The sequence below is a fragment of the Amycolatopsis sp. NPDC001319 genome, from assembly GCF_042896185.1.
Taxonomy (GTDB): Bacteria; Actinomycetota; Actinomycetes; order Mycobacteriales; family Pseudonocardiaceae; genus Amycolatopsis.
This window is the reverse complement of sequence record NZ_JBIAWY010000023.1, coordinates 1-55,661: the sequence shown is the minus strand read 5'-3', so window position 1 is coordinate 55,661 and position 55,661 is coordinate 1. Positions and strand designations below refer to the sequence as shown.

Sequence of the window (55,661 nt, the reverse complement as noted above, 5' to 3'; positions counted from 1 at the left end):
ACGGTGATCTGTGAGCTGCTCGGTGTGCCGCGCGAGGACGAACCCCGCTTCCACACGTGGGTCGAGGCAATCGTCGCGGCGCTCGACCCGGGGGTCGGCGACCCCGCCGAGGTGCAGCGCAAGCGTGCGGCGGCCGCGCAGGAGATGGTCCAGTATTTCGCCGGGCTCGTCGACGGCCACCGCCGATCTCCCGGTGCCGACCTGCTCTCCGCGCTGGCCACCGACGACGGCCCCGAGGGGCGCCTGACCGACGGGCAGCTGCTCGCCACCTCGTTCCTGCTGCTGATCGCCGGGCACGAGACCACCGTCAACCTGATCACGAACGGCACCCTCACCCTGCTGCGCCACCCCGACGTGCTCGAACGGCTGCGCCACGAACCCGAGCTGGTCATCCACCTGGTCGAGGAACTGCTGCGCTACGAGCCGCCCGTGCACTTCATCCCCTGGCGGGTGGCCCTCGACGACATCGAGATCGCCGGCACCACCATTCCGAAGGGCTCCCGGGTCGTGCTGGTCCTCGCCTCGGGCAGCCGCGACCCCGAGCACGTCCGCGACCCCGACCGATTCGATCCCGATCGCTTCAACCCCGACCGGTTCGGCCTGGCCCGCGACACCAACCAGCACCTCGGCTTCGGCGGCGGCATCCACTACTGCTTCGGCGCACCCCTCGCCCGGCTGGAAACCCAGATCGCGCTCGCCGAACTGGCCCGCCGGCTGGCCAACCCCCGCCTGCTCGCCGACCCACCGCCGTACCGGACCAACCCGGTCCTGCGCGGCCCCCGCCACCTGCCCGTCGCGATCGACGGCATCACCCCCGCCCGAACCTGACCGCAGACAAAGGGTCCCCGTCGAACCAACGGGAACGTGATGATCGCGTCGAAGAGTGGTGGTTCATGTTGTGGACGCCTGTTTTACAGGAACCGAGGCTGCGGCGTCGTCGCGAATCTCGATGCGCTCCCCGCCATGTTTGCGACGGAACCGCTTCTGCCTGCGATTTGTGATGATTTCCTGACCGGCGTCCGCGGGAGTAGCTGCGGTCCGAGGTCACTTCGATGCGTGATTTCCGTTTTCGGCTCTGGTGCGTCGTTGGCCGGGCATCCCGGAGGATCGGCGGTGACTGCCGTGGGCACAGTGCCCGGCGGGCCGAGGCGCACGGCCGCGTGGCACTCCGGAGAAAACGGACCTGTCCACCTTTCCGCTGTTGACTGCAGATCGTGGTGACGTTCATCCGGCCGCGGCATGGGTGTGATCCCCTCATCGAGGCTTGCGATTGTCGTTACATGAGTGTCTGAACGGAGACCGGACGGCCCGGCAGCACCGACGCCGAGGACGTCGTGCGGCGGAACGTCCGAACCCTCGCGCGCAACTGGCCTAGCCCCACGCGATCGGCAGCTCGCGAACGCCGTAGACCAGGGTGTTGTGTTTGAAGCCCAGCGACTCCCGCGGCACGGCCAGGCGCAGGTCGGGGACCCGGCGGAACAGGCGCGTCAGCGCCTCCTGCAGTTCGACGCGCGCCAGCTGCTGGCCGATGCATTGGTGCGCGCCGTAGCCGAACGCCACGTGCGCGCGCGGCGACTCGCGGTGGAAGTCCAGCTCGTCCGCCGCCGGAAACAGCTCCTCGTCCCGGTTCGCGGAGTTCAGCGCGGCCACCAGCCATTCTCCTGCCTTGACGGCGCGGTCGCCCACCTGCACGTCCTCGGTGGCGTGGCGCAGCACGCCGAACTGCACCACCGACAGGTACCGCAGCAGTTCCTCGACCGCGCGTGCGGGCGCGGCCAGCACAGCGTCGCGCTGCTCCGAGTGTTCCAGCAGCACCAGGGTGCTCAGCGCGATCATGTTGGCGGTCGTCTCGTGGCCGGCCACCAGGAGGCTGAGCCCGAGCATCACCAGTTCCTCGAGGCTGAGCGGATCACCCGTGGCGGCGCCTCGCGCGATCATCCGGCTGAACAGGTCGTCCTGGGGATTCTGCTGCTTGTCCGCGAACAACCCCGCCAGGAACCCGGCCAGCTCGTCATAGGCCTGCTGCCCCTGCTCGCGCGTGGCGTCGGTGCTGACCAGCAATGAGCTCTGCTGCTGGAACCGCTCGCGATCGGCGTACGGGACGCCCAGCAACTGGCAGATCACCAGCGACGGGATCGGCAACGCGAAGTCCCGCACCAGGTCCGCCTCGCCCGGCCGGGCGAGCATCGCGTCGAGATGGCTCTCGACGAGGTCCTGGATGTAGGTGCGCAGCGCTTCCACCCGCCGGACGGTGAACTGCGCGAGCACCATCTTGCGCAGCCGCGAGTGCGGTTCACCGTCGAGCTGGATGATCGAGCCCGGCCTGACCGGTTCGTCGAGGCCGGCGCGCCGGGTGACGTGCACCGAAGCCGCGCCACGCGAGCTCATCGTGGGGTCGGCGAGCACCGCGCGGACGTCGGCGTAGCGGGTGACCAACCAGGCGTCCATCCCCGCCGGGCAGCGGACCTGCGACGTCGGGTCGGCGGTGCGCAGGGCGCCGTACTGGGCGGGCGGGTCGTACGGGCATCCGGCCGGTCGCGTCATCGGGAGGGCCGGGGTGTCGGATGCGGCTGCCGTCACGGCGGATCACGCCCTTCTGTCGGTGGTCTGGACGGTTGCGCGATCGAGCGCAGCCGTCTCTTCGGGAGGATCAGGGTCTGTAGAGCGGCGCCTCGCCGAGCAGGGAGGACCTGCGCAAGGTGAGGGCCTGCGACGGCGCACTCTCGGTGTCGGTGCGTGACCGCCGGGGCGCCTTTCGGCGCGAGGCCGGCCTCCGGCGGTGATCGGGCGTCACAGAGGAATCATATGAACCATAAGGTCCAATACAAGGTCGCCGTACGGATACCGCAAGGCGCTGCGTCTTCGAGTTGGTTGCGGCAGCGGCCTCTCGTGAAACCCCTCGAGCAGGCAGACGGTCGCACGGCTCAAATCGAGTTTCCGGACCTGGGATGACGTGCCTTGGAAGGGTGTTCTCATGGTCAATCAGAGTCGAGTGCCGCTCATCGTGCCTCACCCTCAAGTCGGCGCTTCACTGACAGTGGTCTTAACATGAGCTCGCTGATCGACATCCCATAAAGTGAACCATGGAGTCCGCGAATTTCGAAGGCAACACAGGCAAGTTTCCAGGTACGGCCGGGCAAGGAGGATCGTCCCGGTTGCTGACCATGGAGAGGTCGCGCCAGTTCTCGCCGAAAGCGGCGAGGAGATCGTTGTGGTGGAAGGCGACGGCTCGCACCGAGCGGGACTTACTCGGCTTTCACGGCGTCGTCACCAGCGACCGGACGGCGAGCGAGGCTTCCAGGGTGACTTCGGGGATCAGGTCGGCGAGAAACTCGTCCGTCGCGGCGATCACGTGGAAGGCGAACCGACCAATCGTAGTAGTGGTGGTGTCGAGACCTCCCTCACGTCGAGAGGAGTGCAGCGGCTGCGTTGCACTTGTCCGATCCCGATGTGCTGTCATGACGCGAGGATCTTGGCCTTCTCCGACGCGAACTCGGCGTCGGTGAGGACCCCCTGTGCCTTGAGTTCGGCAAGCTCCTTGAGCTGGGTGACGGCGTCGCGAGCGGGTGCCGCTGCCGCCGGTTGTGGTGGCGGCGGGTCCTGCTGTTGTTGCTGGGCGTCCTGTTCGTCCTCTTGCCTGGCCCAGCGCCGGCCCTGGCGGCGCGAAACTCGATTCGACACGGCGGTCGCCGTCCCCGCGATCGCGGCGGTTCGGGCGATACCTCGGAGGAGTCCCGGCATGGTCCTGATCCTTTCTCCGGCGGGTCAGACGTCGGCTGCTTCGGCGGCATCCAGCGATGCCGCGACGGCATCGAGCGGGACGTAACCGGCCGCCACCACCTCGGCCCCGCCACGGCGCAGGGCCTGGGTGAACGAACGTGCCCACCGGTTCTCGAACAGCACGATCGCCGCGGACGATCCGGGTTCGATCGCGGACGCGGCATCGGCCAGGTCGCCCTCGTCGAGCAGGCCCGAGGACGCACCTTCGAAGATCGCCACGTCGAGCCGGCCGTCAAGATCCAAGTCCTGCAACTCGACCGCGCGCACTGACCCATCGGTGTCCCGGGTGACGAACAGGAGATCAAGGATTCGGATCAAACGCTGGTCGACCAGGTCCACGAAGATCGGCAAGCCGTGTCCGGTTATCTTGCTGCCCGGGAACTCGACGATCAGAAAACTGATCGGCCCCATCGCCTCGACGTCATCGGTCATCACAGGCCTCCTGGCTGCTTCACGGCAGGGGAGTAGTGCGCGCCGCCGTGGACGCGCGCACCACCCCTCGACTGTCGGGCGGATGGCCCGCGCTGTCCTCATCCCAAGGAGGTGACGTCGCACCCGCACGGCGGGGATGGCGCAGACTCGGCGGACGCGCGCAAATCGTTTGAGGGGCGGAAGCCCATCGCAGCGATACGAGGCGGACATCAGTTCGGGATGAGGTCGTCTCGGTCGTTGCCGACCGCGCGCTGCATGCATCGAGAATGATTTACCCGGACACGGGATTGCGGGTGAGGACCTTCTCCCCTGTCTGTGGTCGGGTGTCTTCCAGAGAATGGCTGCGAGCAGTCGGACGGGGAGCCGGGGAGGACGGGGGCCGTCCGACTGCTCGATCGTCCGCGAGTTTTCGCCGCGTGGCCTTGGCTCGGTGCTTGACGGTGCCCCATTCGGCGGCAGAGGTCCGTGTGCCGTCCGGCCGAGGACTTTCGACGACCAGCACCGCTCGCGCTACCGACGTCAGCTCGGCCGGCAGGTGAAACGTCGCGCCGATCGTGGGCTTGCGCTGCGGTGGCGATCCACCAGTGTGCGTCGATGGAGTCGTTCGCCAGTCCCGTCCCGCAGGTCGCACGGACCAGGGAGATGCAGTCGTGGACAGCTGCGATGACCGTGGATGCGGCGATCTTCACGCTGGCGCTGTCCTGCGACGGTGGTGTCCGGCGTGATGCGCGATGCGTGCGTGGCCCGGCCGAGGGCTGGGGCTGGCCTCGGGAGACGTCGCCGGGTTCGCGGCCGCGCTGAGTGAGGTGATGAAGACTCCGGCGCGCACGGCGCGCTCCACTTCGGCGAGCATCTGCCCAGCCCCAGGCTGTGCCCTCGGTCGATGATGACGACTTCACCCACATCGCCGGCCCGTGCGGCGGCGACAACGCCATGGGGTATCAGCTGATGCCGAGCCGGCTGATCGCGCTGGCCGACGTCCGTGGCTTGTGTATCCACCTGGCCGCGCACCTCCAGAAGATTTCGCGTCCTTCCCCTGCTTCACCACGGTTTCTCTGACCAGCACAGACAATCATGACCATGCCCACCAATCTCAGTGACCTCGGCGCGCCCCAGTCGGTCGCCGAGCTCGCCGCGGACCCGGACCGGGTAGTGGCGTGGAGCGCGACGCTGCATCGGTGGCCGACCGCCGAACGCGAGTTCATGGCCGACGGCCGGCACGACCGGCTCAGGCTCACACCCGTCGACGACCAGCTGGTTGCGGTGATCATCTGGGTCGATGAGCCATGACCGATTCAAACCGGCTGATTACAGAAAGTCGTTACTCGGATCGAGTGAGGAGTGACCCGCGCAGGGGCACGGGTCGAAAGCCCGACTCGTTGTGTACTGGCAAGTCAAGGCTGGATGTCGTCGGATTTGAGGTCGGTTGTATCTGCCGCTGCCCGACCCCGGCTGCACCCCCGGCACGGCGGGGCGCACCGGTACCCGTCCTAATGGGCGGCCGGTTTGGCCGGCCCAGCCAACGACACTGCGTCACGCCTGCCGGGCCCCCGTCAGGGTCGCCGCTTCCGTGCTGCCCGGTATTCCAGTCCGCGCTCGTCCGACTGTTTGTACACGATGTCGGGTGCTTCCGGTGCCGGCCACACGGAAAGCAGGTAGTTCTCGACGGGTTCCTGGACGTTGCGATCGGGGGCGATGTCGCGGCCGCGGGCGTGCACACGTATCCGGTAGGTGCCGGGTCCCGCGTGGGCCAGCTCAGGCAAATCCGGCGGACCTTCCATGATGCCGTGCACGATGAGTTCTCCGTACTCCGACTCGACCGAGACTTCGGCGACTTCGTCCCAGTCGTCGAGGCCGACCGAGTCGGGTGCGGTGTCGAGCAGTTGCAGGGTCACGGTGACCGAACCCGTATGAATACCGGTGAGGACAACCGCGCCGTTGACGAGATCCGTCCCCACGAAACCGTTGGCACGGGCAAGGCGTGGCGCGGGCAAGTCCGCACTCACGTCCCTGATGACGAAGTGACCGTGACTCATATGCAGGTCAGCGGTTGTTGTCCTCACCGGTTTGTTCATGCGTCCCCTCGTTCAGCTAGGTGACCGTTACCCAGAACGGGTCGTCGTCGATCACGCGTTCGTCGTTGTAGTACTGGCCTAACTCACTGCCGCCGTCCTGGTTCTGCTCCGAGTCGATGGCTTTGCTGCTCCAGCGTCTTGTGCAGTGTTCCCGAAGTGCCGGGCGAGGCCCGGCCGAGTGCTGAGGCGGGGCAAGACGATCCACTCTGCGTCGATGTGGTGGACCGGGACCGGCTGCGGCACTACAGATCCACGATGGGGGGCGGTGTTCGGCGTCCCCACGGCGGTTCTGGTCGGGGATGCGCTGCCGGCGCTGCGCGTGCTGCGGGAACGCGCAAACGCGGCCGGCGGCCGGATCTCGTGTCACCGTTCGCAGTGGACTTCTTCGCTTACCCGCTCAGATCGGTCAACGGCGCACCCGATAGCGCACGTGAAGCACCCGGTTGCCCTGGATCACCTCGTCGGGTTCCTCCAACAGGTGCTGCGCGTGGACCGACCCGAAGTAGCGCTTGCCGGATCCAAACACGACGGGTACGACGTCCATGCGCACCTCGTCGATCAGGCCAGCGGCCAACACCTGGCCACCGACGTCGCCGGCGGCGACCTCGACCATGCGGTCACCCGCAAGCTCCTGCGCCTTGGCCACGGCTGCCTGGACACCGTCGACGAAGTGAAACGGCGCTTCGGGGTCCCAGCCGTCGGGCTCCGGCCGGTGCGTCACGACGACCACGTGGTCGATCCCGCCCGGAGGCTTCCCGTCCCAGCCGTCCGTCATGTCGAAGACGTGGCGGCCGACGATGGTCACCCCGATCCGATCCCAGTACGGCCGGGTGTAGTCGTAGGACGTCTGCGACACCTTGAGCGCGCCGCTCTCGTCCAACGGGACGTCACCGCTGGACAACCAGTCGAACAGCGGCCCGGGCTGGTCGTTCTCGTCCGCGACGAAGCCGTCCACCGACACCGAGCTGTACATGACCACTGTGCCCACGGGGCTCTCCTCGATTTGGGGTGCCCCCAAATTAGCGTGTCGTGAGCTGTCGCTGTTGCAAGAAATCAATCGGCCGGCAGCGGTCGGCCGTCCCGGCCCCAGTCGATCGGTCCGGCGGTCTCGCAGCTCAGCAATGGCAGGCCGGCCCTCAACCTGCTCGACCGTCACCGGCCGGTCACACAGCTCGACCGCGGGCATCGGCAGGAACGGCTCCAGCCCCCACGGCTTGAAGTGCACGCCGGCGGACCGGGTCCGGAGTGGGAGCCGAACTCCAACGCGCGGGTGGACATGGTGACCACGCACCTGGCGCTCGGGTCACCCGCGGCGGTTGTCCTGCGGTGAGGTCGATTGCACGCCGCACCACGCGTCGCTGATTCGAACGTGAGCGCACCGCCGACGACGACAACGTGGCGCGCCGGTTTGCCGCGATCTAGCCGGTCTGAGGGAAGCCGAGGTTGATGCCGCGGTGAGTGGGGTCCGCCCAACGCGTGGTGACGACCTTGCCGCGGGTGTAGAAGTGGACGCCTTCTGTGCCGTGGGCGTGCGTGTCGCCGAAGAGGGAGTTCTTCCAGCCGCCGAAGGAGTAGTACGCCATCGGGACGGGGACCGGGACGTTGATGCCGACCATGCCGACCTCGATCTCGGTGTGGAAGCGCCGCGCCGCGCCGCCGTCGTTGGTGAAGAGAGCGACGCCGTTGCCGTAGGGGCTCGCGTTGACCAGTTCGATCGCCTGGTCGTAGGTGTCGACTCGCACGATCGACAGGACCGGCCCGAAGATCTCGTCGGTGTAGATGGACATGTCCGTGGCCACGTGGTCGAACAGCGTCGGCCCGACGAAGAAGCCGTCGCCGGCGAGGCCGCGGCCGTCGACGACGAGGGCGGCGCCGGCCTGTTCGCCGGCGGCGATGTAGCCGGTGACCTGTTCTTGCGCGGCTTTCGTGACCAGCGGTCCCATGTCGCAGCCGAGGCGGCCGTCGCCGGTGCGGAGTTTCGCGGCCCGGGTGGCGATCTTGTCCACCAGCTCATCGGCGATGTCTCCGACGGTGACGACGACGGAGATCGCCATGCAGCGCTCCCCGGCCGAGCCGAACCCGGCGTTGACCGCTTGGTCGGCGGCCAGGTCTAGGTCCGCGTCCGGCAGAACGACCATGTGGTTTTTCGCGCCGCCGAGTGCTTGGACCCGTTTGCCGTGCGCGGTGCCGGTTTCGTACACGTAGCGGGCGATCGGCGTGGAGCCGACGAAGGACACCGCCTTGATGCCGGGATGCGCCAGCAGTGTGTCGACCGCGGTCTTGTCGCCGTTGACCACATTGAACACTCCGTCGGGCAGGCCTGCCTCGCGCCACAGCCGGGCCAGCCACAGCGCGGCGCCGGGCACCTTCTCCGACGGCTTGAGGACGACCGTGTTGCCCGCGGCGATCGCAATGGGGAAGAACCACATCGGGACCATCGCGGGGAAGTTGAAGGGCGAGATGATCGCCACCGGTCCGAGTGGCTGCCGGATCGAGGCGATGTCCACATTGGTCGACGCGTTGTGCGTTGCTCCGCCTTTGAGCAGATGTGGCATGCCGCAGGCGAATTCGGCGACCTCCAGGCCTCGGGCGACCTCGCCTTCGGCATCGGAGAGCACCTTGCCGTGTTCGGCCGTGATGATGGCCGCGAGCTCTTGCGACCGGGCGTTCAGCAGCTCGCGGAACGCGAACAGGATCCGGGTACGGCGCGCCAGCGAGGTGTCACGCCAGGTGGGGAACGCGGCGGCCGCGGTGTCGATCGCGGTGGCGGTTTCCGCCGCCGAGGCCAGCGGCACGTGCGCGGTGACCGCGCCGGTGGCGGGATCGGTCACGTCCGCGTAGGCGCCGGACGTGCCGGGCACTGGTGCTCCGGCGATCCAATGGTTCAGGTGCACCGCGGTCACGGGTGGTCCTTCCTGATCGACGCGAAGGCGTCGTGCATGGTTCGGGCGAGCAGGGAAGCGTCGGACGCGAGCGACAGGAAGCGGAAGCCACGGGTCAGGTAGTCCGCCGCGGCGGCGGCCGAGGGCGCCATGATCCCCGCTGTCTTCCCGTGCCGTTTCGCGGCGGCGGCCACGGTGTCGAGGGCTTGGCGGAACACCGGTGAGGTGAACCCCAACGGCACGCCCAGCGCGTAGGAAAGGTCCACCGGGCCGATGAACAGCACGTCGACGCCGTCGGTCGCGGCGATCTCGCCGATGTAGCGAATCGCGCCGACGGTCTCGATCTGGATGACGCCGACGACCTCGTCGTTGCGCGAGGCGAGCACTTCGGGCCGAAGCCCGAACCGGGCCTGACGGTTGTACGTCGCCACGCCGCGGTCGCCGTCCGGCGGGTATCGGAGGATCCGCAGGGCGTCCTGGGCGTCGGCGATTCCGGTGATCCGGGGGATCATGATGCCGCTGGCCCCGCCGTCCAGAGCCCGCCCGGCTCGCGGCCGGTCACCACTTTCCGTCCGGACGATCAGCGGGACCCCGTAGGCCGCCGCCGCGGTCACCGAGGGCCCGACGAGTTCCTCGGAACCCCCGCCGTGTTCGAGGTCCAGCAGGACCCAGTCGGCGCCGGCCGCGGCCGCGATCTCCACCGCGACCGGGCTGCCGAGCCCGGCGAACGTCCCCAGCAGCGGCTCTTCCGACGCGAGCTTTTCCTTGAGCTGCAGGGCGAGGTGGGCGGTCACGACGTGACCCCCGCTCGAACCGCGGCAGCCGCCTTCGCGAAATCGAAGGTCACGGTGGTCATTCCGCCGGTCACCTTGATCGTCTCACCGGAAATGCTGCGCGCACCGGGCCCGAGGAGGAACACGGTGAGGTCGCCGATCTCGGCCGCGGTCTGTGCCCGGCCCAGCGGGATGGGCCGGATGTGCTCGGCGAAGACCTCTTCGGCCGGCAGGCCGGTCCGGTCGGCGTCCTCGTCGAGGATCCGGTCCCAGATCGGCGTGCGCACGATGCCGGGGGCGATGGTGTTGACGGTGATGTCGAGCGGCCCGAAGTCGAACGCCAGTCCGGTGCCGAAGCCGATCAGCCCGGCCTTGGACGCCGCGTAGGCCGCCTGGCACGCGGCCGGGACAACGCCGGAGATCGAAGCGATGTTCACCACGGCGCCGCCGCCGTTCTCGGTGAGGACCGTGCCGACGGCGTGTGTGGCGCGCATGGTGCCCTCCAGGTTCACCCGGAGGATCCTCGTCCACTCCTGTTCGCTGTTGTGGAGGAAGTGCTTGATCAGCGAGATGCCCGCGCAGTTGACCAGCCCCCAGGTGCCCTGCGCGGCTCGGGTGACCTGGGTGAGCCGCGCGGCCGAGCCCGGGTCGGTCAGGTCCGTCGTCAGGGTGGTTGCGCCACCCAGTTCCGCCGCGACGCGGGCCAGCCCGGCTTCGTCGATATCGACCAGTACGAGGCGGTAGCCGGCCTCGTGCACGGAGCGCGCGATGCCGGCGCCGATCCCCGAAGCAGCTCCGGTGACGACGACGGTCCGGGCCTGGGCCATGGTCGGCTCGTCCTGCCCCGTCACGGCTTGAAGACGATCTTGAGACCTTCGCCGGCCTGCGCCAGCGAGATTCCTTTGTGGATGTCCGAAAGCGGGAGCACGTGGCTCACGACGCGGTCGAGCGGGAGCTTGCCGCTCTGGATGAGGTCGAGGGATTCGCGCATGGTGTAGCGCATCAGGAACGCGCCGAGGATGCGCAGTTCCTTGATCGTCACGGTCATCGCGGACAGGTTCGCGCGGTAGCTGTTGTTGATGCCGATGACCACGATCCGCGCCTGGTCGGCCGCGACGTCGACCGCGGTGTCCAGCTGGGAACCGACGGCCTCGAACACCAAGGTCGCGCCGCGGCCGCCGGTGGCGGCCAGCACTTCCTCGCGTACGTCGACTTCCGTCGGGTTGAGCACCAGGTCCGCGCCGGCCTGCTTGGCCACCTCGGCCCGTTTGACCGCGGGTTCGACCAGGATGACCTGCTCCACCCCGAAGTGCTTGAGCGCGATGACGGCGAGCAGGCCCATCGGTCCGCCGCCGAGGACGACTGCGCGGTCGCCGACCACGACGCCGGCCTTGTTGATCCCGTTGAGGACACAACCGAGCGGCTCGGCGAGCACGAGGTGCTCGTAGGGCACGTCAGCGGTCACGCGGTAGGCGTAGTACGACGGCACCTTGACGTAGCGGGCCATTCCGCCGTCCCAGAAGAATCCGGGGGTGTTGGGCCACGGGATGTCGAGGTGCGGGTTGTCGAACAACGGCTCGCAGAAGTTGCCGTGTCCGTCACGGCAGGGGCCGCAGCGGCCGCACGGCGGGTTCTGGTCGACCGCCACGCGGTCACCCACCGACAGACCACGTGCTTGCGGGCCGGCCGCGACGATTTCCCCGCAGAACTCGTGCCCGAAGATCACGCCCGGCAGACCCGGGTGGGTCGGCGGCGTGTGCAGGGCGTGCAGGTCCGACCCGCAGATCCCGACCGCGCCGACCTTGATGATGATGTCGTCGGGCTCGGTGATCCCGGGTACCGCGTGCTGTTCCAGGGCCAGTACGCCCTCACCCCGGAAGATCACGGCGGGCATCGTGTCGGGCAGGGTCTCGGTCATCGATGGCTCCTCTGCTGGTCGGGCGGGAGTGGCAGGCTGCGTGGGTACGGCCTCAGACACGGGTTGCTGCGAGGTCCACGACGTTCCAGCCGCGCGCGTGGTCGCCGAACGCGCGGTGCCCGTCTTCGGTCACGGTCACGGTGTCCTCGAGTTTGATGAACCCGCGCCGGGGGTGCAGCATGGTCGTTTCGATCGAGAGGACCATGCCGGCCGCCAGTGCGCGGGGACCGTCGTAGTTGGGATAGGGAACCGGTCCGGTCGAGGTGAGCCGAGGCGCCTCGTGGCTGATCAGTCCCATGCCGTGCGCGACGAAGGTGGTCACCCCACGGTGGGGGCTCGCGGCCAGCACCTCGCCTGCGCGGTCGAAGATCGCCTGGCCGACCACGCCGTCCGCGATGGGTTCCCGCGCGGCCAGCTGCACAGCTTCGACTTCGGCCAGCAGGTCCTCCAGCTCGGCGTCGGGTTCGCCGAGTACCGCCATGCGCGCGAGATCGCCGATGTAGCCGCCGAGGTTGCCGCCGGAATCCAGGCACAGCACCTCACCGGGCGCCCAGCTGGCGTTCGACGGCGCGCGGTTGTGGCTGGCGCCCATGCTCACGAGGCAGTATTCGAAGGTCATGCCGAGCCGTGTCTGTTCCTGGCGCAGGGTCTGCACGATCTCGCGTTTCGTCGAGCCCGCCCCGTGCGCGCCGAAGGCCGCCCGCATCGAGTCCACGATGGCGTCCGACGCTTCTTCGAGCAGCTTCAGCTCGTCCACCCTTTTCACCGCGCGAAGGCGTTCCAGCACAAACTGTCCGTCCCGCAGCGTCACCGACGGTTCGACCGCCAGCCGCTGGTACGCCTCGACCGGCAGGAAGGATCCCTCGATGCCGACCACGGCCTGTCCCGGCAGCACTCGGCGCAGGTGTGCCAGCGCGAGTTCGATCGCGTCCTGCGCTCGCCACGTGCTGGTGTCCACATCGGACACCCACACCGGATCGTTGTCCAGCTGCCACGATTCCATCGCGTTGCCGATGTAGCGGGTCGCGCCGAGGTCGCCGCGAACGTACACGAGCACGGGCAGGTACCGGCTGACCCCGATGGCGTCCATGTAGTCGAAGAAGAAGAACCGGTGCCCGCCCAGCAGGTACTGGACGTTGTGCTTTGAGGTCACCAGCAGCGCGTCGAGCCCGGCGTTGTCCATGAGCTCGTCGAGGTGCCGGTGATCAAAAGGGGGATTCACGTAGGCCTCCTGTCGTGGATGTGGTGGGGATCAGGCATCTGCGACCGAGAGCCTGCGTTGGTTGAACGCGTCCAACAGCACGGCCACGAGGATCAGCGCGCCTTGGATGAACTGGACCCAGAAGGGGCTCACATTGAGCAGGGTCAGCCCGTTGTTGATGACCCCGATGAGCAGGACCCCGATGAGCGTGCCGACCATGCTGCCCTTGCCGCCGAACAGGCTGGTGCCGCCGATCACGACCGCGGCGATCACCTGAAGCTCGAGACCGGTGCCCGCGGTGGGGGTCGCGGCGCCGAGGCGGCCCACGAGCACGAGCGCGGCCAGGCCGGCACACGCGCCGGCGATCAGGTAGGCGTAGAACAGCACCCGCTTGTCGGGGATGCCGCTCAACCGAGCCGCCTGCCGGTTGCCGCCGACCGCGTAGATCTGGTGGCCGAGTGTGGTGCGCGACAGGACGAGGTGCCCGACGAGGAACATCGCGGCGAGCAGGAACACCGGGACGGGGATCGTGCCGATCGTTCCGCCACCGAGCCAGGTGAGTCCTGCCGGCAGCCCGTACACGCTCTGGCCTTGACTCAGTTGCAACGTCAAGCCGCGTCCCATGCCGAGCACGGCGAGCGTCACGATGAACGGTGCCAACCGCAACCAGGCCACGGAAACCCCGTTGAACGCGCCGATCGCGGCGGCGATCACCAGGCAGGCCACGACGCCCAGGAACCCGGCCAGTCCGCCGCTGACCAGCTGCGAGGCGATCATGCCGGAGAGCGCGACGTTGGACCCGACCGACAGGTCGATGCCGCCGGTGATGATCACCAGCGTCGCGCCGACGGCGGCGATTCCGACCACGGTGGACTGGGTGAGGATGTTGGTGAAGTTGCGGCTGGACAGGAAACTGTCGGACAATAGCGCCATCGCCACGCAGGCGAGCACCAACGCGACGACGATCGGGGTCCGGGGATGCCCGGCCATTCTCCGCAGCGTGGACGGGGGTGAGTCTGGCCTGCGGGTCTCTTCCTTCTTCTCCGTGGAGGTCGTGATCACCATGGTGGCCTTCCGTTTCTCACAGGCGAGTCGGGGGAGTCAGCCGGCGGCGGCCAGCTGGAGCACGCGTTCCCGGTCGAACTCGGCTCGGCGCAGCTCGCCGACGACCCGTCCGGCGCGTAGCACGTACACGCGGTCGGCCATCGCGAGAACCTCGTCGGTGTCGGAGCTGGTCAGCAATACCGCGGCGCCGGATTCGGCGAGAGTCAGGACGTGCTCGTGGATGCCTGCCTTCGCGCCCACGTCGACGCCGCGGGTGGGGTCGTCGAGCAGCAGGACCTTCGGCGTGTGCGCGGCGGCTCGCGCGAGGACGATCTTCTGCTGGTTGCCGCCGGAGAGCTTGCCGGCCGGTTGACGGGGATCGCGGGTCTTGACACCGAACCCGGCGATGGCGTGGCGGGCGAGGCGTTCCTGCCGGCCGCGTCGCAGCCAGCCGACCCGGGCGAACGAGCGGTAGACGCCGTAGGAGAGGTTGTCCACAATGGACGCGTCGAGGACGAGGCCTTCGGCCTTGCGATCCTCGGGTGCGTACACCACACCTCGGCGCACCACGTCGTGCGCTCGCGCGGGGAGGGGATGGCCGTCTACCTCGACGTTCCCGCGCGAGCGCACCGACAGACCCGCCAGCGCCTTGAGCAGCTCCGTACGGCCGGCGCCGGCGAGGCCGACCAGGCCGACGATCTCACCGGATTTCACCTGCAGCGTCGCCCGCTTCACGCCGGGTGCGTCGAGTTCTCGCACCTGGAGCCGGTCGGCGCCGACGGGCCGGTCCCGCCAGGGGTAGGCGTGGGCCATGTCCTTGGCGAGCATCGCGCGCACCAGCTTCGCTTCGTTCCACTCGACGACCGGGCCGGCACCGACGAGCTCGCCGTCGCGCAGCACCGCGATCGTGTCGGCGATCTGGAACAGTTCGTCGAGGTGGTGGCTCACGTACAGGATCGTCATGCCCTGCGCGCGCAACGCCTTGATCGTGCGCAGCAGGACCCGGACGTCGTTTTCGGACAGTGCCGAGGTCGGTTCGTCGAACACCAGCACACTGGCGTCGCGGGCCAGGCACCGCGCGATCTCGGTGAGCTGTCGCTGCGCCAGGGACAGCTCCCGGACGGGCCGGTCCAGCGGCAGGCCCGTCAGCCCGACCCGGTCGAGCGCGAGGCGGGCCGCTCGTTTTGCTGCGTCTCGTCGGACCACTCCCAGCCGCGCCGGCTGCCGGCCCAGCACGAGGTTGTCCAGCAGGCTCATGTCGGGCACGTCGGTCAGCTCCTGGTAGATCACGCTCACGCCCGCGTCGATCACCGCACCGGGCGAGCCGGGCACTTCGTTTCCGCCGAGCAGGATCTGGCCGGAGTCCGCTTTTTCCGCGCCGGACAGGAGCTTGATGAAGGTGGACTTGCCCGCACCGTTCTCGCCGGCGAGCGCGGTGACGGTGCCCGGCGCGAGTGTCAAGGACACGTCGTGCAGAGCGCGGATGCCCGGGTAGGACTTCGACACTCCGCGGAACTCCACTGTCGGGGCGGGGGCATCAGACTTCATCGGACCAGATCCCGTAGCTCTTGACCTCGGGCGAGTCGATGCTTTCCTTGGTGATGGTCGCCGAGGGCCAGTCGATCTGCTTCGGCACGGACTTGTGCGCTTCCAGATCGGCGACGGTGTCCACGGCCTTCTGCATCATCTTGATGGGGTTCTGGCTGATGCTGGCGTCCTGCACGCCGGCGCGCACGTCGGCGATGGCGGGCTTGGAACCGTCCACGCCGATCACGATGATGTGCCCGGGGTCGCCCACCGGCTTGAATCGGCCTTGTGACTTGATTGCCGCCGACACGCCCACCGCTTCGGCGTCGTTGGCTGCGAACACCGCGTCGATCTGGGGATTCGCCTGGAGAATGTCGACCATCAGCGCGTTCGACTTTGCGGTGTCGTAGCCACCGTCCTGCGCCGCTGCCACCCGCAGGCCGGGGTAACGGGCCAGCTGCTGGCGGAACCCTTGTTCGCGCCGCGTCGCCGACGGCGTGCCCAGGATGCCCTGGATGTCGACGACCGTGCCGGTCGCCGAGCCCTTGCGGGCCTTCAGTTCCGCAGCGATCCGATCGACCGCGTCGCTACCGGCCTTGACGTCGTTGATGGTGATCGTCGCAGTGATCGGCGGGATCACGCTGTCGGCGATGGAGATGATCGGCACGTGCGCCGCGTCGGCCGCGGACACGGCCGGCGCGATGGCCTTGCCGTCGGCGGGGGACAGGAGGATGTAGTTCACGCCCCGGCTGATCAGGTTCTGAATGTCGGTGACCTGCTGGGCGGCGTCGCCGTTGGAGTTGGTGGTGACCAGCTTGTACCCGTACTTCTTGGTCCCGGCGTCCAAGCCCTTCTGCATCCCCGCGAAGAACGGGTTGGACAACGTGTACGTCGAGTAGCCGATCGTGACGCCGGACGAGCTGCTGCCCGAAGCACCGCCACACGCGACCAGACCGGCCGAAACGGCCAACACGCTCATCGCGGTCGCTGCCAGCGGACGAAGGTTTCTCATCTGGGCTCCTTTGCCGAGATAGATCAGGACTCCGCACCAGTCCGGTCGCCTGTCGACCGAACACTGAGAGTGTCTGGCGAGCCATGGCGACGGGCGCCTGTCGCCTGTCGACCGATTACGCTAGAGTCGCTCCCGGAAGGTGTCAATACACCCGGCGGGGGCTGCCGACGTCCTCGCACGAGAATCGTCGTCGGAGCCGGGAGACAGACCTGGGGCGAACGGGAGGGTGCACATGAGTGAGCCGACTGTGCAGTGGGAAACCATGCGGATCGACGAGAACGCGCCGAAACGAGCGCCGTCGCTGGCGGATCAGACGTACGCCACGTTGAAGCGCTGGGTCGTGTCAGGCGAACTCGAACCCGGTTCCGTGCTCAGTGAAAACGATCTTGCCCGAAGGTTTTCGATCAGCCGCTCCCCGTTGCGGGAGGCGATCCGCCGGTTGCAGGACGAGGGTTTGCTGGACGTGTCCGGGCCGCGGGGGTTCACCGTTCCGGCGCTGTCGGTGGAATTGGTCCGGCAGGTCTACACCGTGCGCCGGGCACTCGAGGTGGCCGCGGCCGAGAACGCCACCCGGATCCCGGCCGGCGAGCTGGCCGCCATGCGCGAACGCATGGACCGGATCGGCGAGGCGATCGCCGCGGGCGACCTCGAACCCTTCAACGTCGCCGACTTCGACTTCCACGACCTGTTCGTGCTCAACTGCGGCAACCCCCTGCTCGTCAACCACATCCACCGGTTGCGCGGGCACATCCAGCGCATCATCAACTGGGCCGGGCAGTTCCACGAGCACACGGAGCTGGCGTACAAGGAGCATCGGGCCATGCTCGAGGCGATGGAAGCAGGCGACACCCGGGCGATGGGCGAAGCCGTCGACACCCACATCCGCAACGTCATGGACCGTTTGATCGACAAGCTCGGACCGTCCGGACAAGCCGAGACCACCGACTGAAAGGGCACTTCCTGATGCCGCACCCCGATGCCTTGCTCAGCACGTGCTGGACCTCCGCGGGCGACGTCATGCCGCAGCGCAACGGAGACTTGAGCCCGTTCGACATCCGGGACCGGGTCGCGGCCGCCGCCGAAGCGGGGTTCAGCGGGTTCGGGATCACGCACACCGACCTGGTCGCGGTGCGTGAGAGCATCGGGTTTCCGGCGCTCGCTCGAGAGTTCGAACAGCACGGCATCACGACCGTCGAAGTCGAGTACATCGACGACTGGTGGTGCTCGGGGGAACGGCGTGAGCGATCGGAGGCCGTACGCGCCGATCTCCTGCACGCCGCCGAAGCGCTGGGCGCCTCTCACATCAAGGCCGGTGCGGGGCAACCCGGTGACACGGTCGGCCCCGACCGGCTGCGCGAAGAGTTCGCCGCGCTGGCGCAAGCCGCCGCCGCGGCGGGCACGCGGATCGCCTTGGAACCCGCTGCTTTCTCGATGATGACGACGATCGAGCCGGCCGCGGGGCTCGTCCGCGATGTCGCGCACCCGGCCGGTGGTCTGCTTGTCGACATCTGGCACATCTACCGGAGTGCGATGTCCTATGAGGACATGGAGCGCATCCTGCCGCCGGAGTACGTCTTCGCCGCCGAGATCAACGACGGGTACCAGCAGGTGACCGGAACCTTGTTCGAGGACACGTTCGACAATCGGCTCTATTGCGGCGAGGGGGACTTCGATGTGGCGTCCTTCGTGAAGTCCTTGCGGCGACTCGGATTCAGCGGTCCGTGGGGCGTGGAGATGATGTCGCTTGATCACCGGACGCTCGACGTGCGCACCGCGACCACACAGGCCGCGGCGGCGGCGGCGAAGCTCCTGGCTTCGGCTCGATGAAGGTCCGCTCCCCGGCGCGGTCGCTGCACGTCGTCACCGTCTCGACCGAAGGTGCGACGGTGACAAGTGAGATCGTCGAGACGTTCAACGTTCTGCAGGAGTTGCTGGCCGATCACGACGAGCAAGCCGGACCGCTCAGAGTCGCCTTGGTGGCCACGCAATCCGGAAGCCACGCCGGCCAAAACGCCCTTGTCGAAGCGATGCGAGGCATCGCGCAGTCGCTCGCGCGGGAGCTGGGTGCGCGGATCCGCATCAACAGTGTGGTCTGCGATGCGGAATCCGAAATGGATCTGCAGCCGACGCTGGACTTCCTCGCCGGCTCCGGTTCCGGCTACGTCACCGGCGCGACGATCGACCTGCGGAGGCCCCGATGACGTACCTGGTGACCGGTGCGACGGGCGCCATCGGCTCGGCGATCGTCGCCGAGTTACAGGCCCGATCCGAGACTGTCATCGCACACGGACGCAGCATCCGCACTCCGTCCAATGACGGCACCGTGCACTGGATCGGCGGCGATCTCCTTGCCGCCGAAGGACAGAACGCGGTCCGCGAAGCCTCGGCCGGCGGTTTGGCCGGCGTGATCGCCGCCCACGGCGTCCCCGGATCCGCTCCGCTGGCCGACCTCACGCGGGCCTTCACCGAACGCGTCATGCGGATCAACTTCGAATCCTTGCTCGCTTTGCTCGAGGTGACTCTCCCTGCCCTGCGCCGCTGCCGTGGGCGGTTTGTCGCCGTCGCCTCGCAGGCGGGCCTGGTCGGGGAACCCGACAACGCCGCGTACAGTGCGTCGAAGTTCGCGGTGGTCGGCTGGATCCGTCACCTTGCCGGCCAAGCGGGCGACGCGGGCATCACGTACCACGCCCTCTGCGCAGGCTGCACCGAGAGCCCGCTGCTGACCGCCGTGCACGATCAGTTCGCCAGAGCCCAAGGCACCGCTACCGCCGAAGAATTCGCTGCGCTGCGGCAGCGCAGCATCCCGGTCGGCCGCTTCGCCACCCCGCACGAAACCGCAGCGGCCGCCGTCTACCTGGCCACCGCGGACGGCCCCCGCCCGACGATCCTCGCCGAGAGCGGGGGCGAAGTCGTCTGGTAGAAGCGAGCCGCCGTTCGCTGCCAATGCCTCCGCGTGCGAGCTGATGATCAGGTGATCAGCCGCCGGACCTTTCGCTCCCGTCGCACTTGAAGATCCGGGAGCCGACCGCGCGGCCGCGGGCGTGACCTCGAGCATTCATCTCGCGGCATGGCGGGCAGCGAGATAACCGAAGATCAGGCCCGCGCCCACCTGGTGCGCCGCTTCGCCCCGCTCCTTTCCGGCGCGCGATTGCCGCGGCTGTTCGTATGTGCGCTGCACTGGGGCTCGCGTTCATCGCGCTCAGGCTGTGCGCGGCCGTGGCGCATGTCGGCCGGGTGGCGACGACGCCGAGCACGCGTCGGCTGAGTTCCCCGTTCGTGTTGGCCGGGGGCGGGCTCGTGTTCGCGTCCGCTCAGACAGTCCTCGTTCGCGCGGCCGAAGGGCTCGGTGTGGCCTGTGGACTGGCGTTCCTCGGTACTTGTTGTACTCGTCGTCGCTGTGGACCTGTGGCGTATCGGGGCCACACGGGGATGCCCGCACTGAAGCGCATTCTGCAGGAGCAGGTGCGCGAACACCTCACGCCGGCCGGGCGGCTGGGCCGTCGGGTGGACGTCGTCGGGTCGGCTCCCGACGACCTGCTGTCGAACGTGTTCACCGAGAGCATCCTGCTGCTGCAGGAGGCGCGGCGCTCGATCCGTTCCGACCAGTTCTCCGCCGCCGTGACCGCGCTGAGCGGCGCACGTGAGGTGGTGGTGATGGGGACCGGAGCGCTCGGCATGCTCGGGCGCTGCCTGTCACTGCGGCTCATCCGCCTCGGTTACCGCTGTCGGGATGCGTTGACCTCGGGTTTTCTGCTCGCAGACGACCTGATCAGGCTCACCGAGCGGGACGTGGTGGTGCTCGTCGTGCACGAGAAGGTGACGGTCGAGATCGAGGTCGTGCTCGATCACGCCCGGGAAGTCGGCGCGACAGTCGTTCTCGTCACCGACACGTTGGGCGAGGCGCTGCGAGACCGGGTTGCCATCGTGCTCACGACACCCGCCGGCAGCTCGCAGATGTACAAGATGCAGACCACCACGCTCGCCCTCTTCGAGGTGCTGACACTGGCGATCGCCGCGCAGCAGCAGGAACCGACTCTGCACGCGATGGCCCTGATGAACCGGCTGCGCGACGAACTGCGCTACACGCCGGATCGCTGACCGCGATCCGGTTTCTTCGGATCGGTGGCAGCCGTCCGAGGGGTTGAGCGCGCCATGTGTGGTCGCAGCAAGGGGCCCAACCGCGAAGCCATGAGCCGGTACCCGTCCGTGCCTGGATGCACCGCGTCGACAAGGAGGTGCGTTTCCTCGGGGCGGAGTACGCCGAGGCCGTCGACCAGCTGCAGTCCGCGGTGTCCACAGTCGCGCATCACGTCGACCGCTTCGTGCAGCAGGGCCGGATGTCCGCGAGCGTGAGACCGACGGCGTTGGGCTCACGCTCCCCGGTCGGGCAGACGATCGGTGTCATCACGACCAGCGGAGTATCGGGGTGGCCGTCCCGCACTGTCTGCAGGAACCCGGTGACGGCCGGCACGAACGAGCGCGCGGAAAACGTGCAATGGCGGTAGACGTTCGACCCGAGGCACACGCTGATCAGCTCGGCGGGTGTGTCGCGGATGAACCGCGCGACCACGGGATCGAGGTGGCACTGGCCCGCGAACCCCAGGCAGCGCAACGCGGCGAGCAGACGTTCATGGAGAGCGTCACGGCGCCGGCCCTTCTCGTGGACTCCGGGCCGTTCCGCATCTGATCGCGCGCGCTGCTTCGCAGGGGAGGTGGACCGGGCGGACGGACTGGGTTCGCGCGGGGATGCGCCGCGCGCTGTACCTGAAGCAACCGCCGAAGGGAGCCGGCCGGAGCGAACGCCCGGCCGGCTCCGAGGGGTAAGGCGCCGATGCGGGCCGGAGTCGTGTGGCGGCGGCCGTTGTGTTCCAGCAAGTCGAGGGACTGGGCCGACGTGCAGACTCGCAAGGTCACCGACACTCTGGCCGCGTGACCCCTGTCCGTGCGGCGTGGCTTGGTCGTCGGTCGCTGCGCTCGGACCGTGGTCGCCAAATTGCCACCTTGATCAGTAGTTGTTCACGATTGCGCGATTGCGGGATTGGCGTCGTTGAATTGAGGCCGATTGGGCACGATGGCGTCCTCTCCGGCCGAGTCTTCTCGGGCTGAGGTCAGGTGCTGCTTTCCCTGATCTGCAACGTCGGCGTCAGCCGGGCCGACTCCGTGGGCTCGCCGCGCATCACGGCGCGCAGCAGGCGCACCGCGGTCTGGCCGATCTCGAACATCGGCGAGCGCACCGACGACAAGGGGATCGGCAGCTCCGCCGCGAGCGAGGTGTCGTTGAAGCCGACGACCGCGCAGTCGCGGCCGACGGTGAGACCGTGGGAGCGCAGGGCGCCCATCGCGCCGATCGCGGCGAAGTCGTTGACCGCGAACAGCGCGGACGGGCGGCGGCCCGAGGTGAGGATCTGCTCGGCGGCTTCCCGGCCGCCCTGGGTGTCGAAGCGGGACAGGACGATGTCGGCGGGGGCGATGTCGCCGCCGAGTTCGCGCCAGCGGTGGACGAAGCCGGCGGTGCGGTCGACGCCGGTGGTGGCGTAGGCCTCGCCTGCGATGACGCAGACGTCGCGGTGTCCCTTGTCCCACAAGTGTTCCGCGACGAGTTCGCCGCCGCGGGTGTCGTCGCAGGTGGCGGACGGGATGTCGGGGTGGTGGCGGTTCATGAGCACGAACGGCACGGCCCGGCGGCGCAGGTCGGACAGCACCACGTCGACGTCGAGGTGCCGGTCGCCGATGATCAGGCCGTCGACGCGGCGGGCCAGCATCAGCTCGACCTTGCGGCGCTGCTCGTCCACGTCGTCGCGTGAGTTGGTGACGAACGAGGAGTAGCCGATGGTCGCGGCTTCGGCTTCTACGCCCTCGTACATCACGGCCAGCACGAGGTCGGACAGCCGCGGCACGACCACGCCGAGGAGCCGGGTGCGGCGCGTGCGCAGGCCGGACGCTTGCGGGTCGGGGGAGTAGCCGAGCTCGGCGGCGAGCTCCCGGATCCGGCGCGCGGTGGCGTCCGATGCCGCGCCGCGCGCCGACTCCGGGTCGGAGTGCAGCACGCGGGACACGGTCGACGGGTGGATGCCCAGCTGCCGGGCCAGATCCTTGAGAGTGGGCACGCGCTCGGCGACCGCCCCGTCCTCGACGGCAGCGCCATCGCCGTCCCGCGCAGCCTTCGCCCTGGGCAAGCCCCCACCTCTCCGCCGGGTATTGACCCCGATTCGCACCACACCGTACAGTCCGCAGCCATCGTACCCAATCGTTTGGGTACGCCTCGGGCACCGTAACCCAAACGATTGGGTTCGGAAACGACCAGGTAACGACGGAGGGAGAGCGTTCGTGACGACCGGCCGGGCGACGGAACGAGGTGAGCACGTCGTGCTCCTTGCGACCGGCGGCACGATCTCCTCCCGCAGCCGCGCCGAACTGGGCGGCGCCGCCGTTGCCTCGGACGGCGCCGACGAGCTGCTGCGCAGCGCCGGCCCCGGACCTTCGCTGCCGGTGCGCGTGGTCGACGTGCTGCGCGTCGGCTCCTACACCCTCGATGTGGACGACATGTTGCTGGTCTGCGCCCGCATCCGCGAGGTGCTGGCCGACCCGGCGGTGGTCGGGGTCGTGGTCACGCACGGCACCGACACCATGGAGGAGACGGCGTTCCTGGCCGACCTCGTCCACGCCGACCCGCGCCCGGTGGTGTTCACGGGCGCGCAGCGGGCCGCGGACGCGCCCGACCCGGACGGGCCGGACAACCTCGCCCGCGCCCTGGCCCTGGCGGCCGCACCGGACGCCCGCGGCCGCGGGGTGCTCGTGTGCTTCGCCGGCGAGGCGTTCGGCGCCCGCGGGGTGCGCAAGTCGGAAACCCTGCTGGCGCACGCGTTCAGCAATCCCGACGACGGCCGCGACGGCTGGGCCGGCGACCGGCCGGATCCGCTGCCGCTGCCGGATTCCGGCGCCGGCTGCCGCGTCGACCTGGTGGCGTCCTACCCGGGCGCCGACGCGGCGCACCTGCGTGCGTCGCTGGCTGCCGGCGCGGCCGGGATCGTGCTGCAGGGCACCGGGATCGGCAACGCCAACCCGGTGCTGTGCGAGGCCGTCGCCGAGGCGACGGCGCGGGGCCTGGTGGTGGTCACCAGCACCCGCGTGCAGGCCGGCCCGGTCGTCCCGGTGTACGGCGCCGGCGGCGGCAAGGACCTGCTGGCCGCCGGCGCGATCCCGGCCGGACTGCTGCGTCCGTCGCAGTCGCTCGTCCTGCTGTCCCTGCTTCTGCGGCTCGGGTGGTCCCGCGAAGACATCGCGGCGGCTTTCGCGCGGAGGGGAGGCGAACCCTGACTCCGCTGCCCGGCCCGCTTCCGTTGTTCCCCGCTCCACTGCTCCCCACACCACGAGAGGCTTGTTCATGACAAAGGACATCCAGGTCGCGTTCGGCATCGACGTAGATGCCGTGGCCGGCCAGCTCGGCTCCTACGGCGGTGAAGACTCGCCGTGCGACATCTCCCGCGGCATGTTCGCCGGCGAGGTCGGCGGCCCGCGCCTGCTGCGCCTGTTCGAGCGCTACGGGCTGACCACGACGTGGTTCGTGCCCGGCCACTCCCTCGAGACCTTCCCCGACCTGACCCGCGCCATCGTCGACGCCGGGCACGAGGTCGGCGCACACGGCTACTCGCACGAGAACCCGATCGCGATGACCCGCGAGCAGGAGACGGCGATCCTGGACCGCTCGATCGAGCTGATCGAGAAGGTCGCGGGTCGCCGGCCCACCGGCTACGTGGCACCGTGGTGGGAGTTTTCCCCCGTCACCAACGAAATCCTGCTCGAACGCGGCATCAAGTACGACCACTCGCTGATGCACCGTGACTTCGAGCCGTACTACGTCCGCGTCGGCGACAGCTGGACCAAGATCGACTACGCCCAGCCGGCCGAGACCTGGATGAAGCCGCTCGTGCGCGGCGAGGAGACGGATCTGGTCGAGATCCCGGCCAACTGGTACCTCGACGACCTGCCGCCGATGATGTTCGTGAAGGCATCGGCCAACTCGCACGGTTTCGTCAGCCCGCGTGAGCTGGGCCAGACCTGGCAGGACCAGTTCGACTGGGTCTACCGCGAGATGGACCAGGCGACCTTCACCATGACCATCCACCCGGACGTGTCCGGGCGGCCGCAGGTGCTGCTCATGCTGGAGCGGCTGATCGAGCACATCAACTCCCACGAGGGCGTCAGCTGGCTGACCTTCGACCAGATCGCCGACTCCTTCCTCGCCCGCAACCCCCGGAAGGGAGCCGGGTCGTGAGTGTCGAACCCCTCGACCTGACGGCGCCCGCCGTCGACGAGAAGCGCAGATTCCCCGTCTTCTCGCGGAAAGCGACCCGCACCGCCACTGTCCTGGCGCTGATCGCCTGGACCATCGCGGTGTTCGACTATGGCCTGTTCGGCACGCTGCTGCCCGCGATGCAGGAGTCGTTCGGCTGGACCGCGTCCGAGGCCTATCAGATCAACACGTGGATCGCCGTCGGCACCGCGATCGTGTGCTTCGGGATCGGCCCGATCATCGACCGGCTCGGTCGCCGTCGCGGCATGATGACCACCATCGGTGGAACCGCGGTCATCTCCACCCTGACCGCGTTGATCCCGGCGGCGCTCGGCGCGGTCAGCGGCGTGATCATCACGGTGATCCGTTCGTTCGGCGGGCTCGGGTTCTCCGAGCAGGCGGTGAACGCGACCTACATGAACGAGGTATACCAGGTCACCGAGGACGAGAAACGCCGCAAACGTCCCGGGTTCTACTACTCGTTCATCCAGGGTGGCTGGCCGCTGGGCTTCCTGCTCTCCAGCGCGCTCGCGTTCGTCTTCCTCGACTCGCTGGGGTGGCGCGCGCTGTACGTGGCGGCCGCGGTCCCGGCGGCGATCGTGGTGTGGCTGATCTGGCGCAAGCTGCGCGAGACGCCGCAGTTCGAGCTGCACCAGAAGCTGACCGAGCTGGAGAAGGGCGGGCGCACCGCCGACGCGCACGCGCTCGCCGCGTCCTACGGCGTCGAGCATTCCTCGGCCTCGCCGCTCAAGCGGCTGTGGGAACCGGCGTTGCGGCGCAACACGATCGTGCTGTCGCTGGCCTGGATCCTGAACTTCTTCGGCATCGCGATCTTCAGCGTGCTGGGCAGCTCGGTACTGAAGAACGCCAAGGACGTGTCGCTGTCCAGCGCGTTCTGGATGCTGATCGTGATCAACGCGATCGGCTACTTCGGCTACGTCTTCCACGGCTGGCTCGGCGACCGCATCGGCCGCAAGCTCACCATCATCATCGGCTGGATCATTTCCGGCCTGTGCTTCGCGGTGATGCTCAGCCCGGCCGCGAGCAGCTCGTTCGTGATCATCCTGACCTACGGCGCCGGGCTGTTCTTCCTGGTCGGCCCGTACGCGGCCATCCAGTACTTCATGGCCGAGTGCTACCCGGTCAGCTGCCGCGCCACCGGCACGTCGTTCATCGGCGCGATGAGCCAGCCCGGCACGATCATCGGCGGCGCCCTGTTCACCGCGGTCGCGGCGGGCGCGGGCACCGGGGCGGCGGCCCTGTGGGTCGGCGCGCTCGGCACCGCGGTCTCCGGTGTGCTGATGATCGCCGCCAAGCCCCCCGTCGCCGCCCTGCGAGAGGACCACGCGGATGTCTGAGCCGAAAGCGGCGATCGTCACCGGCGCCGCCAGCGGCATCGGCCGGGCGCTGGCCGTGCACTACGCGCAGCGCGGCGTGCACACGGTGATCGGCACCTTCCCCGGCGACCCGCACGACCCGGCCGAGACGCTGCGGCAGGTCGAGGCGGCGGGCGGGAAGGCCGTGGTGCACGAGGTCGACGTGCGCAGCACCGAACAGGTCGAGGCGTTCGCGCAGCGCGCGGTCGACGAGTTCGGCCGGCTGGACTATGCGGTCGCCAACGCGGGCATCCTGCGCAACGCGGCGCTGGCCGACCTGTCGGACCAGCGCTGGCACGACATGCTCGACGTCGACCTGACGGGCGTGCTGCGCACCCTGCGCGCCGGCTCCACCCGCATGACCGAGGGCGGCGCGATGGTGGCGGTGTCGTCCATCGCCGGCGGCGTCTACGGCTGGGAGGAACACGCCCACTACGCCGCGGCCAAGGCCGGAGTCCTGGGCCTGGTGCGCAGCGTCGCGGTCGAGCTCGGACCCCGGCAGATCCGCGCCAACGCGGTGATCCCCGGCCTGATCGAGACGCCGCAGTCGCTCGACCCGGTCAACTCGCTCGGCCCGGACGGGCTCGCGCGAGCCGGCGGCGACATCCCGTGGGGCCGCGTCGGCCGGCCGGAGGAGGTCGCCGACGTGATCGGCTTCCTCACCTCGCCGGCCGCGAACTACGTGACCGGTCAGGCCATCGTCGTCGACGGCGGCCTGACCGTCCGGATGCGCGCGTGACCGCCCGCACCGTCGTGGTCACCGGCGGGGCGAGCGGCATCGGCCGGGCGATCGCGGCGGCGTTCCGGGCCGAGGGCGACCGCGTGGCCGTGCTCGACCGGACGCCCGGTCCCGGCGGGATCGCCGTGGACGTGTCCGACGAGGACAGTGTGCGTGCGGCGTTCTCGCTGGTACGCAAGGAGTTCGGGACGGTCGACGTGCTCGTGAACTCGGCCGGGCTGCTCACCGAGTCGCCGGTCGAGGACATGGATCTGGCGCTGTGGAACGAAACCATCGCGGTCGACCTGACCGGGGTGTTCCTGTGCTGCCGCGAGGTGCTGAAACCGATGCGGGCGCAACGGTGGGGCAGGGTCGTCAACGTCTCGTCGCAGCTGGGACTCAAAGGCGGCACCGGGCTCGGCCACTACAGCGCGGCCAAGGCCGGGGTCCTCGGCTTCACCAAGGCGGTGGCGCTGGAGGTCGCGGCGGACAACGTCCTCGTCAACGCCATCGCCCCCGGTCCCATCGAAACCCCGTTGGTGGACGGCATCTCCGAAGCGTGGAAGGTGGCGAAGCGCGCCGAACTGCCCCTCGGCCGCTTCGGCACACCCGAGGAAGTCGCCCCGGCTGCCGTGCTGCTGGCGAGTGATCCGGGTGGGAACCTGTTCGTCGGCCAGACACTGGGCCCCAACTCCGGCGACGTGATGCCCTGAAAGGGAGTCGAAGATGTGCGGAGCCTGCGGCCGGACGGTCGTCCCCGACCCGGTGTTCCCGGCCGGCCGCAGCACCCGTGGCAACCTGATCGCCGGGCAGCTGCTCGACGCGTTGTGCGCTGCCGCCGCAAACCGCATCCGCGTCGCCGGCCACGCAGACGGCTTCACCGTCACGCTCCCGGGCCGGCGGCCGGTTTCCTGTGCGACGGTGGCGGACGTCTGGTCGGCCGTGCTGGCCGCCGCGCCGGGCACCACAGGCACGCCGAGTGCCGAGCTGGAAGCCCGGTACCGGACCGAACTGCCGTTGCTGCGGGCTGTCGTCACCGCGTTTCCCGGGACGCGGTGACGCTGTCCGCGTTTCCGGAAAACGGTGCCGCACTGTGCACCACCCCGCGACCGATCGGGTGGCATTTTGCCGTCGACGGCGTGCCTTTCAGATCAGGTCGACGAACGTCTCCCCGGCGAGAGCGAGCTGATCGGGGTCGTGCGGGGAAAGGCCTTCACGTGCCGCGCCGAACAACGTCAAGCCGCACCGCCACACCTGCGCCAGCTCGAACCCGCGCCAGTTGTGGCATCAGCACCCGAAGGACTTCGATAACCCACGATGCCGCGCGGGTCGGTCCACCCAGTCCGTTTGCGGGAAGGCAACCGGGAGCACGACGAACCGGTGAATTCCCGGCCAGGGAAGGAAATCGCGTTAGCCCCTGCCACCTTTCGGTCGGGGCGACGGGACGAAGTACAGTTCGGCGCCCTCTCCTTCCCCGTTGGCAAAGGACTTCCCATGACCTCCACCCGCACTGCGCCGGCGCTGGTCTTCGACCCGGCGGCCGCCTATCCGGAGGCAGGCGTGCTGCGGTCCGCGGCGGAAGCGGGCGACTGGCCGACTGTTTCGGGCTTTTTCACCCAGTTCACCGCCCCGGACGAGCGCAGCTTCGGCGTGAACATCACCATGTCGGTGCCGGCGGCCGAGGCGATGCTGCGCGCCGTGATCGAGCGTGAACCCCGCTCCGAGCAGGCCCGGTTGCTGCTCGCAGCCCAGCTCATCGAGCAGGCGTGGAACGTCCGAGGCAGCGGGCGGGCAGCCGGGGTGAGCCGCGAGCAGTTCGCCGGGATGCACGAGCACCTGCGGCGGGCCGAGCAGCTGCTGATCGACGTGACCGCCCGCGAACCGGAGAACGAGCTGGCTTGGTGGCTGCGGCTGACCACCTCGCTTGGGCTCGAACTCGGCCAGAGCGAGACGCGGCGCCGTTATGACCGGCTGGCCGCCCACCACCCCGGTTTCCTGGCCGCCCAGCGCAACCTGCTGCAGCAGCTGTGCCCGAAGTGGGGCGGCTCCTGGGAAGCCGCGCACACCTTCGTCCGCGAATGCACGGCGGCCGCGGGGCCCGGCGATCCCCAAGGTGTCCTCGTCGCCGAGCTGCACCTGGAGCGCTGGCTGGAGCTCGGCCCCAAGGCGGGCCGTGACCACCTTCAGCAGCCCGGAGTCCGGGAGGAGATCACCGCCGCAGCGTCGGCGTCGGTGCTGCAATCCGCCTACCGTTCGCGGTTCGGCTGGGTCTCCGCGCACAGCACGTTCGCCATGGCGTTCAGCTTGATCGGCGATCTGCCTCGCGCCGCCGTGCACTTCCGCGCGCTCGACGGACGTGCGAGCAAAGCCCCCTGGCACTTCTTCCCCGACCCGGCTGCCGCGCTCGCGCAGCACCGCAACCGCGCCCTCGCGAAAGGCTGATCATGCTGTCCACCTTCGAGGTCGACGGAGTCCCCGCCGTGGCGGCCAAGAGATCCGGCCCGCTGACCGCCGGCCTGGTCTTCCGGGTCGGCCGGGCCGACGAGACGCTCGCGACGGCCGGCATCACGCACCTGGTCGAGCACCTCGCGTTGCATCGGTTCGGACTGGGGGAGCACCACTTCGGCGGTGCGACGGGCTCCGACCACACGTACTTTGAAATGAACGGTTCGGAGTCCGAAGTCGTCGCGTTCCTCGCCGGCGTCTGCGCGTCGCTGAGCGATCTTCCGATGGACCGGCTGGAGACCGAGAAGTCGATCCTGCGTACCGAGGAGGCCCGGCGCGGCGGGGCCGGCCTGCTGTTCCGGCACCGCTACGGAGCGCAGGGATACGGGCTGACCGACTTTCTCGAGCTCGGCGTCCCCCGCGTGGGCCCCGCGGAGGTCGCCCACTGGGCACGCACGTGGTTCACCCGCGAGAACGCGGCGCTGTGGGTGGCAGGCGAGAACGTGCCCGACGGGTTGCGGCTGCCGCTCCCCTCGGGCGTCCGGCGCCCGGTGCCTCCTCAGCCCGCGACCCTGGCCGCAGGTCCCGCGTACTTCGCCCACGGCGACGGCAGTGTCGCCTTCAGCGCGGTGGTACGCCAGGGAGCTGCGTCCCAGGTCTTCGCGAAGGTCCTCGAGCGGGAGCTGTTCCGCGCGCTGCGGCAGGAGGGCGGCTATTCCTACCAGGTGACGACGTCGTACCAGGTCCGGGGCGACGGCTTCGCGGAGATCCTCGGGCTGGCCGACGCCTTGCCGGACAAGCAGGCCGCGGTGCTCGGCGGCGTCGTCGACGTCCTGGCCCAGTTCAAGGTCGGCCGGATCGACCCGCGCGACGTCGAAACGGTCCGCACGCAGGCCGAATCCGCGCTCTACGGCGAAGACGCGGACGTGGCGCGGCTACCCGATCACGCGGCCGCGCTGCTTTCCGGTTCGCCTCTCCCGCCCGCGGAGGATCGGATCGCCGAGCTGCGTGCAGTCGACGTCGCGAAGGTCCACGCAGTCGCTCTGGAAGCATGCGCGTCGGTGCTGCTGCGGGCTCCGCACGGCCGATCGGCGGACTGGGCCGGATACGCGGCGGTGCCGCGGTTCTCGCCGGCCGCGGTCGCGGGAAACCGATTCCGGGCTCACAACCAGGCGGATACACACCTGGTCGTCGGCGCCGACGGCTGCAGCGTGCAGACTCCGGAAGGCGTCTCGACGGTTCACTTCACCTCCTGCGCGGCCATGCTCGCCTGGCCCGACGGTGGCCGCCGCCTCATCGGCACCGACGGCCGGACGGTCCAGGTCGAGCCGACGCTGTTCGCCGGCCTGTCCCCGGCGGTGACCGCGACGATCGACGCGGCGGTCGGTCCACATCGGACACTCCCGCAGGCGCCGCGTCAGCCGCGGGAGATCCCGTCTCCGGCGCCACGGCCACCCACGACACCGCAGAAACGCGCGTCGAGGATCCTTTTCGTCGTGGCGGCGGTGGTCGGCGTCTTCGCGCTGCTGGCCACGGCGGGTATGGCGATGGATCCGCCCGATGCCACGGGCTGGGCCGGGGCGGGTTTCCTGTGGCTCCTCGCCGGGCTGTTCGCGTTCACGGCGGTGCGACGACGGCGGACTTGAGCGTTGCCGCGCCGGCTCGGGCGTCGACGAACAACGAGCGCGAACGCCGTGAGGCACACCACGATCGCGACGACTGGTTCGGCCCGACGAACCGCTCGTCGTCCCGCTGCAAGCGTTTGAACTTGCGTGGAGCCGAGTTCCGGTCCCGCCAGGCCGGCGCCCAGCGCCCGGGCGCGTCCGGTGAGGGGCGCACCCGAGCGCTCGCCCGTCACACGGGAAGCGGGGTCTCCTGGTAGGTGGGGACCGTGTCGATGGTCTCCATGAACTTCGTGAAGGGCACGAACTCGTCGTCCATCAGTGCCCGCGGGTTGTAGTCCGGGCTGGCGAGCACGCCGTGGACGCGACGGCGCTGCATGCCGAAGTTGCCGGCGTCGTAGAGCGGCAGCACCGCGGCCTCGCGCAGCAGCTTCTCGAACTCGTGCTGTTTGTCCAGGCTGTTCACGCCCACGACCTGCATGCACTTGTAGACCGCGTCGAACATCAGCTCCGTGCATTGGATCTTGCACATCGCGCCGATCAGCTCGCCGTGGTAGTCGTGCTGGTCCAGGAAGTGCGCGGTCTTCCAGCAGAAGCAGCGGCACATCTCGATCCGCGCCGCGACGTCCCCGAGCACATAACCGACGTTCTGGTGGTTGATGATCGGGCTCGGTCCACCGGCGGTGTAGGTCCGCGCCCACTCGAGGGCGGATTCGTAGGCGGTCCGGGCCACACCGACCGCCGCGATCCCGGCCACCGGCCCCGACCAGGCGAAGTTGCGGTTGATCAGCAGGTCGCCGTTGCCGCGGGTGCCCTCGACGAGGTTGTTCGCGGGAACGCGGGCGTCGGTGAAGACGATCTCGGCGTTGGGGGTGAGCCGATGCCCCATCTTGCTGATGAGGTTGTAGCTGACACCGGGGGTGCCGCGCTCGATCATGATCGCCGAAAGCCCCTCGGTGCCGCCCTTCGACGGGTCGGTGCGCACCACGACGATGCTCGCGTTGGCCCCCTGCCCGTCCCAGCCCGCGACGTTGCACGGCCAGTACTTGCGGCCGTTGAGCACGTAGTGGTCGCCGTCGAGCGTGGCGGTGACACCGATCCCGACGGGTGAGGCATCGGGTGCGTCGAAGTTCGCCGTGCCGCCGGGACTTCCGGCCGGCTCGCTCACCGCGTAGCCGACGATGTATTCGCCGGTCGGGTCCGAGGTGGCCGCGCGCAGGAAGCGCTCCTTCTGCTCCTCACTGCCCCAGTACCAGACGGGCATCAGGCCCAGCCCGTTCACCAGGATGGTGCAGGCGAACCCCGGGTCCACGGCGCACACCTCCTCGGCGGCCAGGATGAGGTCCACATTGGACACTCCGCCGCCACCGTACTGCGTGGGCAGCATGCAGAACGCGATGCCGGCGCGGTAGGCCTGCACATAGGCGTCCTTGGTCATCTGGAAGGCGCGCAACGGGTCCGTCTCGGCGTCGGCCGCACGGACCACCGGCGCGAGTACGTCGCGGGCGAAGGCGCGGGTGCTCGCTTGGAGTTCCCGTTGTTCCGGGGTGAGGGTGAAGTCGATGGCCATGACGAAACCTCCCTGCATCGGGTCGTCGGATCGGCCGGAATCGTCGATCTGCCCGGGCGAGGAGCACGCGGACGCTATCCCGGCCGGCCACGTCGGTCCTAGTCTGTTCAGGGGGCCGCCCGAACGCGAGGAGGTCGGCATGGACGGTCAGTGGGCCGGCGCCGGCGGCCACGAACCCGGAGCGAACGGCACCGCCGCGATCCGGCCGGCGATCCAGGCGTCCTGGCAGCGCTGCCGCGAGGTCTACGGCATCGCCCCCGACAGGCTGCCGCCCGACCCATCTGCCGGCTCGGTTGCCGCGGCGCCGCGCACGGTGGTGTCGGCCGCCCGCTCGCTGGCGGCCGACCTCACCCGGACCGAGGGGGTGGTGGCGGTCGCGGCCGGCGACGGGCGGGTCGTCGCGGTGTTCGGGAGCCGTTCCGCCGTCGAGCTCGCCGATGCGCACCAGCTCGCGCCCGGGCACGACTGGTCGGAGAACAGCCGCGGTACCAATGCCCTCGGCACTGCGCTGCTCGACGGACACGCCCAGGTGACCGGCCCGGAGCACTGGCGCGGTGACCTGGCCGACTGGTCCGGGGCGGGCGTCGCGGTGGCCGACCCCGACCGGCCCCGGCCGTGCGCGGTGCTCGCGTTCCTGGTGCATCGCCGTCCGCTGACGGCGCTCGCGATCGCGCGGCTGGCCTGTTGCGCCCAGGAACTGGGCCATGGCCTGCGTCGCCGGCGCGACGACGTGCTCACCGAGCTGGCCGGATCGCTGCGGCCGCAGGCCGCCGACGACGCCGGACCGCTGGCAGTCATCGACCGGCGCGGGCGGCTTGTGGCGGCGAACGAGGTCGGGCACGCCGTGCTGGGCTCCCGCGCGCGTGCCGGCGCGCTGCGGCTGGCCGCGTGCGCGGAGGACGGGTGCCCGATCACCGTCCAGCCCATCCAGCACGACGGGCAGCTCATCGGCACGCTCCTCACCACCAGAACGGACTCACCGCCGTCGGCCGAGGCCGCCCCCGCGCCGGTGTTGCGGCTCGCCGGCATCCACGGCGGGCACATCCTGCTCATGGCCCCGGCGGAGATCCGGGTCGCGCAGGCCGAGGGCAAAACCGTGTGGCTGCTGACCGACCGGGGCCGGTTGCGGGCACTGAACCACACCTTGAACCGGCTTGAGACGCGGCTGGCACCACACGGATTCCTGCGGGTGCACCGGCACTGCGTGGTGAACCTGCACCGGGTGCGCGAAATCGCCCCGACCTTCCACGGCGGCTTCGCGCTCGTCCTGGACGGGCCCGACCGCGAGACCGTCGCGGTGTCGCGACGGCATCTGGCCGAGGTCCGGCGCGCACTCGGCCTGTGAGCATGGTGGGGTCGCCTGTCAACTGTCGCCGGTTCTCGGGATTTGCAGCTGCCCGAACTTGAGCATCGGGCAAGGCCGGCGACTCCCGAACAGCCGGCTTCACCGCGGCCTACGGCTCGCCCATGTCGAACTCGACGCCGTGGACCCGACCCGCGCACGCTAAGCGGTTGGACCGGGCGCATGGGCGGATCGCGGGCCGGTACAGGGGGTTGGAGCCGCGTGCGCGGGAGTCTTACGTCTGGGCTGGTTGCGGGGGTCGAACGAAAGAACGGTTGGATGCTGGCTGAGCAGGTCGGCGGGGAGTTAGCCCGCGAAGCTGGCGGCGGCCTCTCGCTTGACCGTGCGTGTCGCCGTCGAGAGCGGGCTGCGGCAGCGGCCGGGCCGGAGTGCTGGGGCGGAGAACGGGGTGGCAGCCGAACTCCGCCCCAGCGTCTGTCCACTGAGGATTGTCAGTCCGCGGCACCGTTGTGGTTGGCGAGGAGTTGGGCCAGCGAGACGGGGGTGGTCGTGGTGAATTCGGTCAGTTGGGTGCGGCAGGAGAAGCCGTCGGCGAGGATGACGGCGTCGGGGGTGGTGGCGCGTACGGCGGGCAGCAGGGCTGTTTCGGCGATTTTGCGGGAGACGTCGTAGTGTCCGAGTTCGGCGCCCCAGTTGCCGGCCAGGCCGCAGCAGCCGCCGAGGCGTTCGATGGTGGCGCCGGCGGTGGCCAGGAGGGCGGCGTCGGTGTCCCAGCCCAGGACGGCGTTGTGGTGGCAGTGGGGTTGGGCGATGCCGGTGGTGCCGGTCAGGTCCGGTGGCTGCCAGCCCTCGGTGGCGGTCAGCAGCTCGGCCAGCGTGCGGACGGCCGACGCTGCCTGCCGCGCCAGGGGATCGTCGGGGAGGAGTTCGACGGCGTCGGAGCGGAACACGGCGGCGCAGGAAGGTTCCAGCACCACGACCGGTAGGCCGTCGTCGAGGGTTGGTTTCAGGGAACGCAGTGAGCGCTTCAGCTGTCGCCGTGCGGTGTCCAGTTGCCCGGTCGAGATCCAGGTAAGTCCGCAGCAGGTGCCGGGCCGGTCGGTGAGTTCGACGGTGTAGCCGGCTGCTTCGAGGACCTCGGTGGCGGCGCGGCCGACCTCGGGGGAGAAGCGTTCCGTGAAGGTGTCGACCCACAGGACCACGCGCCGCTCGCTGGCCGCAGTATCGGGTACGCGCTCGTCGAACCAGCGCCGGAACCGCTCGCGAGCGAAGACGGGCAGCCTACGGCGCGGATCGACCCCGCCGAACCGGGCGAGTGCGGTCGCCAGGCGGCTGCCCAGCAGGGCGTTGACGGCGTGTGGTGCGCGCGTCGCCCACCGGGACCAGGTCGGCAGCCAGCCCAACGTGTAGTGCGAGCGCGGGCGCAGCCGTCGGCGGTAGCGCCGGTGGAGCGCCTCGGCCTTGTAGGTGGCCATGTCGACGCCGGCCGGACAGTCGCTGGAGCACCCCTTGCACGACAGGCACAGGTCGAGGGACTCGGCCACCTCGGGCGCGGTGAGCCCGCCGACCAGCCGGCCGTTGGTCGCCTCCTGGAGGACGCGCGCCCGTCCTCGCGTGGAGTCCTTCTCGTCCCGGGTGGCCATGAAGGAGGGACACATGACGGTCGTGCCGGGGGTGGTGGCGCGGCACCGGCCGATGCCGACGCAGCGGTGGACGGCGGTGGCGAGGTCGTGGTCGTCGTGGGCGAAGGCCAGGGCCGGCCGCTGCGCGGGCGGCGCCACCAGGGGCAGGCGCAGGTCGGCGTCGATCGGGGGCGGGTCGACCACGATGCCGGGGTTGAGCAGGTGACGGGGGTCGAACACCTGTTTCACCGCACCGAAGAGGGCGATCGCTTCGGCCGGGTACATGGCGGGCAGCAGGGCGCCGCGGGCTCGTCCGTCGCCGTGTTCGCCCGACATCGACCCGCCGTAGCCGCTGACCAGATCGGCGGCGGCGCTCACGAAATCGCGGAACACCGCCGGCCGGTCGCGCAGCGGGAAGTCGATGCGCACGTGGACACAACCGTCGCCGAAGTGACCGAACACCAGGCCGTCGAGGGCGAAGCGGTCCATGAGCGCACGGAACTCCCGCAGGTACGGACCGAGGTGCTCGGGCGGGACGGCGGCGTCCTCCCACCCCGGCCACGCCGGATGGTCGCCGAGGGTGCGGCTGCCCAGCCCGCCGCCGTCCTCACGAGCCCGGAACATGGCGTCCGCGGCGGCGCCGGTCAGCACGGAGGAGTCCAGGCACTGGGCCCCGGCCCGCAGCTTCCCGGCCTGGGCCACCGCGTCGTCGAGATCCGCTCCGGCGACCTCGACCAGCAGGTACCCGTGCCCGTCGGGCAGCCCGGGCGGGATCGGCCGGCCCCGCCGGCGCAGCATCTCGACCAGCCGGGAATCGATGCCTTCCAGGGAGACCACGTCGTACCCCGCCATCGCGGTGACGGCCTCGGCCGCCGTCGCGATGTCGGGGTAGCCGAGCACGGCCAGCGCGGTCGCCGGTGGTCGTTCGACGAGCCGCACCGTCGCCCCGAGCGTGACGGCCAGGGTCCCCTCTGTCCCGCACAGGAACCGGGCCAGGTCGGCACCCCGCTCGGGCAGCAACGCGTCGAGCAGGTACCCCGACCCCTGGCGCGCGAAGCGGCCGAAGTTCTGCCGGATCGGCGCCAGGTTCGTGGCCACCAGCCGCTGCAGCGGATCGCGCAGGAACGACGGGGCCGAAGCCAGGTCCCGGGCGGTGAACCGGGTTCCGTCGATGGTGACGACGTCCAGATCGACGACGTTGTCGGCGGTGCGCCCGTAGCGCAGCGCCCGCGCTCCGCACGCGTTGTTGCCCACCGATCCGCCGATCGTGGCCCGCGAGTGGGTGGACGGATCGGGCCCGAAGCGCAACCCGTACGGCGCCCCGGCACGGGAGATGTCATCGAGGATCGCACCCGGTTCGACCACAGCCGTGCGGGCGTCCGGGTCGACCGAACGCACGCGGTTGAGGTGGCGGGACAGGTCGACGACGACGCCGGTGCCGATGGCGTTGCCGGCGATCGAGGTCCCGCCGCCCCGGCTGGTCAGCGGTGTTCCGGTGGCGCCGCAGATTTCGATCACGGTGAGCAGCTCGTCGACGTGGCGGGGGAAGACCACACAGCTCGGCACGACCCGGTAGTTGGACGCGTCGGACGAGTACTCGGCTCGCCTCCGGGCGCCGTCCTCGACCTCGGCGACGCCCGCACGGCGGAGCTGCCGGACCAGCGCGGTGGTCATCGTCAGTGGTCCATGCCCAGGTAGACGGATTTGGTCCAGGTGTAGAAGTCCGACGCCGTGCTGCCCTGTTCGCGGTAGGTGTTGGTGGAGGACTCCTTGACCCCGCCGAACGGCACGTTCGGATCGACCCCGGTCGTCGGCCGGTTCACCTTGACGATGCCGGCCTGGATGCGGTCGATGAACCGGTGGGCCTGACGCATGTCGTTGGTGACGACACCCGCCGAAAGGCCGAAGGCGATGTCGTTGGCCACGTCGATCGCGGCGTCGACGTCGTCGGCCTTCATGACGGCGAGGACCGGCCCGAAAACCTCCTCCTGCGCGACGCGGTGCTGCGGCTCGACGCCCGTGAGCACCGACGCGCTGAGGAACTGACCCTCCACCTGCGGCGTGCCGCTGGCCAGCGTCGCACCCTCGGCGGTCGCGGTGTCGATCCAGCCCAGGTCGGTGCGCAACTGCGCCGGGCTCACCACGGGGCCCATCGCCGTGCCCGGCTCCAGCCCGTCGCCGGGCTGGAAGTTCTTGGCCTGCCGCAACAGCTCTTCGACGAGTGCGTCGTGGATGCCCGGGGTGCAGATGATCCGGCTGGCGGCCGTGCAGGCCTGGCCGGTGACCCCGAAGCCGCTCTGCGCGGCCAAGCGGGCAGCGTGAACCGGGTCGGCGTCGTCCAGCACCACGAGCGGGTTCTTTCCGCCCATCTCCAGCAGGATGCGCGCGTGCCGGGCGGTGACGATCGCCTCGATCTCCCGGCCGACCTCGTTGGAGCCGGTGAACGAGACCGCGGCCAGCCCGGGGTGGGCCGCGATCGCGTTGCCGACCGCACCGCCGGGGCCGTAGACGACGTTGAACACCCCCGGCGGCAGGCCCGCCTCGGTCAGCGCTTCGGCAACGTTCCAAGTGGACAGTGGGGTCATCGAGGCGGGCTTGAGCACCACCGTGTTCCCGGAGATCAGCGCGGGCGCCGTCTTCCACACGGGGATCGCGATGGGAAAGTTCCACGGCGTGATGACACCGACGACCCCGACCGGTTCGCGCCGGGTGTAGGTGAGGGTGGCCCGGGTGCCGTTCGGCACGATCTCGTCGCGCCCACGCCGGCCTTCGCCGCCGTAGTACTGCAGAATCTCGATGGCCCGGCCGACCTCGCCGTCGGCCTCCGCGTACGTCTTGCCCTCCTCGCGCACCAGGTCCGTGGTGGCCTTCCGTCGCCGCGAGGCCAGGATTTCGGCGGCGCGCAACAGAATCGCGCCCCGAGCGGGGGGTGACATGGCCGCCCACCCCGGTTGTGCCGCCGTGGCGACCTCGACCGCCCGGTCGACGTCGGCGCTGTCGCCGTTCGGAGTGACGGCCACGACCTGCCGGGGGTCGGCCGGGTTGGTGCGCTCGGTCTGGGGGAGGCCGACCAGTTCGGCGCCGATGCGGTGCCGCAGCACCGCCGGGTCGATCGCGGTGGGCACGTCTGGGTACTGCGTTGTCATGGGAATTCCTCGGGGCCGGGTGACGGGGATTCAGTTCGGAATCGTCGCGAGGTGTTCGGCGAGGATCGGGGCGAGCGCGGGGGGCATGGCGGGCGCGGGAGCGCGGACGGCAGGGTCGTCGAGGTAGCCCCGGTGCGTCCAGATGTGCTTGCGGATGGACAGGCCGATCCGGGGCTGTGCCTCGAAGTTGACGAGCGGCAGCCAGGCCGCGTAGCTCTCGCGGGCCGCGGCGAAGCCGTCGTCGGTCCACGCCCGCAGGGCGGTGGCGATGGCCTCGGGGTAGGAGAACCCGGTCATGGCGCCGGCCGCGTTGGCCAGCAGCTCGTCGAGCAGACCGAGCCCGCCCAGACCGCCGAACACCGGTACGTCGACCCCGGCGGTGAGTTCGGCGATGACCGCGCCGGTCGGGGGACTCTCCGACTTGACCGCTGCCACGCAGTCCAGGCTGTCGACCACCTCCACCAGCGCGGACGGGGCGATCGTGATCCCCGAGACGACCGGGTAGTCCTGGACCACGATCGGGATCCCGCAGGCCGCGTGGACCGCTTCGAGATGAGCTCGCAGGGCCTCCGGCTCGGCCGAGTTGACCTGGACCATCACGCACAGGCGTCCCCACCGGCCGCTCCGACGAGATCGACGGCCGACTCCCGGCAGGCCTCGGTGTCGGTGCCGGTGATGCCGACGACCATCGGCAGGCCGGCCGCGGCCTCGCGCACCGTCCGCAGCACCGTGCGTCGTTCCTCCGGGGTCAGCTGGGCCGACTCGCCGAACACCCCGAGCGCGAGCACACCACGCAGGATTCCCTTGGCGGACAAGCCTTCGGTGAGCCGGCGTAGTGAACCCAGGTCGAGATCGCACCGCGGGCCGGTGAACGGGGTCGGCAGGACAGACCACATTCCCGACGCCAGAACAGGGGAACTCATCCGCATCTCCAAGGGTCGGGGCATCGCAGTCGGAGTGCGCTGGTGTGCCCGGGAGCAAAATACGGTATTCGGTACATCGAATGTCAGCACACGTGCCGGGGGAGGTCAAGGAGCAAGAGGTCCAGAACACGTCGCGCATCGCCGGGTGCTCTGGGGTGAGGAGTGCGGAATCCTGTTGTCAGGCCCCGAATTCGTGCGGCAACGCGGAATGGCCCTGCTCCGGCGAGATCGGCTGATCGTCGGGAGCAGGGCTCGGAGTGGGTGGTGCCGGGTGCTGGACGGGCTAGTCCGGGTCCTCGACCGAGTCGAGGACGAAGGCGGTGACCTCCGTGATGTGATCGATCATCTGCTTGCCGGCCAGCTCGGCGTAGCCCTCGTGGATCGACTTGGCCAGTGCGACGTGCCGGTCACCGCAGCGCACCGAATCGTCGGGCGCGAAAACGTCGCGGGAGCGCAACGTGAAGGCCAGCACCACCGCGTTGTCGACCGCGTTGTTGAGCAGTGAATTGCCGCAGGATTGGCCGATCATGCGGTGGAAGGCGAGATCCCACTCGTTGAAAGCGGCGGCGTCGCCTGCCCGCGCGTGGTGCAGGGATTTCTCGGCCGCGTCGGTGATCGTCGCTCGCTGCTCGACGGTCGCGCGGTCGGCCGCGAGCTGGGCCGCGGTTCCCTCAAGCCCGGTGCGCAGCTCGTAGGCGTTGCGGATCATCTCCTTGTTCGGCAGCACCACGCGCATCCGATGGGCGGTGGGTTCCACCAGCCCGATGAAGCACAGCCGCTGGAGTGCCGAGCGCACCGGTGTCTTGGACACGTTGAGCATGTCGCCCAGCATCGCTTCGCTGATCTGGGTGCCCGGCGCGAGTGTCCGTTCGACAATCGCCGAGCGGATGCGTTCGAAGACGATCTCGCTCAGGTTCTGCGGCCGGTCGACGGCCGGTCCCAGCGTGACGGGTCTCATCGTATAAGTCCTCCCTGGCCGGATATCGGTGATATCCGAGGCCGCCCCGGTTCACGTCGACGATGCGCGGTGTTCCGCATTCTAGTGATCATCCACTCGCGTGGCTGCGGGCGGTCCTGCCCCACGCGCTGCGGGTGTGCGGCGTTGCTTCCGTAAGCCACGAGTTCTCCCTGCGACGGCGAGGTTGTTTCCGCCGTGTGACGAAGTTCTTGACGGACCCTGGGTCCGATCGTAGGGTACCAGACGTCGAATACGGAATCCCGTACAACGTTCATCCGCATCAAAGCGACAAAGCTCGTGGAACACCGCACGGTGACATGTGACACGCCACATGACACTCGTGCGGCTCGAGGTGGCCGGGCGCAGCTCTTCGGACAGACCGCGCGGCCCGATCCGGGCCTGGATCGTCCGGCTGGCCAGGCAACGGCAGGGATCCGAGATCCGAAAGCGGCCGAGGAGGCCCCTATGAACGGAGCGCCCACGTGGGCATGACGATGGCTCAGAAGGTGCTCGCCCGGCACGCCGGCCTCGATCACGTCGAGCCCGGTCAGCTGGTGGTGACCGATGTCGACGTGGTCGTCACGTCGGACAGCGTCTTCCACCAGACCGCCGACCGGCTCCCCAGCGACCTGAAAAAGGTGGACCACCCGGAACGGGTGGCCGTGTTGCTCGACCACGCGGTGCCGGCACCGACGGTGAAGACCGCCCTCGCCCACAAGCGGGGCCGGGAGCACGCCGAGCGGTTCGGGTTCCGCTGGCTCGCCGACGTCGGCCGGCACGGGATCGAGCACCAGATCATCCTCGAGCGGAACATCGCCCTGCCGGGGCAGCTGCTGGCCTGCAACGACTCGCACACCAGCTCGGCCGGCGTGATGAACACCGCCGCCCGCGGGCTGGGCATGGCCGACGTCGTCGAGCTGATGTGCACGGGCCGGACGTACTACCGGGTCTCGCCGGCGGTGAAGTTCGTCCTGACCGGGCAGTTGCGTCCCGGCACCTTCGCCAAGGACATCTTCCTGCACCTCGCGCAGACCTACGGCAGCCAGGAAGGACACGACGTCGAGATCGACGGTCCCGGCTTGGCCACGTTGTCCTTCGACGCGCGGGCGACCCTGTCGACGATGTGCACCGAGCTCAACGCGAACTTCGTCATGTTCCCGGCGGATCAGTTGATCCTCGACCGCGTGGCCGGGGTCGACCGCGAGTTCGAGCCGGTGACCGCGGACCCCGACGCCTCCTACGCCGCGGTGAACGAGATCGACCTGGGGCAGGTCGGCACTTCGGTGGCGCTGCCGGGTGCGATGAACAAGAACGTCGAGCCGATCGCGGCGGTGGTCGAGCGCGATGTGCGCATCGACCAGGCCTTTATTGGGTCGTGCGCCAATGGCAAGCTCTCCGACCTGCAGGTGGCCGCCGACATCGTGCGCGGCAAGCGCGTCGCCGATCACGTCCGGCTGATCGTGACCCCGGCCTCGCAGTCGATCTACCTGGAAGCGTTGCGGCGCGGCTACATCGAGTCCCTGGTGCAGGCGGGGGCCGTCGTCACTCCGGCCACCTGCGGGGCGTGCAGCGGCGGCCACATGGGCGTGCTGGCACCGGGCGAGGTGTGCATCACCTCCAGCACCCGCAACTACAAGGGCCGCATGGGCAGCGCCGAAGCCGCCATCTACATGGGATCGTCGGCCACCGTGGCCGCCTCGGCGCTGGCCGGCCGCATCGCCGACCCGGAGCCGTACCTGCGTTTCGCCGAGGAGGAAGCAGTATGAGCGCGCCGGCGCAGCTGGGCCGCATCAGCGGCCGGGCCTGGGTCTTCCCACAGGACTACATCACCACCGACGCGCTGATGCCGCGGGCCGGTTACGACCTGCCGCCGAGGGACCAGGACCTGATGGTGCTCTCGTCCATCCGCCCCGGGTGGGCCGCCCAGGTCGAGCCCGGCGACATCCTCGTCGCCGGACGCAACTTCGGCACGGGTTCGAGCCGCCCCGCGGTGACGTTGCTGGCCCGGATGGGCATCGCCGCGCTGGTGTGCGAATCGGTCGCCGAGATCTTCCAGCGCAACTGCGTCAGCTACGCGATGCCGGTACTCGAGTGCGCCGGGTGCGTCGCGATGACCACCGACGGCGACAGCGTGTCCATGGACATGCGAACCGGGGACTACACGAACGACACCGCGGGAACCAGCGCCACCGGCGTCGTGCTGCCCGAGCTGCTGCGGAACACCATCGCGGCCGGCGGCACGTACGCGATGTTGCGGTCAGGGGGATACCTGTGAGCGCCGAGCACGGGCTGGCGGCATCCGGCACCGAAGGACGGGAGAACGACATGACCACACGGACGGTGTCGCGTGGCGGCGCAGCCGAACGGACCCGACCCTCGCGAGCCGCCGCGCAGCCGGACCCGGACGCGCGCTCGGCCGACCCGTACGTCGAGGTTCGAGACCTGACACTGCAGTACTGGTCCAAGGACTCGACCTACGTCGAAGCGCTGCGCGACGTGAACATGAGCATCGCGCCCGGCGAGTTCATCGCCGTGCTCGGCCCGTCCGGCTGCGGCAAGAGCAGCCTGCTGCGCGTGTTGTGCGGACTGGCCACGCAGACGTCGGGCGCGCTCACCATCGGCGGCAAGCCGGTGAGCCACAAGGGAAGTTACAAGGTCGGGCTCGTGCCCCAGGCCGCGACCCTGATGCCGTGGCTCAAGGTCATCGACAACGTGCTGATGCCGGCCAAGGTGCTGCGCCTGCCGAAAACCGAGGCCCGCCGCCGGGCCGAGGAGCTGCTCGAGATGACCGGGCTGGCGGCGTTCGCCAAGAAGTACCCGCGCCAGCTGTCCGGCGGCATGCAGCAACGCGTGTCGATCGCCCGGGCCTTGCTGCACGATCCCGAGCTCCTGCTCATGGACGAGCCGTTCGCCGCGCTCGACGCCCTGACCCGGGAACGGATGTCGGCCGAGCTGCAGTCGATCTGGATGGCCACCGGCAAGACCGTTTTCTTCGTCACGCACAGCATCAGCGAGGCGGTGTTCCTGGCCGATCGCATCCTGGTGATGTCGGCGCGCCCCGGGCACATCGTGCGCGAGTTCGTCGTGGACACTCCGCGCCCACGCGGCCTCGACGACTTCCCGGAAGACAACGAGCAGCTCATCGCCACGATCCGCGAAGTTCTCGAAGGCGGCAAGGGCGGCCAGGAGGAGGACAACCGATGACCGCCACGACCAGCGCCGAGGCGAACCGCATCGTCCCCCCGTCGACCAAACAACCCCGAGACCCGCGTTCCCTGCCGCGGCGCCGCCGGCTGCGCAAGGCCGGATCCGCCGGTGTTTCGCTGGTGTACCTGGTGGCCGCACTCGTGCTCGGCATCGGCATTTGGCAGGCGGCCGTCGCGATCTACCACCCGGCCTCCTACATCATCCCGGCGCCGCTGGACGTGTGGCACGCGTTCACGACGCTGGTGTGGAGCGACGCGGGCGACCCGACCGGCATGTGGTCCAACCTCGGGAGCACGATGCAGGCCACGCTGATCGGGTTCGTGATCGGCAGCGCGGCCGGGGTCCTGTTCGGAGTGCTCGCCGGTGAGTTCGCGATCGTCCGCCGGCTGATCTACCCGTACCTGGTCGCGATCCAGAGCCTGCCCAAGGTGGCTCTGGGGCCGGTTCTCGCGACCTGGTTCGGGTTCGGCCTCGAGGCCAAGACCAGCCTGGTGGTCCTCTTCGTGTTCTTCCCGGTCCTGGTCAACACCCTGCAGGGGGTGGTGACGGCCGACCCCGACCGCATCGACCTCATGCGGTCGCTGTCCGGGGGCCGGCTCCAGCAGCTCTACCGGATCCGCCTGTACAGCGCGATGCCGTCCATCTTCACCGGTCTGGAGCTGGGCATCGTGTACGCGTTCCTCGGCGCCGTGCTGGCCGAGATGACCGGTGCCCAAAAGGGTGTCGGAGTGATGATCTCGCAGTTCCAGCAGAACTCCGACACCCAGGCCACCTTCGCCCTGCTGATCATCCTGGCCGTCGTCGGCTACCTGCTCAACATGATCCTGCGGTTCGTCCACACCCGCGTCGTGTTCTGGGAAGCCGGCAACGGCAACGACTTCCGCTCCACATCCGCCAACAGCTGAGCCCCGCTCACCGTCCACACAGGAGAGAGCTGCCATGTTCCAGGCAATGGCGCCACGAGGAACTTCCCGCCGGGCCCGAAGGGCGCTGCGGTTCACCGCGGCAACGATCGCCAGTCTGACCGCCGCTGCCACCCTCGCGGCGTGCGGCACCTCGTCCGGCTCGGACGCGTCCGGGTCGGCGGGATCGGGCGACGGCAACCTGAAGCCGCTGGTCATCGGCCTGCCCGCCGCCTCGATCAGCCCGTCGAGCACCAACTACGCCATCGGCGAAACCATGGGGTGCTACAAGCGCTACGGGTACCACATGTCGATCAGCGTCGTCACCAACCCGGCTCAGCAATTGGCCGCGTTCAACCGCGGCGCCATCAGCATCGGCACCGGCGGCAGCGATCAGTACCTGAGCATTCTCGACACGATGAAGAAGTCGAGTGGCTCCGACATTTCCCTGAAGGCCTTCTACGAGGTCGACTACCCGTTCAAGTACGGGCTCGCGGTTCCGAAGGACAGCCCGATCACCTCGCTCAGCCAGCTGGAAGGCAAGACCGTCGGCGTCGATGCCCTGTCCAACAGCAGCAAGATCACGCTCCAGGCGCTGCTGAGCGAGAACGGCCTCAACCCGAACGGGGTAACCGTCATCGCCACCGGCCAAGGCGCCGCCTCGGGTCAGGCGCTGCAGAGCGGCCGGGTTCAGGCCCTGTTCAGCTCCGACACCGTCTACGGCACGATCCTGCAGGCCGGCGTTCCGCTGAGGTTCGTGACGGTGAACGGCAAACAGCCTTACCTGAACGTGTCGGGTGTCGTCGCCTACGCGACCAAAACCGCCGATCCGAAGGCGGTGGCCGCCTTCGCCCGGTGCTCGACCGAGGGATCGATCTTCGCGGCGGAGAACCCGGCGGCGGCCGCCTACATCATGCTGCACCAGTACCCGGCCCTCGGTAAGACCGGCGCACCGCTTTCCGAGCAGATCACGAACCTGGCGCTGCCGATCATGCTGCGCACGAAGCTGTTCGCCAACCCCGACACCTCGGCCAAGACGCCGTACGGGCTGATGAACGAGGACGAGTTCCAAGAGAACCAGAAGATCCTCAAGAGCCCGGCGATGGACACCAGCTCGATCTTCGACAACTCGCAGGTGCCGGTGCTCACCGCGGCCGAAGTCGCCGCGGTGAAGAAGCAGGCGGACACCTATGCCATCCCGGGCATCTCGGGCAAGGTCGCGCTGCCGACCATCCCGGCCGACGCGCCGTGACGGCCCCGGCCCGGCCGGCCAAAGTCGCCATCCTGTCCCGGATCATCCGGGGTAACCCCGAGGCCGTGGACAGGGTGGCCGCCGCCGGTCTCGAGGTCGTCTGCGACCTGGCGGGCTACGACGCCCTGGGTGCGGATTCGGCCGCCTGGCAGGAAATCCTCGACCGGATCGACGGTCTGGTCGTCGGGCTCCAGCCGGTCACCGCGAGGCACCTGGCGACCGCCCGGTCGCTGCGCTACATCATCAAGATCGGCACCGGGCTCGACAACATCGACCTCGAGGCCGCGCGACAGCACGGCATCACGGTCGATTCGCTGGCCGGGCTGAACGCCCCGGCGGTCGCCGAGTACGCGTTCGGGCTGTTGCTGGCCGCCGCCCGCCGGATCCCCGAGGCCGACCGCTCGATGCGGTCGGGGGAGTGGACCCGGTTCACCGGCCGCCACCTCGGCGGGCGCACGCTCGGGCTCATCGGGTACGGCGAGATCGCCCGCCTCATGGTGCCCAAGGCCCGCGGCTTCGGCATGGACGTCGTCGTGGCCCGCCGGTCGGCCGAGCCGATCACGGACGAGGGCGTCCGATCGGTGTCGGTCGCCGAGCTGCTGGCCTTGTCCGATTTCGTCAGCGTGCACGTGCCGCTCACCGAGCAGACCCGCGGTCTGCTCGGTGCGGCGGAACTCGCCGCGATGCGGCCGGGGGCGGTGCTGGTCAACACCGCGCGCGGCGCCGTCGTCGACGAAGCGGCCCTGTACGACGCACTGGTCAGCGGGCACCTCGCCGCCGCCGGACTGGACGTGTGGTCCAGCGAACCGCCGACCGATCGCAAGCTGCTCGAACTCCCCACCGTCGTCGCCTCCCCGCACAACGGCGGCTACAGCGACCTGACCACCCGACTCACCGCGCTCACGGCCGTCGACCGTCTCATCGAAGGCGTTCGCCGCGAGGCCGTGGGCACCAACCAGAAGTGATCCGATCCGCCGTCACCAGCGCACTCCCAGGAGAGTCCATGCCAGCGAAACCCTTGCTCGACAACGACGTCCCGGTCACCGAGGCGATCGTGCGCGCCTTGGAGGATGCCGGTGTCGACACCGTGTTCGGGATGGCGGGCGGCAACACCGCGCGCATCTACGCGGCTCTGGCCGAGCACACCGACACCATCCGGACCGTGCTGGTGCGCAACGAGGCCCACGCGACGATCGCGGCCGAGGCCTACGCCAGGACCTCCGGCCGGCTCGCGGTGGCGATGGCGCAGGGAAGCTGGCTGCTCGGTCAGGGCATCGTCGGCACTCTCGAGGCCTTGTTCGGGGCCACGCCGATGCTGCTGCTGGGCGACCTGAGCGACGGCGCGCCCTACTCACTGCACGCTCCCTACCAGTCCGCGACCGGTGAGTACGGCAGCTGGGACGCCCGGGTCGCCTTCAGCGGCGTCACCAAGCGGGTCTTCGAGCCGCACGACCCGGTGTCAGCCGTGCAGAGCGTGCAGCTGGCGATCAAGCACGCGACGTCGGGGCAGCCCGGCCCGGTCGCCGTGCTGTTCCACTCCGCCGCCTTGGCCGGCTCGGTCGGCCCGGCGTCGACACCGAGGCTGTACTCCAGCGCTGCCTACCTGACTCGGCCGGCGCCCAGCGCCCCGGACGTCTCCGGCCTGGTCGAGGCGCTGAGGAGTGCGCAGGCCCCGGTGCTGCTGGCCGGTGGCGGGGTGCGCAACGGCCGGGCCCAGCGCGAGCTGCTGGCAGTCGCCGACGCGACCGGCGCGGCGGTGGTCACCACCGCCTCGGGCAAGGGCGTGTTCCCCGAGGACCACGCGAACGCGCTCGGGGTGTTCGGCAACTTCGGCGTCCCCGCGGCGAACGACACGCTGGCCGCGGCCGACGTCGTGGTCGTGCTGGGCAGCAAGCTCGGCCCGAGCGACACCGCCAACGAGTCGGCGGACCTCGTCGACCCGGCCCGCCAGCGGCTGATCCAGATCGACGTGGAGCCACTGAACGCGGCCTGGACGATGCCGACCACCGAGGTGATCATCGGCGACGTGCGCACGGTGCTCTCGGCCGTGGCCGAGGAGCTGGCCGGCGCTCCGGTCGACGCCGCCACCATCGCCACCCGGCTGGCTCCCCTCGCCGCGCTTCGCGACCGGGACTCCGCCGCGTCGCAGGCGGAGTCCGCGAGCACGCCGATCCACCCGCAGCGGGCCATCGCCGAGCTGCGGGCCAGCCTGCCCGACAACGCGGTGGTGTGCTGCGACGCCGGGGAGAACCGGTTGCTGATGTGCCGCTATTTCCCCACTCTCGCCGGCGGCGAGTTCATCCAGCCGGCCGGGGCGGGCGGGATGGGGTACGCGATCGCCGCCGCGCTGGGCATCAAGCGTGACTCGGCCGAACGGACCGTGGTGGCGGTGTGCGGCGACGGCGGCTTCAGCATGTCCCTGCCCGCGATGCTGTCCGCCGTCGAGGAAGGGCTCGACATCGTCATCGTCGTGCTCAACAACGGCATCCTCGGCTGGGTCAAGCACAGCCAGCGATCTCGCGGCGAGGCGCAGTTCAAGTCCACTTTGCACCAGTTCGACTACGCCGCTTTCGGCACCGCGGCGGGGATGGCGTCCTTCCACGTCGAAGACCCGGCCGCGCTGGGCCCGGCACTGAGCGAGGCGGTCAAGGCCGACGGGCCCGCGCTGGTCGTGGTCGACGTGTCCACGGAACAGAGCTTTCTCGACCTGCGCACGCCGTTGATGGGCTGAACCGCCTGCCGCGCAACGACATCCCGAACAGTCAACTCACGACACCAAGGAGCACCCGTCCATGCGTCTCGAGGATAAAGTCGCCCTTCTCATCGGCGGCGGTCAGACCGCAGGCCGTACCCCGGGCAACGGCAAAGCCGTCGCGCTCCAGTTCGCCCGGGAGGGCGCGAAGGTCTTCTGCGTGGACATCGACCCGGAAGCCGCGGCGCAGACCGTCAAAGAGATCGAGGCCGAGGGCGGCACCGCGATCGCGTTCACCGCGGACGTGACCGAGGAGGACTCGGTGATCGACGCGGTGCGGTCCTGCTACCGCGAATGGGGAAAGATCGACATCCTGCACAACAACGTCGGGATCAGCATCACCGGCAACGACGCCCCCATCACCTCGATCAGCGTCGAGTCCTTCGACCGGATCATCGCGGTGAACCTGCGCGGCATGGTGCTGACCATCAAGCACACCCTGCCGGTCATGCGCCGCCAGGGATCGGGCTCGATCATCAACATCTCCTCGGTCGGCGCGTTCAACAACTACCCCTACGTGGGCTACAAGACCTCCAAGGCCGCCGTGGTCGAGCTGACCAGGCACGTCGCGATCCGCAACGCGACCTACGGCGTGCGGGCCAACGTGATCCTCCCCGGACTGGTCGAGACGCCGATGGCGATCGAGAACCGGGTCAAGAAGTTCGGTCTCTCCTACGAAGAGGTCGTGGCCATGCGCGACAAGGACGTGCCGCTGCGGCACAAGATGGGCACCGCGTGGGACATCGCCTGGGCCGCGGTCTTCCTGGCCTCCGACGAATCGAACTTCGTCACCGGGGTGCAGCTCCCGGTGGACGGCGGTCAGAGCGTGCAGGTCGGCCGCCAGCCCAACCCGGCCGAGGCCGCGGAGGAGAAGGCCTCGGCCGACGCCGCAGCCGCGGTGTTCAACTGACCATGAGCGAGCCCACGAACCACGGGGTCCGGCTGCCGCAGCTGTACCCGGACGACCTGACGGACGAGCAGCGCCTGATGTGGGCGGAGCTGAGCGCCGGCGGCCGGGGCGCCAAGGCCGTGCGTCCCGAGGGATTCCTCACCGGACCGTTCGACGTCCTGCTTCGCTCGCCCGACGTGGGACGGGCGGTGGCCCGGCTCGGGGACCTGCTGCGGTTCGGCAGCGACCTGTCGCAGGCCCACCGCGAGCTGGTGATCTGCACGGTCGCCGGCCGCTGGCAGGCCCGGTACGCCTGGTTGCGGCACGACGAGTACGCCCGCGCCGCCGGTATCCCGCAACGAGCGATCGAGGCCGTCGCCGCGGGCGACGAACCCGAGCTCGACGGAGTGGACAAGCTGGTGTGGCGCTACGCCGACGGGCTCGTGCGCGAAGGCCGGGTGGCTGACGAGCTCTACTCCGAGGCGCTGGCGGCGCTGGGGGAGCGGGCGCTGGTCGAGCTCACCGCGTTGGCCGGCTACTACTGCCTCTGCTCGTTCGTGCTCAACGCGTTCGACGTGCCGTTGCCCGAAGGGGCGTCCGTGCCCTGGGACCGGCACGCGTGAACTCCGTCGACGGCGGACTGTCGCTGACCGAGCAGACCTACGAGAGCCTGCGGCAGGCGATCCTGTCCGGAGAGCTCGAACCAGGACGGCTCTACTCGGCGCGCCAGCTGGCCGACATGCTCCAGGTGTCGCGCACGCCGGTCCGCGAGGCGCTGCTGGCCTTGGCCGCGCAGAGCATGGTGCGGTTCGAGCGCAACCGCGGCGTGCGGGTGCTGCACTCCCGGCGACGTGACATCGAAGAGGTCTTCGAGCTGCGGATCGCGCTCGAAGTGCCGGCTTGCGCGGACGCGGCCGTCCGGATGACGGCCGGTGACCGGGAGCGGGTGCGCGACCTGCACGCCTCGGTCCGGGCCGCCGCCGAGGACGAGGACTCGAGCCGGCTGATGCAGTTCGACCGCGCGTTCCACGAGGCCGTGCTGGAGATCGCCGGAAACGGCCGGCTCACGCAGTTCGTCGGCACCTTGCGCGATGTGGTCTACACCCGCGGGCTGTGCACAGCCGGCGCGTCCCGCCCGGCGCCGGCCATCGTCGAGGAGCACGCCCAGATCCTGCAAGCGATCGAGACCGGGGACCCGGCGGTGGCCGCGGCCGCGATGGCCGCCCACCTGCGCAGCACCGCGAACCTGCTGCTGCAGCAGGAGTTCGGGTGTTCCCCCGGCGAAGTACACGAGTGGCTGACCGGCTCCCACCTCGCCGGCCGCAGCCTTTCCGCCACGTCCGCCGCCGGTGTCGCGTGACCGGCCCGAACCACAGGAGTGTCATGACCCAGACCGACAACCCCTACCTGCGTCGCACCGATCAGGCGGCCTTCGACGCATTGGCCGACGACCAGCGGTACTCCCAGAAGCTGCTCAACCGAGCCTCGGGTGCCGACGCGGTCGCGGTGTCCCTGATCCGGACGCCGTCGGGCCAGGGATCCCCCGAGGGGCTGCACACCCACGACTTCGAGCAGGTCTTCTACGTCCTCTCGGGCGAGATGAACGTCGAGGTCGACGGCTTGGTGTTCCAGGCACCGGCCGGGAGCCTGGTGCGCTTCCCGAAGGGAGTGCCGCACCGCAACTGGAATGACGACGACGGTTCGGACACCCTGCACCTGGCGATCAACACGCCCGCCCCGGCGGCGGGTGTGCCGGCCGCGAAGCCCGTCCGGTGAGCATCTGGGCGGATCTGTCCCGCGAACCGTACTGCCTGGAATTCGTCGATGCCGCAGGGATTTCGACCCGGTCGCTGCAGGCCGGCGACGGTGAGGCGATGTTGCTGCTGCACGGCACCAGCAGCCACCTCGAGGTGTGGTCGCGCAACCTGCATCCGTTGGCTCGCGCGGGATTCCGGGTGCACGCGATCGACATGGTCGGGCACGGCTTCAGCGGCAAGCCGGATCGGGGCCTGGAGATTCCCGACTACGTGGCGCACACCGTCGCCTACCTCGACGCCGCCGGCATCGATCGGGTTCACCTGGTGGGCGAAGCGCTGGGCGGCTGGGTCGCGGCGTGGCTGGCTTCCGAGCACCACGACCGCGTGGCCAGCCTGCAGATGGTGACCTCCGGCGGCACCCGCGCGGTGCCGGCCGTGATGCAGCGCGTCCGGGAAACCACCAGCGGAGCGGTCACCAGCCCGGATCGCGACCGGACGCGCAGCCGGATCACCGGTCTGCTGCACGATCCGGAGTCGGTCGACGAGGACCTGGTCGACGTGCGCTACGGCATTTACCACGATCCGGCGTTCGTCGCGAACCTGCCCAATCTTTTGCGGCTGCAAGACATGGAGGTGCGGCAGCGCAATCTGCTGCGGCCCGACCGGATGGGCCGCATCACGGCGCCGACCCGCGTCTATTGGGGGCGCCACAACCCGATGGGCGACGTGACCGAAGGCGAGGGTATCCACGCCGCGATCCCCGGTTCCCAGCTGCGCATCTTCGAAGACTGCGGGCACTTTCCGCAGATCGAGGTGACGGACGAGTTCAACCGCGAGATCGTCGCCTTCGCCACGTCGCACCTGACGAAGGCGGCGGCATGAAGATCGCGGTCCTCGACGACTACCAGGACGCGGCCGCGGCGCACGGGGCGTGGGACTCGCTCGGCGCCGAGGTCGACTTCGTCCACGAGCACCTGACCGGTGACGACCTGGTGGACCGGGTCGCCGACCGGGATGTGCTGGTGTGCATGCGAGAACGCACACCGATCGGCCGCGCACTGCTGGACCGGCTGCCGGCGCTGCGGCTCGTGGTGACCACGGGCATGCGCAACGCCTCGATCGACGGTGCGGCGCTGGCCGAGCGGGGCATCCCGCTGTGCGGGACCAGGGCCTGGATCCGCAGCACCACCGAGCTGACCTGGGCGCTGATCCTCGGCCTCGTGCGGCCGGTGCTGCGCGACGACCGGCACGTGCGCTCGGGCGGCTGGCAGGACAGCGTGGGAGGTGATCTGGCCGGCCGGACGCTGGGCGTGGTCGGGCTGGGACGACAGGGCTCGGCCGTGGCCGCCATCGCGCTGGCCTTCGGGATGGACGTGCAGGCGTGGAGCGCCAACCTCACGGCAGAACGGGCGGCCGAGGCCGGGGTGACCGCGGTGTCCAAACAGGAGCTGTTCGAGACGTCGGACATCGTCTCGCTGCACCTGGTGCTGTCCGAGCGCAGCCGCGGGGTGGTGGGGGAGCCCGAGTTGCGGGCCATGCGCCGGGACGCCTATCTGGTCAACAGCGCCCGAGCCGCACTGGTCGACCAGGACGCGCTGCGGCGGGCCCTGACGGAGGGCTGGATCCGCGGCGCCGCGCTGGACGTGTTCGACACCGAGCCGCTGCCGGCCGGCCACTGGCTGCGCAGCGCCCCCCGCACGCTGCTCTCCCCGCACATGGGCTACGTCAGCGAGCAGGGCTATCGCACTTTCTACGGTGACGCGGTCGAGGACATCCGGGCCTGGGCCGACGGCACACCGATCCGCGTGATCAAGGAGGCATCGTGACGGGCAAACCACGACTCGACGGCAAGGTGGCCATCGTCAGCGGCGGCGGATCGCGCGAGGGCGGCGTCGGCACGGGGCAGGCCGCCGCGATCGCGTTCGCCCGCGAGGGCGCGCGGGTCGCCGTGGTCGACCTGGACCTCGGCGCGGCCGAGCACACGGCCAAGCTCATCGAGAAGGAGGGCGGCACGGCGCTCGCGATCGATGCCGACGCCACCTCCGCCACGGACTGCGCCGGGCTCGTCGCCCGGGTGCTGAAGACCTGGGGCCGGGTGGACGTGCTGGACAACAACGTCGGCGGCCGCGGCCGGGGAACGATCCTCAGCGCCGCGGAGGAGGACTGGGACCACGCGCTGCGCATGAACATCATGACCACCGTGACCATGAGCAAAGCGGTGGTTCCGGCGATGGCCGAGGCCGGCGGCGGCTCGATCGTCAACATCTCCTCGATCGCCGCCTTCCGTCCGCGCGGCATCACGCCCTACACCACGGCCAAGGGCGCGGTGATCGCGCTGTCCCAGGCGATGGCGGTCGACCACGGCCCGCAGCACATCCGGGTCAACTGCATCTCACCCGGCCCGATCTACACCCCGATGGTCACCGCGGACGGCATGGCCGACGACCTTCGCGAGCGGCGGCGCCTGGCGTCGTTACTGGAGATCGAGGGCAGTGCTTGGGACGTGGCCGCCGCCGCGGTGTTCCTGGCGTCGGACGAATCCCGCTACATCACCGGGGTGATGCTGCCGGTGGACGGCGGGGTCTCGGTCCGAAGCCCGGCCCGCTGACCCCGGTCGGCGGGTTTGCCCGCGGGTGTCGGCTGCCCGACGGATGCGCGGCCTTGGGAAGGCAGCGTTCTGCTCAGTCGTCTTTTGTAGCTGTCCAGCACCGTCCCATCAGGCAACGTCAAGCGACACCGGCATCCGGTGGACCCGGCAGGAGCGAAATGGAACTCGGTATCGACGGCCGTGTCGCCTTGGTGTGCGCCTCGACTGCGGGCCTCGGCCTGGCGAGCGCCAGGGCGCTGGCGGCGGAGGGTGCGCACGTCGTCGTCAGCGGTCGGCGCGCTGAGGTCGCCAACGCCATCGCCGCCGAACTTCCCCACGCGTCATGGGTCGAGGTGGACATGCTCGAGAGCGGCGCGGCCGACCACCTGGTCGCGGCCGCGACGGCGGCGGCCGGCCCGATCGACATCCTCGTGCTGAACGGTCCCGGACCCGCTCCGGGCACGGCGGCGGCACTCGACCCCTCAGCCGCCGCGTCCGCAGTCGACTCGCTGCTGCTCGGCCACGTGCGACTGGTGGGCCTGACCCTCCCCGGCATGCGGACGCGCGGCTGGGGGCGTGTCGTGGCCATCGGTTCCAGCGGCGTCGTCGCTCCTCTGCCGAACCTCGCCGCGTCCAACACCGGCCGGGCCGCTCTGGCCGCCTACCTGAAGACACTGGCGGGCGAAGTCGCGGCCGACGGCGTCACCGTGAACATGGTCGTCCCGGGCCGGATCGCGACCGACCGGGTCGCGGACCTCGACCGGCGCGCCGCGGACCGCACCGGCCGAACACCGGAAGAAGTCCGCACGGCCTCCGAATCAAGCATCCCCACACGGCGATACGGCCGTCCTGAAGAATTCGGCGCCACGGTGGCGTTCCTCGCCGGGACGCCAGCGTCGTACATCACCGGCACCGTCGTTCGGTGCGACGGAGGATTGGTCGGCAGTATCTGAGAGGCGAGGCGAGGGCGGACCGCATTACGCTTGAAGAGTGAATCGAACTCACGTGGTGGAATTCTTCAAGAGTGGAAGACTTGGTAGCTACACGGCAGGGACGCTGATAGCTGCAGTGTGGGAAGAGGCGGGAGATCCCGACGCGACTACGGGATCTCTCCCGGCCATGCATGCCTACGGGGATCTTCAACTGGGATTTTCGAAACACGGAGTTCTCTGGTATCTCGCCCTGGAGCCGTCCGGATCGGACCTGGTTCTTCCTGGTCCGCGCGGAGCGAGGGAGACGGTGCAGAATTTTACTCGGACGGAATTTGTGGATGGGGCTGAAGTTGGTGGTGAAGTGACGGTGAGGTCTGAGTCGTTCGTTTCCGGTGAGTATTGGTGGAGTATTTCAGGGTCGAGTGTATTTGTTGAGTTCGACGAAGAGGGCCTGATGGCTGTAGCTCAGTACGCGGAAAGGAGGTTGGCGAACTAAGGGCTGTCCCGCAAAAGGCTGGCTGGCGCCCGCGCCAGGTGCTGAGCGGGATACTCGCGGGACTCCGACGCGGGGCTGTGACAGTCTGCGGACATGCCACAGGTGCGTGTTCATGCCGGTCGTCACTACGCCATCCAGTTCCACTACGCCTTGCCGGACGATGCCTGGTGTGTGGAGCTGAGCGAGGCCGTCCCAGCGCCAGAGGCGTGGTCTGAGATCCCCAACGCCGCGACGCACCTGCCTGGCGCTGCCTTCCTTGTGGCAGTG

Annotated in this window: 55 protein-coding genes and 1 pseudogene (1 of these 56 running past the window's edge); 34 read left to right on the top strand and 22 right to left on the bottom strand. The window is 69.6% G+C overall.

Features of this window, described 5'->3' with window-relative positions; genetic code table 11:
* On the top strand, positions 1 to 828 hold the 3' portion of the coding sequence (locus ACFY1H_RS47410; RefSeq protein ID WP_386956520.1) for a cytochrome P450. Its footprint begins 441 nt before the window's first position; 828 of the gene's 1,269 nt are visible here — the last part of the coding sequence; the start codon falls outside the window, past its left edge; the stop codon is at positions 826 to 828.
* 543 nt (positions 829 to 1,371) lie between these two features.
* Here ACFY1H_RS47410 and ACFY1H_RS47405 read toward each other — a convergent pair.
* The 3 genes from ACFY1H_RS47405 to ACFY1H_RS47395 form a co-directional block, all read right to left on the bottom strand.
* Positions 1,372 to 2,580, bottom strand: a complete 1,209-nt coding sequence (locus ACFY1H_RS47405; RefSeq protein WP_386956519.1) for a cytochrome P450 — start codon at positions 2,578 to 2,580, stop codon at positions 1,372 to 1,374.
* An 876-nt stretch (positions 2,581 to 3,456) separates the two neighbouring features.
* The gene (locus ACFY1H_RS47400) at positions 3,457 to 3,741 is read right to left on the bottom strand and encodes an SHOCT domain-containing protein (protein ID WP_386956518.1); all 285 of its coding nucleotides are present in this window, start codon (positions 3,739 to 3,741) and stop codon (positions 3,457 to 3,459) included.
* A gap of 24 nt (positions 3,742 to 3,765) precedes the next feature.
* Positions 3,766 to 4,212 carry a DUF6325 family protein gene (locus tag ACFY1H_RS47395; protein WP_366589629.1) on the bottom strand — a complete coding sequence of 149 codons (447 nt, stop codon included), beginning with the start codon at positions 4,210 to 4,212 and terminating at the stop codon, positions 3,766 to 3,768.
* A gap of 663 nt (positions 4,213 to 4,875) precedes the next feature.
* On the opposite strand from ACFY1H_RS47395, the gene ACFY1H_RS47390 reads away from it, so the two are divergent.
* The 3 genes from ACFY1H_RS47390 to ACFY1H_RS47380 all read left to right on the top strand — a co-directional run bounded on the left by ACFY1H_RS47390 (position 4,876) and on the right by ACFY1H_RS47380 (position 5,502).
* Complete coding sequence (locus ACFY1H_RS47390; RefSeq protein WP_366589625.1) at positions 4,876 to 5,013, top strand: hypothetical protein; 138 nt, start codon at positions 4,876 to 4,878, stop codon at positions 5,011 to 5,013.
* Positions 5,014 to 5,082: 69 nt separating this feature from the next.
* Positions 5,083 to 5,271 carry a hypothetical protein gene (locus ACFY1H_RS47385; protein WP_366589623.1) on the top strand — a complete coding sequence of 63 codons (189 nt, stop codon included), beginning with the start codon at positions 5,083 to 5,085 and terminating at the stop codon, positions 5,269 to 5,271.
* A 21-nt stretch (positions 5,272 to 5,292) separates the two neighbouring features.
* Positions 5,293 to 5,502: a hypothetical protein gene (locus ACFY1H_RS47380; protein WP_366589621.1), complete on the top strand. Its 210-nt coding sequence runs from the start codon at positions 5,293 to 5,295 to the stop codon at positions 5,500 to 5,502.
* Positions 5,503 to 5,765: 263 nt separating this feature from the next.
* Here ACFY1H_RS47380 and ACFY1H_RS47375 read toward each other — a convergent pair whose 3' ends face one another.
* The 11 genes and pseudogenes from ACFY1H_RS47375 to ACFY1H_RS47325 form a co-directional block, all read right to left on the bottom strand.
* On the bottom strand, positions 5,766 to 6,287 hold the full coding sequence (locus ACFY1H_RS47375; RefSeq protein ID WP_386956517.1) for a hypothetical protein: 522 nt from the start codon (positions 6,285 to 6,287) through the stop codon (positions 5,766 to 5,768).
* 406 nt (positions 6,288 to 6,693) lie between these two features.
* Positions 6,694 to 7,275: a dihydrofolate reductase family protein gene (locus ACFY1H_RS47370; protein WP_386956541.1), complete on the bottom strand. Its 582-nt coding sequence runs from the start codon at positions 7,273 to 7,275 to the stop codon at positions 6,694 to 6,696.
* A gap of 93 nt (positions 7,276 to 7,368) precedes the next feature.
* A pseudogene (locus ACFY1H_RS47365) lies at positions 7,369 to 7,577 on the bottom strand (AraC family transcriptional regulator); the annotation flags it as partial.
* A gap of 128 nt (positions 7,578 to 7,705) precedes the next feature.
* A complete protein-coding gene (locus ACFY1H_RS47360) occupies positions 7,706 to 9,181 on the bottom strand; it encodes a CoA-acylating methylmalonate-semialdehyde dehydrogenase (protein WP_386956540.1) in 1,476 nt (491 codons plus the stop codon).
* Positions 9,182 to 9,186: 5 nt separating this feature from the next.
* Positions 9,187 to 9,963, bottom strand: a complete 777-nt coding sequence (locus tag ACFY1H_RS47355) for an HpcH/HpaI aldolase/citrate lyase family protein (protein WP_386956516.1) — start codon at positions 9,961 to 9,963, stop codon at positions 9,187 to 9,189.
* Positions 9,960 to 10,793, bottom strand: a complete 834-nt coding sequence (locus ACFY1H_RS47350; protein WP_386956514.1) for an SDR family NAD(P)-dependent oxidoreductase — start codon at positions 10,791 to 10,793, stop codon at positions 9,960 to 9,962. Before ACFY1H_RS47350 ends, ACFY1H_RS47355 begins: the two co-directional genes overlap by 4 nt.
* A complete protein-coding gene (locus ACFY1H_RS47345; protein ID WP_386956513.1) occupies positions 10,790 to 11,860 on the bottom strand; it encodes a zinc-binding dehydrogenase in 1,071 nt (356 codons plus the stop codon). The genes ACFY1H_RS47350 and ACFY1H_RS47345 overlap by 4 nt, the downstream gene beginning before the upstream one ends.
* Before the next feature lie 52 nt (positions 11,861 to 11,912).
* Complete coding sequence (locus tag ACFY1H_RS47340) at positions 11,913 to 13,082, bottom strand: M24 family metallopeptidase (RefSeq protein ID WP_386956512.1); 1,170 nt, start codon at positions 13,080 to 13,082, stop codon at positions 11,913 to 11,915.
* A gap of 30 nt (positions 13,083 to 13,112) precedes the next feature.
* Positions 13,113 to 14,051 carry an ABC transporter permease gene (locus tag ACFY1H_RS47335; protein WP_386956511.1) on the bottom strand — a complete coding sequence of 313 codons (939 nt, stop codon included), beginning with the start codon at positions 14,049 to 14,051 and terminating at the stop codon, positions 13,113 to 13,115.
* A gap of 111 nt (positions 14,052 to 14,162) precedes the next feature.
* Complete coding sequence (locus tag ACFY1H_RS47330) at positions 14,163 to 15,653, bottom strand: sugar ABC transporter ATP-binding protein (RefSeq protein WP_386956510.1); 1,491 nt, start codon at positions 15,651 to 15,653, stop codon at positions 14,163 to 14,165.
* On the bottom strand, positions 15,643 to 16,611 hold the full coding sequence (locus ACFY1H_RS47325; protein WP_386956538.1) for a sugar ABC transporter substrate-binding protein: 969 nt from the start codon (positions 16,609 to 16,611) through the stop codon (positions 15,643 to 15,645). Before ACFY1H_RS47325 ends, ACFY1H_RS47330 begins: the two co-directional genes overlap by 11 nt.
* A 265-nt stretch (positions 16,612 to 16,876) precedes the next feature.
* On the opposite strand from ACFY1H_RS47325, the gene ACFY1H_RS47320 reads away from it, so the two are divergent.
* The 5 genes from ACFY1H_RS47320 to ACFY1H_RS47300 all read left to right on the top strand — a co-directional run bounded on the left by ACFY1H_RS47320 (position 16,877) and on the right by ACFY1H_RS47300 (position 20,742).
* On the top strand, positions 16,877 to 17,593 hold the full coding sequence (locus tag ACFY1H_RS47320) for a GntR family transcriptional regulator (RefSeq protein WP_366589599.1): 717 nt from the start codon (positions 16,877 to 16,879) through the stop codon (positions 17,591 to 17,593).
* 14 nt (positions 17,594 to 17,607) lie between these two features.
* On the top strand, positions 17,608 to 18,471 hold the full coding sequence (locus ACFY1H_RS47315; RefSeq protein ID WP_386956509.1) for a sugar phosphate isomerase/epimerase family protein: 864 nt from the start codon (positions 17,608 to 17,610) through the stop codon (positions 18,469 to 18,471).
* On the top strand, positions 18,468 to 18,845 hold the full coding sequence (locus tag ACFY1H_RS47310; protein WP_386956507.1) for a hypothetical protein: 378 nt from the start codon (positions 18,468 to 18,470) through the stop codon (positions 18,843 to 18,845). Before ACFY1H_RS47315 ends, ACFY1H_RS47310 begins: the two co-directional genes overlap by 4 nt.
* Complete coding sequence (locus tag ACFY1H_RS47305; RefSeq protein ID WP_386956506.1) at positions 18,842 to 19,564, top strand: SDR family NAD(P)-dependent oxidoreductase; 723 nt, start codon at positions 18,842 to 18,844, stop codon at positions 19,562 to 19,564. Before ACFY1H_RS47310 ends, ACFY1H_RS47305 begins: the two co-directional genes overlap by 4 nt.
* A 314-nt stretch (positions 19,565 to 19,878) precedes the next feature.
* On the top strand, positions 19,879 to 20,742 hold the full coding sequence (locus ACFY1H_RS47300) for a MurR/RpiR family transcriptional regulator (RefSeq protein ID WP_386956505.1): 864 nt from the start codon (positions 19,879 to 19,881) through the stop codon (positions 20,740 to 20,742).
* 208 nt (positions 20,743 to 20,950) lie between these two features.
* Here the strand turns inward: ACFY1H_RS47300 and ACFY1H_RS47295 are convergent, their stop codons facing one another.
* The gene (locus ACFY1H_RS47295) at positions 20,951 to 21,256 is read right to left on the bottom strand and encodes a hypothetical protein (RefSeq protein WP_386956504.1); all 306 of its coding nucleotides are present in this window, start codon (positions 21,254 to 21,256) and stop codon (positions 20,951 to 20,953) included.
* Between the two features lie 496 nt (positions 21,257 to 21,752).
* The gene (locus tag ACFY1H_RS47290) at positions 21,753 to 22,820 is read right to left on the bottom strand and encodes a LacI family DNA-binding transcriptional regulator (protein WP_386956502.1); all 1,068 of its coding nucleotides are present in this window, start codon (positions 22,818 to 22,820) and stop codon (positions 21,753 to 21,755) included.
* A 151-nt stretch (positions 22,821 to 22,971) separates the two neighbouring features.
* On the opposite strand from ACFY1H_RS47290, the gene ACFY1H_RS47285 reads away from it, so the two are divergent.
* From ACFY1H_RS47285 to ACFY1H_RS47250, 8 genes are all read left to right on the top strand, one after another.
* Positions 22,972 to 23,961, top strand: coding sequence for an asparaginase (locus ACFY1H_RS47285; RefSeq protein WP_386956501.1), 990 nt, complete (start codon positions 22,972 to 22,974; stop codon positions 23,959 to 23,961).
* Between the two features lie 67 nt (positions 23,962 to 24,028).
* The gene (locus ACFY1H_RS47280; RefSeq protein WP_386956500.1) at positions 24,029 to 24,919 is read left to right on the top strand and encodes a polysaccharide deacetylase; all 891 of its coding nucleotides are present in this window, start codon (positions 24,029 to 24,031) and stop codon (positions 24,917 to 24,919) included.
* Complete coding sequence (locus ACFY1H_RS47275) at positions 24,916 to 26,295, top strand: MFS transporter (protein WP_366589577.1); 1,380 nt, start codon at positions 24,916 to 24,918, stop codon at positions 26,293 to 26,295. Before ACFY1H_RS47280 ends, ACFY1H_RS47275 begins: the two co-directional genes overlap by 4 nt.
* Positions 26,288 to 27,052: an SDR family NAD(P)-dependent oxidoreductase gene (locus ACFY1H_RS47270; RefSeq protein ID WP_386956499.1), complete on the top strand. Its 765-nt coding sequence runs from the start codon at positions 26,288 to 26,290 to the stop codon at positions 27,050 to 27,052. Before ACFY1H_RS47275 ends, ACFY1H_RS47270 begins: the two co-directional genes overlap by 8 nt.
* Positions 27,049 to 27,744, top strand: coding sequence for an SDR family NAD(P)-dependent oxidoreductase (locus tag ACFY1H_RS47265; protein WP_386956498.1), 696 nt, complete (start codon positions 27,049 to 27,051; stop codon positions 27,742 to 27,744). Before ACFY1H_RS47270 ends, ACFY1H_RS47265 begins: the two co-directional genes overlap by 4 nt.
* 13 nt (positions 27,745 to 27,757) lie before the next feature.
* A complete protein-coding gene (locus ACFY1H_RS47260) occupies positions 27,758 to 28,090 on the top strand; it encodes a hypothetical protein (protein WP_366589570.1) in 333 nt (110 codons plus the stop codon).
* A 435-nt stretch (positions 28,091 to 28,525) separates the two neighbouring features.
* Positions 28,526 to 29,473 carry a hypothetical protein gene (locus ACFY1H_RS47255; RefSeq protein ID WP_386956496.1) on the top strand — a complete coding sequence of 316 codons (948 nt, stop codon included), beginning with the start codon at positions 28,526 to 28,528 and terminating at the stop codon, positions 29,471 to 29,473.
* Between the two features lie 2 nt (positions 29,474 to 29,475).
* The gene (locus ACFY1H_RS47250; protein ID WP_386956495.1) at positions 29,476 to 31,122 is read left to right on the top strand and encodes a M16 family metallopeptidase; all 1,647 of its coding nucleotides are present in this window, start codon (positions 29,476 to 29,478) and stop codon (positions 31,120 to 31,122) included.
* A 208-nt stretch (positions 31,123 to 31,330) separates the two neighbouring features.
* Here the strand turns inward: ACFY1H_RS47250 and ACFY1H_RS47245 are convergent, their stop codons facing one another.
* Positions 31,331 to 32,668, bottom strand: a complete 1,338-nt coding sequence (locus ACFY1H_RS47245) for an acyl-CoA dehydrogenase family protein (protein ID WP_366589564.1) — start codon at positions 32,666 to 32,668, stop codon at positions 31,331 to 31,333.
* Here ACFY1H_RS47245 and ACFY1H_RS47240 point away from each other — a divergent pair.
* Positions 32,661 to 34,013, top strand: coding sequence for a LytTR family transcriptional regulator DNA-binding domain-containing protein (locus ACFY1H_RS47240; protein ID WP_386956494.1), 1,353 nt, complete (start codon positions 32,661 to 32,663; stop codon positions 34,011 to 34,013). The genes ACFY1H_RS47245 and ACFY1H_RS47240 overlap by 8 nt on opposite strands.
* 449 nt (positions 34,014 to 34,462) lie before the next feature.
* On the opposite strand, the gene ACFY1H_RS47235 is transcribed toward ACFY1H_RS47240, so the two are convergent.
* The 5 genes from ACFY1H_RS47235 to ACFY1H_RS47215 form a co-directional block, all read right to left on the bottom strand.
* Positions 34,463 to 37,267, bottom strand: coding sequence for an FAD-binding and (Fe-S)-binding domain-containing protein (locus ACFY1H_RS47235; RefSeq protein ID WP_386956493.1), 2,805 nt, complete (start codon positions 37,265 to 37,267; stop codon positions 34,463 to 34,465).
* Between the two features lie 2 nt (positions 37,268 to 37,269).
* A complete protein-coding gene (locus ACFY1H_RS47230; protein ID WP_386956492.1) occupies positions 37,270 to 38,739 on the bottom strand; it encodes an aldehyde dehydrogenase family protein in 1,470 nt (489 codons plus the stop codon).
* A gap of 30 nt (positions 38,740 to 38,769) precedes the next feature.
* A complete protein-coding gene (locus tag ACFY1H_RS47225; RefSeq protein ID WP_386956491.1) occupies positions 38,770 to 39,336 on the bottom strand; it encodes a hypothetical protein in 567 nt (188 codons plus the stop codon).
* Complete coding sequence (locus tag ACFY1H_RS47220) at positions 39,336 to 39,662, bottom strand: dihydrodipicolinate synthase family protein (RefSeq protein ID WP_386956490.1); 327 nt, start codon at positions 39,660 to 39,662, stop codon at positions 39,336 to 39,338. The genes ACFY1H_RS47225 and ACFY1H_RS47220 overlap by 1 nt, the downstream gene beginning before the upstream one ends.
* Positions 39,663 to 39,945: 283 nt before the next feature.
* Complete coding sequence (locus ACFY1H_RS47215) at positions 39,946 to 40,620, bottom strand: GntR family transcriptional regulator (protein WP_386956489.1); 675 nt, start codon at positions 40,618 to 40,620, stop codon at positions 39,946 to 39,948.
* Positions 40,621 to 41,108: 488 nt separating this feature from the next.
* Between ACFY1H_RS47215 and ACFY1H_RS47210 the strand changes: the two genes are divergently transcribed.
* From ACFY1H_RS47210 to ACFY1H_RS47135, 16 genes are all read left to right on the top strand, one after another.
* Positions 41,109 to 42,386, top strand: a complete 1,278-nt coding sequence (locus tag ACFY1H_RS47210) for an aconitase/3-isopropylmalate dehydratase large subunit family protein (protein WP_386956488.1) — start codon at positions 41,109 to 41,111, stop codon at positions 42,384 to 42,386.
* Positions 42,383 to 42,895 (top strand): hypothetical protein, encoded by a 513-nt coding sequence (locus ACFY1H_RS47205; protein ID WP_386956487.1) that lies wholly within the window; start codon positions 42,383 to 42,385, stop codon positions 42,893 to 42,895. The genes ACFY1H_RS47210 and ACFY1H_RS47205 overlap by 4 nt, the downstream gene beginning before the upstream one ends.
* Positions 42,896 to 42,945: 50 nt before the next feature.
* The gene (locus ACFY1H_RS47200; RefSeq protein ID WP_386956486.1) at positions 42,946 to 43,824 is read left to right on the top strand and encodes an ABC transporter ATP-binding protein; all 879 of its coding nucleotides are present in this window, start codon (positions 42,946 to 42,948) and stop codon (positions 43,822 to 43,824) included.
* Positions 43,821 to 44,732 (top strand): ABC transporter permease, encoded by a 912-nt coding sequence (locus tag ACFY1H_RS47195; protein WP_386956485.1) that lies wholly within the window; start codon positions 43,821 to 43,823, stop codon positions 44,730 to 44,732. Before ACFY1H_RS47200 ends, ACFY1H_RS47195 begins: the two co-directional genes overlap by 4 nt.
* Before the next feature lie 46 nt (positions 44,733 to 44,778).
* Complete coding sequence (locus tag ACFY1H_RS47190) at positions 44,779 to 45,981, top strand: ABC transporter substrate-binding protein (protein ID WP_386956484.1); 1,203 nt, start codon at positions 44,779 to 44,781, stop codon at positions 45,979 to 45,981.
* Positions 45,978 to 46,946, top strand: coding sequence for an NAD(P)-dependent oxidoreductase (locus ACFY1H_RS47185; protein WP_386956483.1), 969 nt, complete (start codon positions 45,978 to 45,980; stop codon positions 46,944 to 46,946). Before ACFY1H_RS47190 ends, ACFY1H_RS47185 begins: the two co-directional genes overlap by 4 nt.
* 38 nt (positions 46,947 to 46,984) lie before the next feature.
* Positions 46,985 to 48,712, top strand: coding sequence for a thiamine pyrophosphate-binding protein (locus ACFY1H_RS47180; protein WP_386956482.1), 1,728 nt, complete (start codon positions 46,985 to 46,987; stop codon positions 48,710 to 48,712).
* 61 nt (positions 48,713 to 48,773) lie between these two features.
* On the top strand, positions 48,774 to 49,643 hold the full coding sequence (locus ACFY1H_RS47175; RefSeq protein WP_386956481.1) for an SDR family NAD(P)-dependent oxidoreductase: 870 nt from the start codon (positions 48,774 to 48,776) through the stop codon (positions 49,641 to 49,643).
* Positions 49,644 to 49,645: 2 nt separating this feature from the next.
* Positions 49,646 to 50,245, top strand: a complete 600-nt coding sequence (locus tag ACFY1H_RS47170) for a carboxymuconolactone decarboxylase family protein (RefSeq protein ID WP_386956480.1) — start codon at positions 49,646 to 49,648, stop codon at positions 50,243 to 50,245.
* Positions 50,242 to 50,982 (top strand): GntR family transcriptional regulator, encoded by a 741-nt coding sequence (locus tag ACFY1H_RS47165; RefSeq protein ID WP_386956479.1) that lies wholly within the window; start codon positions 50,242 to 50,244, stop codon positions 50,980 to 50,982. Before ACFY1H_RS47170 ends, ACFY1H_RS47165 begins: the two co-directional genes overlap by 4 nt.
* Before the next feature lie 23 nt (positions 50,983 to 51,005).
* Positions 51,006 to 51,398, top strand: a complete 393-nt coding sequence (locus ACFY1H_RS47160) for a cupin domain-containing protein (RefSeq protein WP_386956478.1) — start codon at positions 51,006 to 51,008, stop codon at positions 51,396 to 51,398.
* Positions 51,395 to 52,261, top strand: coding sequence for an alpha/beta fold hydrolase (locus ACFY1H_RS47155; protein ID WP_386956477.1), 867 nt, complete (start codon positions 51,395 to 51,397; stop codon positions 52,259 to 52,261). Before ACFY1H_RS47160 ends, ACFY1H_RS47155 begins: the two co-directional genes overlap by 4 nt.
* A complete protein-coding gene (locus ACFY1H_RS47150) occupies positions 52,258 to 53,205 on the top strand; it encodes a D-2-hydroxyacid dehydrogenase family protein (protein ID WP_386956476.1) in 948 nt (315 codons plus the stop codon). The genes ACFY1H_RS47155 and ACFY1H_RS47150 overlap by 4 nt, the downstream gene beginning before the upstream one ends.
* Positions 53,202 to 53,987, top strand: coding sequence for an SDR family NAD(P)-dependent oxidoreductase (locus tag ACFY1H_RS47145; protein ID WP_386956475.1), 786 nt, complete (start codon positions 53,202 to 53,204; stop codon positions 53,985 to 53,987). Before ACFY1H_RS47150 ends, ACFY1H_RS47145 begins: the two co-directional genes overlap by 4 nt.
* Before the next feature lie 158 nt (positions 53,988 to 54,145).
* Complete coding sequence (locus tag ACFY1H_RS47140; RefSeq protein WP_386956474.1) at positions 54,146 to 54,919, top strand: SDR family oxidoreductase; 774 nt, start codon at positions 54,146 to 54,148, stop codon at positions 54,917 to 54,919.
* A 37-nt stretch (positions 54,920 to 54,956) separates the two neighbouring features.
* Positions 54,957 to 55,394 (top strand): hypothetical protein, encoded by a 438-nt coding sequence (locus ACFY1H_RS47135; RefSeq protein WP_386956473.1) that lies wholly within the window; start codon positions 54,957 to 54,959, stop codon positions 55,392 to 55,394.
* Positions 55,395 to 55,661 lie beyond the last annotated feature (267 nt).

What these genes read in the sequence shown, in the direction of transcription:
- ACFY1H_RS47400 (WP_386956518.1), bottom strand. Translation starts at nt 3,741, where the DNA reads ATGCCGGGACTCCTCCGAGGTATCGCCCGAACCGCCGCGATCGCGGGG.
- ACFY1H_RS47395 (WP_366589629.1), bottom strand. Translation starts at nt 4,212, where the DNA reads ATGACCGATGACGTCGAGGCGATGGGGCCGATCAGTTTTCTGATCGTC.
- ACFY1H_RS47390 (WP_366589625.1), top strand. Translation starts at nt 4,876, where the DNA reads ATGACCGTGGATGCGGCGATCTTCACGCTGGCGCTGTCCTGCGACGGT.
- ACFY1H_RS47380 (WP_366589621.1), top strand. Translation starts at nt 5,293, where the DNA reads ATGCCCACCAATCTCAGTGACCTCGGCGCGCCCCAGTCGGTCGCCGAG.
- ACFY1H_RS47375 (WP_386956517.1), bottom strand. Translation starts at nt 6,287, where the DNA reads ATGAACAAACCGGTGAGGACAACAACCGCTGACCTGCATATGAGTCAC.
- ACFY1H_RS47345 (WP_386956513.1), bottom strand. Translation starts at nt 11,860, where the DNA reads ATGACCGAGACCCTGCCCGACACGATGCCCGCCGTGATCTTCCGGGGT.
- ACFY1H_RS47335 (WP_386956511.1), bottom strand. Translation starts at nt 14,051, where the DNA reads ATGGCCGGGCATCCCCGGACCCCGATCGTCGTCGCGTTGGTGCTCGCC.
- ACFY1H_RS47330 (WP_386956510.1), bottom strand. Translation starts at nt 15,653, where the DNA reads ATGAAGTCTGATGCCCCCGCCCCGACAGTGGAGTTCCGCGGAGTGTCG.
- ACFY1H_RS47325 (WP_386956538.1), bottom strand. Translation starts at nt 16,611, where the DNA reads ATGAGCGTGTTGGCCGTTTCGGCCGGTCTGGTCGCGTGTGGCGGTGCT.
- ACFY1H_RS47320 (WP_366589599.1), top strand. Translation starts at nt 16,877, where the DNA reads ATGAGTGAGCCGACTGTGCAGTGGGAAACCATGCGGATCGACGAGAAC.
- ACFY1H_RS47315 (WP_386956509.1), top strand. Translation starts at nt 17,608, where the DNA reads ATGCCGCACCCCGATGCCTTGCTCAGCACGTGCTGGACCTCCGCGGGC.
- ACFY1H_RS47310 (WP_386956507.1), top strand. Translation starts at nt 18,468, where the DNA reads ATGAAGGTCCGCTCCCCGGCGCGGTCGCTGCACGTCGTCACCGTCTCG.
- ACFY1H_RS47305 (WP_386956506.1), top strand. Translation starts at nt 18,842, where the DNA reads ATGACGTACCTGGTGACCGGTGCGACGGGCGCCATCGGCTCGGCGATC.
- ACFY1H_RS47280 (WP_386956500.1), top strand. Translation starts at nt 24,029, where the DNA reads ATGACAAAGGACATCCAGGTCGCGTTCGGCATCGACGTAGATGCCGTG.
- ACFY1H_RS47270 (WP_386956499.1), top strand. Translation starts at nt 26,288, where the DNA reads ATGTCTGAGCCGAAAGCGGCGATCGTCACCGGCGCCGCCAGCGGCATC.
- ACFY1H_RS47260 (WP_366589570.1), top strand. Translation starts at nt 27,758, where the DNA reads ATGTGCGGAGCCTGCGGCCGGACGGTCGTCCCCGACCCGGTGTTCCCG.
- ACFY1H_RS47255 (WP_386956496.1), top strand. Translation starts at nt 28,526, where the DNA reads ATGACCTCCACCCGCACTGCGCCGGCGCTGGTCTTCGACCCGGCGGCC.
- ACFY1H_RS47250 (WP_386956495.1), top strand. Translation starts at nt 29,476, where the DNA reads ATGCTGTCCACCTTCGAGGTCGACGGAGTCCCCGCCGTGGCGGCCAAG.
- ACFY1H_RS47240 (WP_386956494.1), top strand. Translation starts at nt 32,661, where the DNA reads ATGGCCATGACGAAACCTCCCTGCATCGGGTCGTCGGATCGGCCGGAA.
- ACFY1H_RS47245 (WP_366589564.1), bottom strand. Translation starts at nt 32,668, where the DNA reads ATGGCCATCGACTTCACCCTCACCCCGGAACAACGGGAACTCCAAGCG.
- ACFY1H_RS47235 (WP_386956493.1), bottom strand. Translation starts at nt 37,267, where the DNA reads ATGACCACCGCGCTGGTCCGGCAGCTCCGCCGTGCGGGCGTCGCCGAG.
- ACFY1H_RS47230 (WP_386956492.1), bottom strand. Translation starts at nt 38,739, where the DNA reads ATGACAACGCAGTACCCAGACGTGCCCACCGCGATCGACCCGGCGGTG.
- ACFY1H_RS47225 (WP_386956491.1), bottom strand. Translation starts at nt 39,336, where the DNA reads ATGGTCCAGGTCAACTCGGCCGAGCCGGAGGCCCTGCGAGCTCATCTC.
- ACFY1H_RS47220 (WP_386956490.1), bottom strand. Translation starts at nt 39,662, where the DNA reads ATGAGTTCCCCTGTTCTGGCGTCGGGAATGTGGTCTGTCCTGCCGACC.
- ACFY1H_RS47215 (WP_386956489.1), bottom strand. Translation starts at nt 40,620, where the DNA reads ATGAGACCCGTCACGCTGGGACCGGCCGTCGACCGGCCGCAGAACCTG.
- ACFY1H_RS47210 (WP_386956488.1), top strand. Translation starts at nt 41,109, where the DNA reads ATGACGATGGCTCAGAAGGTGCTCGCCCGGCACGCCGGCCTCGATCAC.
- ACFY1H_RS47205 (WP_386956487.1), top strand. Translation starts at nt 42,383, where the DNA reads ATGAGCGCGCCGGCGCAGCTGGGCCGCATCAGCGGCCGGGCCTGGGTC.
- ACFY1H_RS47200 (WP_386956486.1), top strand. Translation starts at nt 42,946, where the DNA reads ATGACCACACGGACGGTGTCGCGTGGCGGCGCAGCCGAACGGACCCGA.
- ACFY1H_RS47195 (WP_386956485.1), top strand. Translation starts at nt 43,821, where the DNA reads ATGACCGCCACGACCAGCGCCGAGGCGAACCGCATCGTCCCCCCGTCG.
- ACFY1H_RS47190 (WP_386956484.1), top strand. Translation starts at nt 44,779, where the DNA reads ATGGCGCCACGAGGAACTTCCCGCCGGGCCCGAAGGGCGCTGCGGTTC.
- ACFY1H_RS47180 (WP_386956482.1), top strand. Translation starts at nt 46,985, where the DNA reads ATGCCAGCGAAACCCTTGCTCGACAACGACGTCCCGGTCACCGAGGCG.
- ACFY1H_RS47175 (WP_386956481.1), top strand. Translation starts at nt 48,774, where the DNA reads ATGCGTCTCGAGGATAAAGTCGCCCTTCTCATCGGCGGCGGTCAGACC.
- ACFY1H_RS47170 (WP_386956480.1), top strand. Translation starts at nt 49,646, where the DNA reads ATGAGCGAGCCCACGAACCACGGGGTCCGGCTGCCGCAGCTGTACCCG.
- ACFY1H_RS47160 (WP_386956478.1), top strand. Translation starts at nt 51,006, where the DNA reads ATGACCCAGACCGACAACCCCTACCTGCGTCGCACCGATCAGGCGGCC.
- ACFY1H_RS47150 (WP_386956476.1), top strand. Translation starts at nt 52,258, where the DNA reads ATGAAGATCGCGGTCCTCGACGACTACCAGGACGCGGCCGCGGCGCAC.
- ACFY1H_RS47140 (WP_386956474.1), top strand. Translation starts at nt 54,146, where the DNA reads ATGGAACTCGGTATCGACGGCCGTGTCGCCTTGGTGTGCGCCTCGACT.